Annotated in this window: 53 protein-coding genes and 1 riboswitch (1 of these 54 running past the window's edge); of the genes, 41 read left to right on the top strand and 12 right to left on the bottom strand. The window is 72.6% G+C overall.

All coding sequences use genetic code 11. The annotated features are described in order from the left end of the window. A protein-coding gene (gene mqnP / locus HCJ94_RS04685; protein WP_167999694.1) for a menaquinone biosynthesis prenyltransferase MqnP crosses the window boundary here: on the top strand, window positions 1-729 show its 3' portion. It extends 246 nt beyond the left edge of the window; the window shows 729 of its 975 coding nt (coding positions 247-975); its start codon lies beyond the left edge, outside the window; its stop codon occupies window positions 727-729. Between the two features lie 15 nt (window positions 730-744). On the opposite strand, the gene HCJ94_RS04680 is transcribed toward mqnP, so the two are convergent. Beyond that, window positions 745-1,743 (bottom strand): terpene synthase family protein, encoded by a 999-nt coding sequence (locus HCJ94_RS04680; RefSeq protein WP_167999693.1) that lies wholly within the window; start codon window positions 1,741-1,743, stop codon window positions 745-747. A 168-nt stretch (window positions 1,744-1,911) separates the two neighbouring features. On the opposite strand from HCJ94_RS04680, the gene HCJ94_RS04675 reads away from it, so the two are divergent. Then, window positions 1,912-2,541: a UbiX family flavin prenyltransferase gene (locus tag HCJ94_RS04675; RefSeq protein ID WP_167999692.1), complete on the top strand. Its 630-nt coding sequence runs from the start codon at window positions 1,912-1,914 to the stop codon at window positions 2,539-2,541. A 68-nt stretch (window positions 2,542-2,609) separates the two neighbouring features. On the opposite strand, the gene HCJ94_RS04670 is transcribed toward HCJ94_RS04675, so the two are convergent. After that, window positions 2,610-2,876, bottom strand: coding sequence for a BldC family transcriptional regulator (locus HCJ94_RS04670; protein ID WP_167999691.1), 267 nt, complete (start codon window positions 2,874-2,876; stop codon window positions 2,610-2,612). A gap of 268 nt (window positions 2,877-3,144) precedes the next feature. Here HCJ94_RS04670 and HCJ94_RS04665 point away from each other — a divergent pair, with 268 nt between their 5' ends. The 3 genes from HCJ94_RS04665 (at window position 3,145) to cds1 (ending at window position 5,685) form a co-directional block, all read left to right on the top strand. Next, window positions 3,145-3,603 carry an Lrp/AsnC family transcriptional regulator gene (locus HCJ94_RS04665; protein WP_167999690.1) on the top strand — a complete coding sequence of 153 codons (459 nt, stop codon included), beginning with the start codon at window positions 3,145-3,147 and terminating at the stop codon, window positions 3,601-3,603. Between the two features lie 101 nt (window positions 3,604-3,704). Further along, on the top strand, window positions 3,705-4,571 hold the full coding sequence (locus tag HCJ94_RS04660; protein WP_167999689.1) for an SDR family NAD(P)-dependent oxidoreductase: 867 nt from the start codon (window positions 3,705-3,707) through the stop codon (window positions 4,569-4,571). A 22-nt stretch (window positions 4,572-4,593) separates the two neighbouring features. Next, window positions 4,594-5,685 (top strand): L-cysteine desulfhydrase Cds1, encoded by a 1,092-nt coding sequence (gene cds1, locus HCJ94_RS04655; RefSeq protein WP_167999688.1) that lies wholly within the window; start codon window positions 4,594-4,596, stop codon window positions 5,683-5,685. Window positions 5,686-5,795: 110 nt separating this feature from the next. Here the strand turns inward: cds1 and HCJ94_RS04650 are convergent, their stop codons facing one another. The 4 genes from HCJ94_RS04650 to HCJ94_RS04635 all read right to left on the bottom strand — a co-directional run bounded on the left by HCJ94_RS04650 (window position 5,796) and on the right by HCJ94_RS04635 (window position 11,568). Beyond that, window positions 5,796-6,425, bottom strand: a complete 630-nt coding sequence (locus HCJ94_RS04650) for a putative glycolipid-binding domain-containing protein (RefSeq protein ID WP_240943920.1) — start codon at window positions 6,423-6,425, stop codon at window positions 5,796-5,798. Window positions 6,426-6,577: 152 nt separating this feature from the next. Continuing rightward, the gene (locus HCJ94_RS04645; protein WP_205800614.1) at window positions 6,578-8,332 is read right to left on the bottom strand and encodes a DEAD/DEAH box helicase; all 1,755 of its coding nucleotides are present in this window, start codon (window positions 8,330-8,332) and stop codon (window positions 6,578-6,580) included. A 188-nt stretch (window positions 8,333-8,520) separates the two neighbouring features. Then, window positions 8,521-9,879, bottom strand: a complete 1,359-nt coding sequence (locus tag HCJ94_RS29910) for a hypothetical protein (protein ID WP_240943964.1) — start codon at window positions 9,877-9,879, stop codon at window positions 8,521-8,523. A gap of 120 nt (window positions 9,880-9,999) precedes the next feature. Beyond that, the gene (locus tag HCJ94_RS04635) at window positions 10,000-11,568 is read right to left on the bottom strand and encodes a C40 family peptidase (RefSeq protein ID WP_167999687.1); all 1,569 of its coding nucleotides are present in this window, start codon (window positions 11,566-11,568) and stop codon (window positions 10,000-10,002) included. Between the two features lie 243 nt (window positions 11,569-11,811). Here HCJ94_RS04635 and mqnE point away from each other — a divergent pair, with 243 nt between their 5' ends. The 3 genes from mqnE to HCJ94_RS04620 are packed head-to-tail and all read left to right on the top strand — an operon-like array spanning window position 11,812 to window position 13,733. Continuing rightward, complete coding sequence (mqnE, locus tag HCJ94_RS04630) at window positions 11,812-12,981, top strand: aminofutalosine synthase MqnE (protein WP_167999686.1); 1,170 nt, start codon at window positions 11,812-11,814, stop codon at window positions 12,979-12,981. Window positions 12,982-13,004: 23 nt separating this feature from the next. Then, window positions 13,005-13,427: a hypothetical protein gene (locus tag HCJ94_RS04625; RefSeq protein ID WP_167999685.1), complete on the top strand. Its 423-nt coding sequence runs from the start codon at window positions 13,005-13,007 to the stop codon at window positions 13,425-13,427. A gap of 39 nt (window positions 13,428-13,466) precedes the next feature. Beyond that, the gene (locus tag HCJ94_RS04620) at window positions 13,467-13,733 is read left to right on the top strand and encodes a DUF4229 domain-containing protein (RefSeq protein ID WP_167999684.1); all 267 of its coding nucleotides are present in this window, start codon (window positions 13,467-13,469) and stop codon (window positions 13,731-13,733) included. A gap of 40 nt (window positions 13,734-13,773) precedes the next feature. Here HCJ94_RS04620 and HCJ94_RS04615 read toward each other — a convergent pair whose 3' ends face one another. Then, window positions 13,774-14,550: a C39 family peptidase gene (locus HCJ94_RS04615; RefSeq protein WP_167999683.1), complete on the bottom strand. Its 777-nt coding sequence runs from the start codon at window positions 14,548-14,550 to the stop codon at window positions 13,774-13,776. 216 nt (window positions 14,551-14,766) lie between these two features. Between HCJ94_RS04615 and HCJ94_RS04610 the strand changes: the two genes are divergently transcribed. From HCJ94_RS04610 to HCJ94_RS04595, 4 genes are all read left to right on the top strand, one after another. Further along, complete coding sequence (locus tag HCJ94_RS04610; RefSeq protein ID WP_167999682.1) at window positions 14,767-16,653, top strand: M14 family metallopeptidase; 1,887 nt, start codon at window positions 14,767-14,769, stop codon at window positions 16,651-16,653. Between the two features lie 169 nt (window positions 16,654-16,822). After that, a riboswitch (cobalamin riboswitch) is annotated at window positions 16,823-16,884 on the top strand. A 111-nt stretch (window positions 16,885-16,995) separates the two neighbouring features. Continuing rightward, the gene (locus tag HCJ94_RS04605; RefSeq protein ID WP_167999681.1) at window positions 16,996-17,934 is read left to right on the top strand and encodes an ABC transporter substrate-binding protein; all 939 of its coding nucleotides are present in this window, start codon (window positions 16,996-16,998) and stop codon (window positions 17,932-17,934) included. Between the two features lie 16 nt (window positions 17,935-17,950). Continuing rightward, entirely contained in the window at window positions 17,951-19,042 is a 1,092-nt protein-coding gene (locus tag HCJ94_RS04600) for a FecCD family ABC transporter permease (protein WP_167999680.1), read from the top strand. Continuing rightward, entirely contained in the window at window positions 19,039-19,926 is an 888-nt protein-coding gene (locus HCJ94_RS04595) for an ABC transporter ATP-binding protein (RefSeq protein WP_167999679.1), read from the top strand. The genes HCJ94_RS04600 and HCJ94_RS04595 overlap by 4 nt, the downstream gene beginning before the upstream one ends. 89 nt (window positions 19,927-20,015) lie before the next feature. Here HCJ94_RS04595 and HCJ94_RS04590 read toward each other — a convergent pair whose 3' ends face one another. Then, the gene (locus tag HCJ94_RS04590) at window positions 20,016-20,783 is read right to left on the bottom strand and encodes a VOC family protein (protein ID WP_167999678.1); all 768 of its coding nucleotides are present in this window, start codon (window positions 20,781-20,783) and stop codon (window positions 20,016-20,018) included. A gap of 143 nt (window positions 20,784-20,926) precedes the next feature. Beyond that, window positions 20,927-22,987 (bottom strand): HelD family protein, encoded by a 2,061-nt coding sequence (locus tag HCJ94_RS04585; RefSeq protein WP_167999677.1) that lies wholly within the window; start codon window positions 22,985-22,987, stop codon window positions 20,927-20,929. A gap of 184 nt (window positions 22,988-23,171) precedes the next feature. On the opposite strand from HCJ94_RS04585, the gene HCJ94_RS31055 reads away from it, so the two are divergent. Genes HCJ94_RS31055 through HCJ94_RS04575 form a run of 3 tightly spaced genes read left to right on the top strand, consistent with a single transcriptional unit; the run spans window position 23,172 to window position 24,753 of the window. Continuing rightward, window positions 23,172-23,408 carry a hypothetical protein gene (locus HCJ94_RS31055; protein ID WP_309227145.1) on the top strand — a complete coding sequence of 79 codons (237 nt, stop codon included), beginning with the start codon at window positions 23,172-23,174 and terminating at the stop codon, window positions 23,406-23,408. Then, window positions 23,369-23,902 carry an MFS transporter gene (locus HCJ94_RS31050; RefSeq protein WP_309227144.1) on the top strand — a complete coding sequence of 178 codons (534 nt, stop codon included), beginning with the start codon at window positions 23,369-23,371 and terminating at the stop codon, window positions 23,900-23,902. Before HCJ94_RS31055 ends, HCJ94_RS31050 begins: the two co-directional genes overlap by 40 nt. Beyond that, entirely contained in the window at window positions 23,902-24,753 is an 852-nt protein-coding gene (locus HCJ94_RS04575) for a menaquinone biosynthetic enzyme MqnA/MqnD family protein (RefSeq protein WP_167999675.1), read from the top strand. Before HCJ94_RS31050 ends, HCJ94_RS04575 begins: the two co-directional genes overlap by 1 nt. Window positions 24,754-24,797: 44 nt before the next feature. Here HCJ94_RS04575 and HCJ94_RS04570 read toward each other — a convergent pair whose 3' ends face one another. Together HCJ94_RS04570 and HCJ94_RS04565 are read right to left on the bottom strand one after the other, a co-directional pair. Next, complete coding sequence (locus HCJ94_RS04570) at window positions 24,798-25,712, bottom strand: serine hydrolase (protein ID WP_167999674.1); 915 nt, start codon at window positions 25,710-25,712, stop codon at window positions 24,798-24,800. Beyond that, a complete protein-coding gene (locus HCJ94_RS04565) occupies window positions 25,712-26,668 on the bottom strand; it encodes a serine hydrolase (RefSeq protein WP_167999673.1) in 957 nt (318 codons plus the stop codon). The genes HCJ94_RS04570 and HCJ94_RS04565 overlap by 1 nt, the downstream gene beginning before the upstream one ends. A 350-nt stretch (window positions 26,669-27,018) precedes the next feature. Here HCJ94_RS04565 and paaA point away from each other — a divergent pair, with 350 nt between their 5' ends. The 26 genes from paaA (at window position 27,019) to HCJ94_RS04435 (ending at window position 55,351) form a co-directional block, all read left to right on the top strand. Further along, window positions 27,019-28,077, top strand: coding sequence for a 1,2-phenylacetyl-CoA epoxidase subunit PaaA (paaA, locus tag HCJ94_RS04560; RefSeq protein WP_167999672.1), 1,059 nt, complete (start codon window positions 27,019-27,021; stop codon window positions 28,075-28,077). Further along, entirely contained in the window at window positions 28,074-28,361 is a 288-nt protein-coding gene (gene paaB / locus HCJ94_RS04555) for a 1,2-phenylacetyl-CoA epoxidase subunit PaaB (protein WP_167999671.1), read from the top strand. Before paaA ends, paaB begins: the two co-directional genes overlap by 4 nt. Before the next feature lie 76 nt (window positions 28,362-28,437). Beyond that, the gene (gene paaC / locus HCJ94_RS04550; RefSeq protein WP_167999670.1) at window positions 28,438-29,163 is read left to right on the top strand and encodes a 1,2-phenylacetyl-CoA epoxidase subunit PaaC; all 726 of its coding nucleotides are present in this window, start codon (window positions 28,438-28,440) and stop codon (window positions 29,161-29,163) included. Further along, window positions 29,160-29,636 carry a 1,2-phenylacetyl-CoA epoxidase subunit PaaD gene (paaD, locus tag HCJ94_RS04545; protein ID WP_167999669.1) on the top strand — a complete coding sequence of 159 codons (477 nt, stop codon included), beginning with the start codon at window positions 29,160-29,162 and terminating at the stop codon, window positions 29,634-29,636. Before paaC ends, paaD begins: the two co-directional genes overlap by 4 nt. Next, entirely contained in the window at window positions 29,633-30,742 is a 1,110-nt protein-coding gene (paaE, locus tag HCJ94_RS04540; RefSeq protein WP_167999668.1) for a 1,2-phenylacetyl-CoA epoxidase subunit PaaE, read from the top strand. Before paaD ends, paaE begins: the two co-directional genes overlap by 4 nt. Window positions 30,743-30,911: 169 nt before the next feature. After that, window positions 30,912-32,102, top strand: a complete 1,191-nt coding sequence (gene mqnC, locus HCJ94_RS04535) for a cyclic dehypoxanthinyl futalosine synthase (protein ID WP_167999667.1) — start codon at window positions 30,912-30,914, stop codon at window positions 32,100-32,102. A gap of 294 nt (window positions 32,103-32,396) precedes the next feature. Then, on the top strand, window positions 32,397-33,572 hold the full coding sequence (locus HCJ94_RS04530; protein WP_167999666.1) for a hypothetical protein: 1,176 nt from the start codon (window positions 32,397-32,399) through the stop codon (window positions 33,570-33,572). A gap of 193 nt (window positions 33,573-33,765) precedes the next feature. Continuing rightward, window positions 33,766-34,983: a cell wall anchor protein gene (locus HCJ94_RS04525; RefSeq protein ID WP_167999665.1), complete on the top strand. Its 1,218-nt coding sequence runs from the start codon at window positions 33,766-33,768 to the stop codon at window positions 34,981-34,983. Window positions 34,984-35,115: 132 nt separating this feature from the next. After that, entirely contained in the window at window positions 35,116-35,826 is a 711-nt protein-coding gene (locus HCJ94_RS04520; RefSeq protein WP_167999664.1) for a demethylmenaquinone methyltransferase, read from the top strand. 62 nt (window positions 35,827-35,888) lie between these two features. Continuing rightward, a complete protein-coding gene (locus tag HCJ94_RS04515) occupies window positions 35,889-36,116 on the top strand; it encodes a hypothetical protein (RefSeq protein ID WP_167999663.1) in 228 nt (75 codons plus the stop codon). Between the two features lie 179 nt (window positions 36,117-36,295). Next, window positions 36,296-37,570, top strand: coding sequence for a geranylgeranyl reductase family protein (locus tag HCJ94_RS04510; RefSeq protein ID WP_167999662.1), 1,275 nt, complete (start codon window positions 36,296-36,298; stop codon window positions 37,568-37,570). Between the two features lie 131 nt (window positions 37,571-37,701). Next, the gene (locus tag HCJ94_RS04505) at window positions 37,702-38,067 is read left to right on the top strand and encodes an NADH-quinone oxidoreductase subunit A (RefSeq protein WP_155329297.1); all 366 of its coding nucleotides are present in this window, start codon (window positions 37,702-37,704) and stop codon (window positions 38,065-38,067) included. Window positions 38,068-38,081: 14 nt separating this feature from the next. After that, a complete protein-coding gene (locus tag HCJ94_RS04500; RefSeq protein ID WP_167999661.1) occupies window positions 38,082-38,762 on the top strand; it encodes a NuoB/complex I 20 kDa subunit family protein in 681 nt (226 codons plus the stop codon). After that, window positions 38,759-39,487 (top strand): NADH-quinone oxidoreductase subunit C, encoded by a 729-nt coding sequence (locus HCJ94_RS04495; protein ID WP_167999660.1) that lies wholly within the window; start codon window positions 38,759-38,761, stop codon window positions 39,485-39,487. The genes HCJ94_RS04500 and HCJ94_RS04495 overlap by 4 nt, the downstream gene beginning before the upstream one ends. Then, window positions 39,484-40,809, top strand: coding sequence for an NADH-quinone oxidoreductase subunit D (locus HCJ94_RS04490; RefSeq protein WP_167999659.1), 1,326 nt, complete (start codon window positions 39,484-39,486; stop codon window positions 40,807-40,809). Before HCJ94_RS04495 ends, HCJ94_RS04490 begins: the two co-directional genes overlap by 4 nt. Window positions 40,810-40,862: 53 nt before the next feature. After that, on the top strand, window positions 40,863-42,002 hold the full coding sequence (gene nuoE / locus HCJ94_RS04485; protein ID WP_167999658.1) for an NADH-quinone oxidoreductase subunit NuoE: 1,140 nt from the start codon (window positions 40,863-40,865) through the stop codon (window positions 42,000-42,002). Continuing rightward, window positions 41,999-43,315 carry an NADH-quinone oxidoreductase subunit NuoF gene (gene nuoF / locus HCJ94_RS04480; RefSeq protein WP_167999657.1) on the top strand — a complete coding sequence of 439 codons (1,317 nt, stop codon included), beginning with the start codon at window positions 41,999-42,001 and terminating at the stop codon, window positions 43,313-43,315. The genes nuoE and nuoF overlap by 4 nt, the downstream gene beginning before the upstream one ends. A gap of 55 nt (window positions 43,316-43,370) precedes the next feature. Next, window positions 43,371-45,884, top strand: a complete 2,514-nt coding sequence (locus HCJ94_RS04475) for an NADH-quinone oxidoreductase subunit G (protein WP_167999656.1) — start codon at window positions 43,371-43,373, stop codon at window positions 45,882-45,884. Further along, window positions 45,881-47,227, top strand: coding sequence for an NADH-quinone oxidoreductase subunit NuoH (gene nuoH / locus HCJ94_RS04470; protein ID WP_167999655.1), 1,347 nt, complete (start codon window positions 45,881-45,883; stop codon window positions 47,225-47,227). The genes HCJ94_RS04475 and nuoH overlap by 4 nt, the downstream gene beginning before the upstream one ends. A 1-nt stretch (window position 47,228) precedes the next feature. Beyond that, window positions 47,229-47,864, top strand: a complete 636-nt coding sequence (gene nuoI / locus HCJ94_RS04465; RefSeq protein WP_167999654.1) for an NADH-quinone oxidoreductase subunit NuoI — start codon at window positions 47,229-47,231, stop codon at window positions 47,862-47,864. Further along, on the top strand, window positions 47,861-48,631 hold the full coding sequence (locus tag HCJ94_RS04460) for an NADH-quinone oxidoreductase subunit J (protein ID WP_167999653.1): 771 nt from the start codon (window positions 47,861-47,863) through the stop codon (window positions 48,629-48,631). The genes nuoI and HCJ94_RS04460 overlap by 4 nt, the downstream gene beginning before the upstream one ends. Beyond that, a complete protein-coding gene (gene nuoK / locus HCJ94_RS04455; RefSeq protein WP_155329287.1) occupies window positions 48,628-48,945 on the top strand; it encodes an NADH-quinone oxidoreductase subunit NuoK in 318 nt (105 codons plus the stop codon). Before HCJ94_RS04460 ends, nuoK begins: the two co-directional genes overlap by 4 nt. Window positions 48,946-48,958: 13 nt before the next feature. Further along, window positions 48,959-50,914, top strand: coding sequence for an NADH-quinone oxidoreductase subunit L (nuoL, locus tag HCJ94_RS04450; protein ID WP_167999739.1), 1,956 nt, complete (start codon window positions 48,959-48,961; stop codon window positions 50,912-50,914). 79 nt (window positions 50,915-50,993) lie between these two features. Then, the gene (locus tag HCJ94_RS04445) at window positions 50,994-52,610 is read left to right on the top strand and encodes an NADH-quinone oxidoreductase subunit M (protein ID WP_167999652.1); all 1,617 of its coding nucleotides are present in this window, start codon (window positions 50,994-50,996) and stop codon (window positions 52,608-52,610) included. Continuing rightward, the gene (nuoN, locus tag HCJ94_RS04440) at window positions 52,607-54,160 is read left to right on the top strand and encodes an NADH-quinone oxidoreductase subunit NuoN (RefSeq protein WP_167999651.1); all 1,554 of its coding nucleotides are present in this window, start codon (window positions 52,607-52,609) and stop codon (window positions 54,158-54,160) included. The genes HCJ94_RS04445 and nuoN overlap by 4 nt, the downstream gene beginning before the upstream one ends. Before the next feature lie 102 nt (window positions 54,161-54,262). Further along, window positions 54,263-55,351, top strand: a complete 1,089-nt coding sequence (locus HCJ94_RS04435; RefSeq protein ID WP_167999650.1) for a polyprenyl synthetase family protein — start codon at window positions 54,263-54,265, stop codon at window positions 55,349-55,351. Window positions 55,352-55,462: 111 nt separating this feature from the next. On the opposite strand, the gene HCJ94_RS04430 is transcribed toward HCJ94_RS04435, so the two are convergent. Continuing rightward, window positions 55,463-56,653: an MFS transporter gene (locus tag HCJ94_RS04430; protein WP_167999649.1), complete on the bottom strand. Its 1,191-nt coding sequence runs from the start codon at window positions 56,651-56,653 to the stop codon at window positions 55,463-55,465. Window positions 56,654-56,772 lie beyond the last annotated feature (119 nt).

Raw genomic sequence — 56,772 nt, 5'->3', positions numbered from 1 at the left:
GGGGCGCGGACGTTCGCGATGGCCGCCAACCGGATCCTCGACCGGCGGTTCGACGCGCGGAATCCGCGTACCGCCAACCGGGAACTGGTCACCGGGGCGGTGAGCCTGCGGACGGCCTGGACCGGCGCGGCCGTCGCGCTGGTGGTGTTCCTCGCCGCCGCCGCCCTGCTCAACCCGCTCTGCCTGGCCCTTGCGCCGCTCGCGGTGGTGCCGCTGGTCGTCTACCCGTACGGCAAGCGGTTCACCAACTGGCCGCACGCGATCCTCGCGGTGGCGCAGGCGGTCGGCCCGGTCGGCGCCTGGCTCGCGGTGACCGGCACCTTCGCCGGTTCGTGGCCGGCCTGGCTGCTCGGGGCGGCCGTGGGGCTGTGGATCGGCGGCTTCGACCTGATCTACGCCTGCCAGGACGCGGAGGTGGACCGGCGGATCGGCGTGCACAGCGTGCCGGCGCGCTACGGGCTGCGCTTCGCGCTGCACGCCTCGACCGTCGCGCACGTGGTCACCTTCGCGTTGTTCATCTGGTTCGGCGCGCTGGTGGGCTTCGGCTGGCTCTGGTGGATCGGGCTGGCGCTGACCGCGGTCGCCTTCGCGTACCAGCACGTGGTGGTGAGCCCGACCGACCTGAGCCGGGTCAACCGGGCGTTCTTCACGGCCAACGGATTCGTCGGCATCGCGCTGTTCGTCTTCGCGCTGCTCGACCTGGTGGTCCGGCTCGGCCTGCGGCCCTGACCTGCCGGTCGGGTGTCAGGAAGGGCTACCGGAGGTGTGGAGAAGGGGCCGCTCCTCACCCGCGTAGCGGGAGCTTTCGAGCGTCCAGTCGATGGTGCCCCGGACGGCGTTGGCGATCACGTCGAGATGGTCGCCGACCGCCGCGTCCAGCGCCGGGCCGAACGAGGGCACCGCGGCGCGCAGCTCCACGAAGCGACGCATCGACTCCCGCCAGCGATCGGCGACCAGCGCGACCGCCTCGGCCAGCGGCACACGATGCTCGCGGGCGACCGCCAGCACCAGGTTGTGTCCCACGGCCGTGGGCTGCTCCCGCTCCAGCGAGGCCAGGTCGTTGTACCAGGACAGCAGGTCGTTGCCGGTGTCGGCGACCCGGCGCAGCGCCGGGTGGTGGTAGACCGGGTCCGGCAGCGGGCGCCCGGTCACGAACTCCACCAGCGGGTACGACAGGTAAGCCGCCGAGGTGGCGCGCCGCAGCTCGACGTACTCGGTCACACCCGGCCGGTGGCCGGCGGCCTTGCCGACCGCCTCACGCCAGGTGCCGTCGAGGTGGTGGGCGACGGCGTCGGCGACCCGGGCCCGCCACCGTGCCGGCATCCGGCGGCGGGGCTCCCGCCACGCGCGGACCAGCAGCCGCCGCAGCCCCCCGTCCAGCCCGGGGGACCGGAGGCGGGCCCCGCCGTGCAGCACGGTCACCGTCCCGGTGCGTAGCGTGCGGATCTCGTCCGGGGCGAGCCGCTGCGGCCCGTCGCAGGCGTCGTCGACGAGGAAGAACCAGGTGAAGAGCGCGGTGAGCACCCCTAGGTCGGCCTCGGTGGCGCCCGGGTAGAGCCGGCCGGCGTACCGGGCGACGCCGGCGGCGGCCAGCCGCCGCAGGGCCGCGGCGTCTAGCGGCAGGTCGAGGTCGGGCAGCAGCTCGTCGACGAGCCACCGCTGCACCGCGTCGGCGTACGGCGAGATCCGGGGCGCGAGCGGGCACTCGGCCCGCAGCGACCAGAGGACCGCGCCGGTCGTCACCGATTCCTCCCGCGTGCGAGCTGCCAACGATGCACATCGCTGCGAAGAGCATGTCAGGTCGGCGGGATGCCCGCCTTCCCGGGCGGACATGGATGCCGGAGCGGGCGGGAATCACGCCGAACCGGGGGTGCCCGCCGCCGGGACGCGACGACCAGGCACGCTGGAGGCATGCGCGAACCATGGGTGGTCGGGGTGTCCGGGGCATCCGGTACGCCGTACGCGGCGGCCGTCGTCCGGGCGCTGCTCGACGCCGGCGAACCGGTGGACCTCATCGTGTCCCGGGCCGCCCGGTTGACCATCCTGGACGAGACCGGCCGCTCGTTCCGGGACGGGCACTGGGCCGAGGACCTCGCCGCCTGGCTCGGGCAGGACCTCGCCGGCGCCGACGTGCGCCACTGGCCGGCGGGCGACCTGGCGGCCGGGCCCAGCAGCGGCTCGTACCGGGTACGCGGCATGGCGGTGGTCCCGGCGAGCACGGCCGCCTGCGCCGGCATCGCCATCGGCCTCTCCAAGGACCTGCTGCAACGGGCGGCCGAGGTCAACCTCAAGGAGCGCCGGCCGGTGGTCGTGGTGCCCCGGGAGACGCCGGTGACGCGGAGCCACCTGGAGCACCTCATCGCCCTGCACGACGCCGGCGCGGTGGTGCTACCGGCCAGCCCGGGCTTCTACGGCGCGGGAGCGGCGGCCTCCGCCGCCCAGCTCGTGGACTTCGTCGCGGGCAAGGTGCTGGACGCCCTGGGCGTACCGCACACGCTCTTCCGCCGCTGGTCGGGCGAGTTGGGCGCCGCGCGCGACTGAACGCCCGGCGGCCCGGACCGGCGCGCGGACCGGTTGCCAGTGTCCGGTCCGCGCGACGTCACACCGCTTCAGTACATCCCGGCGTTGGCCGGGCCGGTACCGGTCGAGGCGGTGGGGCCGGCGTTGCGTGGCTTGCCCATGTCCTCCGCCTCGTCCAACATGCCCTCCCCCTCGAGGAGGGCTCGCACCTCGGATTCCCGAAACCGGCGATGCCCGCCTGGAGTCCGGATGCTGCCTATCCGGCCCGCCGCCGCCCACCTCGTCACAGTCTTGGGATCAACCCGAAACAGCGCGGCGACCTCACCCGGTGTCAGCAGGCGATCTCCAGTGTCCACAGCCCCCTCCTCGCGTCGACGAAGCCCCCGGCTGAACACACTGCCCCCGGCCGGTGCGAGCCCAGAGCCGTCATGAGGGACGTATGGCAATTACAGCACCGGCGACCTGGCTTGTCCGCCAAACGCGAAAAACCCACTGAGTGGGAAGTTAGGAAATGTTACCCGCGAACGTCCTTCTTCACGACGGGTTTGTGAACAATTACGCTCCGTATGCTCATCCGGGACCGCGCACGCGGCGTGACGACGCTACGGCTAGGGTCTACAGTCCGTGGACGCGATCGACCTGAGCCTCGTTGAGCTGCTGCGCGGCAACGCCCGCCTCTCGTACGCCGAGCTTGCCCGACAGGTGGGCCTCTCCGCCCCGGCCGTACACGAACGGGTCGGCAAGCTGGAGTCCAGCGGCGTGATCCGGGCGTACCGGGCCGAGGTGGAGCCGGAGAGCATCGGCCTGGGCGTGACCGCCATCATCGGCATCGTGGAGGACTCGGCCGCGGACACGGACGACGTGCTGGAGGCGTTCCGGGCCATCCCCGAGATCGAGTCCTGCTACTTCATGGCGGGTGTCGAGTCGTTCCTGCTCAAGGCCCGGGTCGGGACCATCGCCGAGCTGGAGCAGCTCATCGTGCGGCTGAACCGCACCCGTGGTGTCGCGTCGACCCGTACCAGCATCGCCCTGTCGACCAAGTGGGAGAACCGCCCCCAGCCCGTCACCCCGCCGCCCGCCTGACCCGGCCGCCCGCAGTCCACCTGCCCACCTCCGGACCGGCGCGGAGAACGTCGGCCTCGCGGCTCTGGCGGCAGCCGGACCGGCGGTAGTAGCGTGCGCCGATGACCACCCCGACGACCGGCGCGGGCCCCGGCGCCGCCGGTACCGCCGCCGTCCCCGGCGCCGCCGTCGTGACCGGCGCGGCCGGGGGGCTCGGGCGGGCCATCGCCGCCGCCCTGCACGCCGACGGATGGCGGGTGCTCCTCACCGACATCGATGCCGACGCGGTGGCCACCGCCGCCGCGCCGCTGGGCGGCTGGTCCCGCACGCTGGACGTCCGCGACGAGGCGGCCTGCGCCGACATCGCCGCCGAGGCGGCCGGGCGCGGCGGCCTCGGGCTCTGGGTCAACAACGCCGGGATCCTCGTCACGGGGCCCTCGTGGGAGCACGACGCGGCGACCCGGCGGCGGGTGCTGGAGGTCAACACGCTCGGCGCGATGAACGGCACGCTGGCGGCGCTGGCGGTCATGCGGACCCAGGGGTACGGGCACGTGCTGAACGTCGTCTCGCTCGCCGGACTGGTGGCCGCGCCGGGTGAGACCGTCTACGCGGCCAGCAAGCACGCCCTCGTCGCGTTCAGCATCGGCACGCAGGCCGACCTGCGGCTGGCCGGGCACCGGGGCGTACACGTGTCGTGCCTGTGCCCGGACGGGATCTGGACGCCGATGCTGCACGACCGGCTGGACGATCCGGGCGCTGCCGCCTCCTTCACCGGCACCCTGCTCACGCCGGAACGCGTCGCCCGCCGGGCCGCGCGGCTGGCCCGGCGGCCACGCCCGGTGGTCGCCGTCCCGCGCTGGCGGGGCGTGCAGGTCCGCCTCCTCGACGCGCTGCCCGGCGCGGCGCTGCGCCTCCTGCCGGCGGTGATGGCCGTCGGCCGGGCCGGCCAGCGCCGGCAGCGCCGCCGGACCGGCGGCGGACACCACTGACCAGGCTTGCTAGGTTTCCCGCGTGACTCATCTCGACCGGTGCGACGAGGCCAGCCGGCGGTGGGTGACCGAGTCGATCGCCACGGTGGAGGCGGACGCGAACCGGTCGGCCGACACCCACCTGCTGCCGTTCCCGCTGCCCCGGGAGTGGGGGATCGACCTCTACCTCAAGGACGAGTCGGTGCACCCGACGGGCTCCCTGAAGCACCGGCTGGCCCGCTCGCTGTTCCTGTACGGGCTCTGCAACGGCTGGATCGGGCCCGGCACCACGATCGTGGAGGCCTCGTCCGGGTCGACAGCGGTCTCCGAGGCGTACTTCGCCCGGATGCTCGGGCTCCCGTTCATCGCGGTGATGCCGGCCTCCACGTCGCCGGAGAAGATCGCCAAGATCGAGTTCCAGGGCGGACGGTGCCACCTGGTCGACGACCCGGCCAAGGTGGTCGTCGAGGCGCGCTGGCTGGCCGAGGACTCGGCCGGCCACTTCATGGACCAGTTCACGTACGCCGAGCGGGCCACCGACTGGCGGGGCAACAACAACATCGCCGAGTCGATCTTCTCGCAGCTCGCCCTGGAGCGGCACCCCGTACCGGCGTGGGTCGTGGTCGGCGCCGGCACCGGCGGCACCAGCGCCACCATCGGCCGGTACGCCCGCTACCGGCGGCTGCCCACCAAGCTCTGCGTGGTGGACCCGGAGAACTCCGCGTTCTACCCGGCGTGGCAGGCGGCCGACTGGTCGGTCCGCACCGGACGCGGCTCCCGGATCGAGGGGATCGGCCGGCCCACCGTCGAGGCGTCCTTCCTGCCCTCGGTGGTGGACCGGATGGTGCAGGTGCCGGACGCCGCCTCCCTGGCCGCCATGCGGGCCGGCTCGGCCGTCCTCGGCCGGCAGGTCGGCGGCTCCACCGGGACCAACCTGTGGGGCGCGTTCGGGCTGATCGCCGAGATGCTGGCCGAGGGGCGCATTGGTTCGGTCGTCACCCTCATCTGCGACGCCGGTGACCGCTACGCCGACACCTACTACGCCGACGACTGGGTGGCCGCCCAGGGCCTCGACCTGGCCCCGCACCTGGCGACCGTCGAACGCTTCCTCACCAGCGGAGCCTGGCCCGCCTGACCGCGGCCCCGCTCAACGCGGCGCCGGGCCTCCGCGCGGCGCGGCCTCGCTCAACGCGGCGCGGCCTCGCTCAACGCGGCGCGGCCTCGCTCAACGCGGCGCGGCCTCGCTCAACGCGGCGCGGCCCGCTCCGCGAGCCCCGGGTAGCGCAGCACGTACCCGTCGCCGTCCACGTCGAGATCGGCCGTGAACGTGTCGCTGTTGTAGCGCACCCGGCCGGGGCCCAGTCCTGTGTAGACCTGCTCGGCGGCGACCACCACCAGGCTCGGCACCAGCACCCACGCGACCGCGATCCGGTGCGGCATGTCGGCGGGCGCACCGGCCAGCCCGAGCCGGCGTACCGGCAGGGTGTTGAAGAGCGCCGACCCGCCCAGGTCGACGTCGAGGGCGTCGGCCAGGCGGTCCGGGTCGTCGGTGCCCGGCAGGCCGGCGGGCGGGTGGCCGGCGGCGGCCAGCGCCCCGTCCAGGTCGCCCTGCTCGGCCGTGGTCACCCGCCACCGGTCGACCGCCCGTTCCAGGCGTACGCTGCGCAGCCAGCCCGACCCCTCGGCCTCCACCACCAGGCCGGTGGTGACCCAGTCCGGGTCGGTGGTGAGCTGGTAGCGGCAGGTGTACGGGATCGGGTCCACGACGACCTGCGTGCCCCGCGCCGTCAGCCCCCGCCCGTCGTCGACGAGAGCGTGCTCGGCGCCGGCGGTGTCGGTCCGGGTCCAGAAAAGCGACTTCGGCATCGTCGGCATGAACCGACGCTACGCGACCGGGGCGTGCCCGGCAGCGCAGTCGCCGTTGGCCGGAGTGCCGGCCCGCCCCGACTTGATCCACTCGACATCAGGGATATCGCGCTGTCGCAGGCGCTCGGATACCCCGATGTGCAGGAACTCGAGTGGATCGCTCAGTACGTGCCGGTCGTGGGCCGCCCGCCGAAGCGCCGGTCACCCGACTTTCGCTCCGAGCGGCCGTCCGCCGGCCGGGCCGGGTGGCGGTGCTCGCCGAACCGCCGGTGCTCGCCGCGCTCACCGAACCGCCGATCGTCGCCTCGCTCATCGGACCGCCGAGGCTCACTGCGCTCATCGGACCGCCGAGGCTCGCTGCGCTCATCGGACCGCCGAGGCTCGCTGCGCTCATCGGACCGCCGAGGCTCGCTGCGCTCGCCGAACCGCCGGTGGCTGCGCTCGCCGAACCGCCCGTGGTCGCTGCGCTCGCCGAAGCGTCGGTGCTCGCCTCGCTCGTCCCGACCGTGCCAGTCGCCGAAGCGGCGGGGGCCGTCGGGCCGGTCGCCGAAGCGGCGGGGGCCGTCGGGCCGGTCGCCGAAGCGGCGCGGGCCGTCGGGCCGGTCGCCGAAGCGGCGCGGGCCGTCCGAGCGGTCGCCGAAGCGCCGCTGGCCGTCGGGCCGGTCGGCCCGCCGGCGCGGCTCGGGCTCGTCCCGGACCGGGACACCGCTCGGCTCGCGGGCGCCGGTCAGCTCGGCCAGGGCCGGGTCACCGGCCCGGACCCGGGTCTGCGCCGGCTCGACGCCGGCCTTCTCGAGCATCGCGAGAGTGGTGCGGCGCTGCTTCGGCAGGACCAGGGTCGCCACCGCACCGGACTCGCCCGCCCGCGCGGTACGCCCCGCCCGGTGCAGGTAGTCCTTCGGGTCCTTCGGCGGGTCGACGTGCAGCACCAGCGAGACGCCGTCGACGTGGATGCCCCGCGCCGCCACGTCGGTGGCGACCAGGACGTTCATCCGGCCCTCGCGGAACTCGGCGAGGGTGCGGGTGCGCATCCGCTGGGTCTTGCCGCCGTGCAGGCCGCCCGCCCGGACGCCGACCGCGGCCAGCTGCTGCACCAGCCGGTCGACGCCGAGCTGGGTGCGGGCGAACACCATGGTGCGCCCCTCCCGGGCGGCGATGGACGCGGCGACGGGGAACTTGTCGTGCGGCGGGATCAGCAGGAGATGGTGGTCCATCGTGGACACGGCCGCCGTCGGCGGGGCGGTCGAGTGGGTGACCGGGTCGGTCATGAAACGCTTGACCAGCGCGTCCACGTCACCGTCCAGGGTGGCCGAGAAGAGCAGCCGCTGCGCGTCGGCGGGGGTCTTCGCCAGCAGTTCGGTCACCTCGGGCAGGAAGCCCATGTCGGCCATCTGGTCCGCCTCGTCCAGCACGGTGACCTCGACGTCCTCGAGGCGGCAGACGCCCCGGTCGATGAGGTCCCCGAGCCGGCCGGGGGTGGCCACGATGACCTCCACCCCGCGGCGCAGGGCGTCGATCTGCCGGTCGTACGGCACGCCGCCGACCGCGGTCTTGAGGAACACGCCGACGGCCTTGCCGAGCGGGAGCAGGGCGTCGTTGACCTGCATGGCGAGTTCGCGGGTCGGCACCAGGACGAGGGCGCGCGGGTGCAGCGGCCGGGCGCGCTCCCGGTCGGCCACGCGGGCCAACAGGGGCAGGCCGAAGGCCAGGGTCTTGCCGGAGCCCGTCTGGCCGCGCCCGAGCACGTCACGGCCGGCCAGCGCGTCCGGCATGGTGGCGCGCTGGATCTCGAACGGGGTGGTGATGCCCTGCCGGGCCAGGGCCCGGACCAGCGGCTGGGGCAGCCCGAGGGCCGCGAAGTCGATCGTGGTGTCGGAGGCGGACGAGGTCGTGCCAGGGTCGAACGAGGTGGTCAAGAAAAGCCTTTCGAGCGGGGCGCATCTTCGCGATGGCCCGCCGCGGCTGCACGCCGCCGGATCGCCCGCAAGACCGCCCATGGGCGCGCGTCAGGCGCGCGCCGGGTCAGTGATCTCACCCAGTGTACGGCGGTCGGCCCGGACCGCCACGCCGTCGCGGAACCGTAGTGGGGCGGCTCACCCGGCCGTCACCGGCTCAGGATCTTGCCCACCAGCCCGTCCATCGCGTCGTTGGCGAGCAGGACGACCAGCACGCTGATCGCCACGAGCAGCCCCACCGACGCGGCGAGGACGAGCACCACGCGGGCGTTGCTGGACCGCTCCTCGGCCGGCGTCGCCGTCCAGCCCTGGGCGAGGATGTGCCCGGTCAGGGAACCGGACGTCTCCAGCGAGTTCGCCGGGAGCGCGACGGTGGCGAACCCCGGACCGTCCGTTCCGGCGCTGTAGATCGAGCCCAGGTCGCCCTCGTACCGGTCCTGCCGGCCGCTCCGCGGGCCGGGCACCGCCGACGGTGCCGACACCGGTACGGCGGCGCGTCCGGTGAGCGGTGCCGGCTGCCCGGCCGCGTCGGCGGACCAGGAGGTCGCGGGCGGCGGCGGGAACGGGGGCGACGGCATCGGGCCGGGCGGTGGCGGCGGCGGGGGCACCGGCGGGCCCGGCGGCGGCGCGGGCGGGCCCGGCACGGGCGGGACCGGACCGGGCGTCGGCCGCGGCGGGATCGGACCCGGTGGGTACGGGCCCGGGGAGGGCGGCGTCGGACCGGGCACCGGTGGGGTGGGCGACGGCGGGGTGGGCCCGGGGACGGGCGGCGTCGGCGCGGGCGCGGGCTCCGGTTCCGGCACCGGGGGCTTCGGTGGCTGCGCCGGCTCCGGCGGCTGCGCCGGCTCGGGGGGCTCCGGGTTGACCGGCCCCGCCCGGTAGATCCGCGCCTCCCCGGTGATCGACCGGATGGCCGCCGCCTCAGCGGCCGAGACCCGGCTCGCCCCGGGCACCGACACGCTGGCCCGCGCGGCAGCCCCGCCCTCGCGCACCTCGTCGGCGGGCCCACCGTCCCGGGCGTCCGCCGGTCCGGTTCCCTCGGCGGCGTCGGCCGGCCGGAAAGCGGGTGCGTCCGGCTCGGCGGGGGCGGGTGCGTTGGCCGGAGTGTCGGTCGGCCCGGCATTCTCGGCCGCGCTGGCCGCTGCGGGAGCGGGTGCGTCCGGCTCGGCGGGGGCCGGTGCCCGTGCGCCGTCCGGTTCGGACGTGGCGACGCGCTGACCGGGAACGTCCGGCGACGGTACGGAGGCGGAGCCGGTCGCCCGGTAGGGCGTCGCGGCCCCGCCGGTCGGGACCATGCCAGCCGATGGCGGGGCGACCGCGGTGGCGACGCTGACCCGCCCTCGCGTGGGCGCGGGCGCCGCGGACCGAGTCCCGCCGGCGTCCGGGGCCGGGCGGTCACCGGCGGAGTCGGCCGTGGACGTCGTGCCCGGGACGTCGCCGCCCGGCTCGCCGGGCTGGCCGGTGAGATCGGGGGCGGACGGGTCCACCGGGACGTTCTGCTCGGCCATGCTCGCCCTCCGCGCCACGCTCGCACCCGGATCCGTGACGCCGGACCGGGCGTGCCTGAGTCTCACCGTGCCACATTCCGACCCGACCGCACAGCCGGAGTCGGTACCGGACGGATCGCGTCAGCTGCCGGTGCTCGCCGAGGCGCTGGCCGACGTGCTCTCCGACGGCGCCGAACTGCTCGCCGCCGTGGTCGCGACCGCGCGGCTGGTCGTCGTCTCCGGCGATGGTGTCGAGGGCTCGGTCGCGGGACTCGACGGGACGCTGGACTCCGGGGCCGGCGTGCTGCCGGACGGCGACGGCGTCGGCGAGGCCGAATCGGACGGGGTCGCGGACGGCGAGGTGGACGGCGACGGGGACGTGCTGGGCGACGTCGTGGTTGACGGGGTCGGCTTGGGGGTGGCCGGCGGCTTCGGGCTGGCCGGGGGTTTCGAGGTGGCCGGAGCGCTCGGCGTGGGGGCCGGCGTGGTCGGCACGGGGACCCCGCCGACCACCCGGGTGGCCGCGTAGAGGCGGGACCAGCGCACCGTCGAGATCTTGACCACGTCGCCGCTGCTCGGGGCGTGGATCATCTTGCCGCCGCCCACGTACATGCCCATGTGGTGGATGCTCGTCCAGCTCGACCCGGAGGCGAAGAAGAGCAGGTCGCCGGGGAGCAGGGCGGTGCGGGCCACGGTGCGGTACCGGGTGGCGTAGTACTGGTCGCGGGAGACCCGCGGGAGGTCGTAGTAGCCCGCCGACCGGTACGCGGCCCAGATGAGGCCCGAGCAGTCGAACCGGTCCGGCCCCTCGGCCGCCCACAGGTACGGGTCGCCGAGCTGTGCCTTCGCGTACGCGAGCGCCTTGAGTGCCACCGGGTGCGCGGCCAGCCCGTTCGCGGTCTCGTTGGCGACGTACCCGGCTCCGAGCGCCTGCTCCGCGGCCTCCTGCTGGCGCTCCAGCTCGATCAGCTGCGCCGCGTTGTCCGTGCGCAGCTTGGCGAGCTTCGCCTCCTCGGCGCGCAGCGTCTGCTCGCCCGTCGTGTACGCCGTGCGGGCGGCCTCCACCCGGCTCTGCGCGGCCAGCAGCGCCTGCTGGGCGGCCTGCTCGCCGGTGCGGGCCCGGTTGAGCTCGCGGGTCGCGGCGGTGGTGTCCCCGCCCTCGACCTCCTCGCCGCGGGCGATCCGGGAGAGCTGGCTCAGGTCGTGCAGGTCGGTCGCGAACTCGGCGGGCGGCAGCGCCGCGGCGGCCTTGATGGCGTCGGCGACGGCGGTGTCGGCCCGCTCCTGGGCCCGGGCCAGCGCGTCCCGTGCCAGGGCCAGGTCCCGCTCGGCGGTGCCGAGCTGCGCCTCGGCCTCGGTGCGCTTCTGTCGCAGCAGGAGCAGCTCGTCGCCGAGCTGGCCGATGCGCGCCTCGGCGGCGTAGATCTGCGTGGCGAGCGGGCCGTTGACGAGGTTGGTGACCGGTGCGCCGGCCGCGCCCGGCGTCGGGACGAGCGGCACGCCGCCGGGCAGGCTGAGCGGGCCGGACGCGACCGGGCGGGCGCCCGTGTCCGGCACGGTGGTGGGCAGGGCCGGGTCGGCGTACGCGGGGGCGCTCAGCACGGCGGCGGCGACGGCCCCGAGGAGGGCCGACCAGAGCTTCGGACGCAGCACCGGTGAGATCACCGGACTCCGTCGACCTGGCCGTCGTCCGTACCTGCTGTCGACCATTCCGCTCCCCGTCTGGCGTGCTACGGCCACGCGTGGTGCGCGCGGCGCCAGGACGCTACCAGTGGTGTGAGTCGCGCCCCATCCTGTCTTACCGCACGCGGGCAGCGATGTCGATGTGTCGCCGGGTTACGGATAGCTGAGAACGCGGTGAAGTGCGTCGCTGCCCGCCGACCGCGCTGACGGCGGCTCGCCCGGCCGACGTAGGCTCGATCGGGACCGCAGGTGGAAGGGACGGGGCTGGACATGGACGCCGGACTCAAGCGTGAGCTCGAAGCGAAGGTGTACGCCGGCGAGCGGCTGACCCGCGAGGACGGCATCGCGCTGTACGAGAGCGACGACCTCGCCTGGCTGGGCCGGCTGGCGCACCACCGCCGCACCGAGCTGAACGGCGACCGGGTGATGTTCAACGTCAACCGGCACCTCAACCTGACCAACGTGTGCAGCGCGAGCTGCGCGTACTGCTCGTTCCAGCGCAAGCCGGGCGAGAAGGACGCGTACACGATGCGCATCGACGAGGCGGTCCGCAAGGCCAAGGAGATGGAGGACGAGCAGCTCACCGAGCTGCACATCGTCAACGGCCTGCACCCGACGCTGCCCTGGCGCTACTACCCGAAGGTGCTGCGCGAGCTGAAGGCGGCCCTGCCGAACGTCAAGCTCAAGTGCTTCACCGCGACCGAGGTGCAGTGGTTCGAGAAGATCAGCGGCCTGAGCGCCGACGAGATCCTCGACGAGCTGATGGACGCCGGCCTGGAGTCGCTGACCGGCGGCGGCGCGGAGATCTTCGACTGGGAGGTCCGGCAGCACATCGTCGACCACGCCTGCCACTGGGAGGACTGGTCGCGCATCCACCGGCTGGCCCACAGCAAGGGCATGAAGACGCCGTCGACGATGCTGTACGGGCACATCGAGGAGCCCCGGCACCGGGTCGACCACGTGCTGCGGCTGCGCGAGCTGCAGGACGAGACCGGCGGTTTCGCGGTCTTCATCCCGCTGCGCTACCAGCACGACTTCGTCGACTCGGCGGACGGCAAGATCCGCAACCGGATCCAGGCCCGCACGACGATGGCCTCCCCGGCCGAGTCGCTGAAGACCTTCGCCGTGTCCCGGCTGCTGTTCGACAACGTCCCGCACGTGAAGTGCTTCTGGGTGATGCACGGCCTCTCGGTCGCCCAGCTCTCGCTGAACTTCGGGGTGGACGACCTGGACGGCTCGGTCGTGGAATACAAGATCACCCACGACGCCGACTCGTACGGCACGCCGAACACCATGCACCGCGAGGACCTGCTGCACCTGATCTGGGACGCCGGCTTCCGCCCGGTCGAGCGGAACACCCGCTACGAGGTGGTGCGCGAGTACGACGCCCCGCCGACGCTGGCGGAGCGGCGTGCCGAGCCGCAGCAGGTGTGGGCCTGACCGGCGCGTACCCTCGTAGGGCCATGACCGAGCAGCAGAGCGGCTTTCCCCGGCGCGACGCCGACGGGCGCATCCTGACCCTGGGCGACCTGCTCGGGGTGAGCCTGGCCGGCCTGGTCGTCGGGCTGCTGGCCGTGGTGCTCTTCGACTGGGCCTTCGCCTCGTTCGGTGCCGGGGAGTTCGGCCGGGCCAACGGGTGGCTGGCGGTGATCCTGCCGGCGTGGCTCTACTGGGAGGACTTCCGCGCCTGGGAGTTCGGCGCTGCCCGGGTGGTGACCGCGCTGGTCGCCGGCGCGGTGGCGGTGACGGCGGGGCTGGTGGTGGCCGGCCTGGCCGCCGGGCTGCCGCCGCTGCTGTCCGGCGCGCTGGGTGCGGCGACCTTCACCGTGGTGTACGCGGTGGTGTGGTTCCCCGGCGTACGGTGGCTGGCCCGCCGGACGGGCTGACGCCGCCGCCCGACCGGCGGCGGAGAACGGAGTACGGAGATGAGCGCGGCGGTCAAGTACACGCTGGGCCGGATCGGGCTGTTCGTCATCGTGCTGGCGGCCCTCTGGTTCGTCGAGATGAACCTGTTCCTCAAGCTGATGCTGGCCCTGGTGTTCTCGGCGGCCGCCTCCTTCTTCCTGCTGAGGGGCTGGCGGGACGAGATGGCCGAGGAAATGGCCGTCGCCGCCGAGCGGCGCCGCGCCGAGAAGGAGCGCCTCCGGTCGGCCCTGGCCGGCGAGGACGAGGAGCCGAAGCACAACCCCTGACCAGGAGGACGCCGACACCGGCGCCATCCCGGTCGGCGCGTCACCAGGTGGTGGAGCCGGGGGCCGAGGGCCAGGGGACGTCGGTGGGCTTGATCAGGTAGGCGATGCCGCCGGAGCCGCTGGAGACCCCGCCGCTGGCGTTGATCCGCTTGGTTCGCAGCCAGATCTGCTCGAACTGCTCCCGCTTGTAGACGTTGCGCACCACGTCGTTGCTGGACGAGGCCGGGTCGTTGACGATCACGTCACCGTCCGGCGTGAAGCCGACCACCACGAACAGGTGCCCGGACGTGCCGTAGTTCGCGCCGTCCAGCTCGCTGGCGAGGAAGGACTGGCTGGTCACGACCGGGATGCCGGCGGCGATGAAGCGCTCCACGTCGTCCAGCGAGTGCAGCCGGGTGACCCGTCCCTCCATACCGGAGTAGCTGCCCTGCAACTCCACCTGGATCCAGCTGCCGGTCGGGGTGTCGGCGTTCCAGGAGGCGACGAGTTCGCTCGCGTCGAAGCCGACGTCGGTCACCGGGGAGGTCCACGTGCCGTAGGCCCAGGTTCGCTTGTTCTTGTCGTGCGGGTCCTTGTAGTCCACCGTGCCGGTCGGCGTGCCGAGGGTGAGGCCGGTCGGGGTGGCGACGGTGCCGGCGAGCGTTCCGGCGAGCCAGTCGGTCCCGCCCGACCAGTCGTGGTACGTGATCTGCTCGTCGTGCGCGACGGTGGTGGCCGGCGCGGCGAGCGGCCCCGCGGTGGCCGGTGTCGTCGTGCCGAGGAGGGCGAGCGCGGTGAGGCCGGCGAGACCGGCGGCGCGTAGGCGTGGTCTGGGCATCGGTACTCCACGGGAGAGGTGGGCATCGTTGCCGGCCAGTGTCCCGCCCGGAAGTAAGTTTCGCCACAGGTTGACATATGGAAAATCCTTGCCGACATAAGGATCCGGCTGACATGCAAAGTAAAGATGGATGGATGTTGATATGACCATGTGACCGGTGGTGGAGTGTGCTCCACCGAGCGGGAAAGATCTCCCGCGCCTCCCAGGAGGTTGTCCATGGCCTTCCGCACTCCCACCCTCCGCCGCCGCCTCGCCCTCGTCGTCGCGGCGGGGCTCGGCATCCTCACCCTCGCCGCACCACCGGTCTCCGCCAAGCCGACCCCCGACCGCTCCGGCGAACCGGCCGCCACGCAGTACCGGGTGCTCGGCCCGCGTACGCTGGCCGACCGCTCCGCGGTCGCCCGGACCGGCGCGTCGATCGACTACTCCGAGCACGGCGTCCTGCACGTGTCGGCGACCAGCGCCGAGGCCGCGGCCATCACCCGGCTGGGCTTCCGGCTGGAGGCGGTCGCGGCAGTGCCCACCGACCGGGGGCATGCGCACGACGACGGGGAGATCGGCACCCTCGACTTCCCGCCCGCGGACTCCAACTACCACAACTACGCCGAGCTGACGGCGGTGGTGAACAAGGTCGTGACCGACCACCCGTCCATCGCCCGGAAGATCAGCATCGGCAGCTCGTACGAGGGCCGCGACCTGATGGCGGTGAAGATCTCCGACAACGTCGCCACCGACGAGGACGAGCCGGAGATCCTCGTCAACGCGCAGCAGCACGCCCGCGAGCACCTCACCGTCGAGATGGCGATCTACCTGCTCAACCTGTTCACCGACAACTACGGCACCGACTCCCGGGTCACCAACGTGGTCAACAGCCGCGAGCTGTGGATCGTGCCGACGGTGAACCCGGACGGCAGCGAGTACGACGTCGCCACCGGCTCGTACCGGTCCTGGCGGAAGAACCGGCAGCCCAACAGCGGCTCCACGTACGTCGGGACGGACCTCAACCGCAACTGGTCCTACCAGTGGGGCTGCTGCGGCGGATCCTCCGGCTCGACCTCGTCCGACACCTACCGCGGCCCGTCGCCGTTCTCCGCGCCGGAGACGGCCGCGCTGCGCAACTTCGTCAACAGCCGGGTCGTCGGCGGCGTGCAGCAGATCAAGGCCAACATCGACTTCCACACCTATTCCCAGCTGGTGCTGTGGCCGTTCGGCTACACGTACAACAACACCGCCCCGGGGATGAGCGCCGACCAGTACAACACCTTCGCCACCATCGGCCAGCAGATGGCGGCCACCAACGGCTACACGCCGCAGCAGTCCAGCGACCTCTACATCACCGACGGCGACAGCATCGACTGGATGTGGGGCCAGCACGGCATCTGGGCGTACACCTTCGAGATGTACCCGGGCTCGGCCTCCGGTGGCGGCTTCTACCCGCCCGACGAGGTGATCCCGCGCGAGACCTCCCGCAACCGGGACGCGGTGCTGATCCTCGCCGAGTACGCCGACTGCCCGTACCGGGCGATCGGCAAGCAGGCGCAGTACTGCGGCGGCGGTGGTGGCGGCACCACGGTCTGGTCGGACACCTTCGAGACCGCGACCGGCTGGACGGTCAACCCCAACGGCACCGACACCGCGACCCTCGGCCGGTGGGAGCGGGGCGCCGCCCAGGCGACCACCTCCAGCGGCGCCAAGCAGCTCACCCCGTACGCGGGCAGCAACGACCTGGTCACCGGTCCGCTGGCCGGAGCCGGCGCGGGTGACCACGACGTCGACGGCGGCGTCACCAGCGCCCGATCCCCGGCGGTGACCCTGCCGTCGAGCGGGACGCTGACGCTGTCGCTGGCCTGGTACCTGGCGCACGGCTCGAACGCGTCCTCCGCGGACTACCTGCGGGTCAGCGTCGTGCACAGCGGCGGCACCACCACCCTGCTCAACCAGGCCGGCGCGGCCACCAACCGCAACGGCTCCTGGGCGGTGGCGAACCTCAACCTGACCCCGTACGCCGGGCAGTCCGTCCGCATCCAGGTGGACGCGGCGGACGCCTCCGGGGCGAGCCTCGTCGAGGCGGCCGTGGACAACGTCACGATCACCGCCTCCTGAGCACGGGTCGGGGCCCCGTCCCGCCCCCGGCGGGGCCCCACCCACCCCCTCGTCACAGGCCCGCGGCCAGCGGCGAGAGCGGTCCGGAGCGTGCGCTACCGTGCTAGGGCCTGTTCCACCCGTGCTACCCGGCCCGGGCGGACAGGCGCTACGACCGCCCCGCAGCGAAGCCGGTGCGAAACCGGCGCTGTCCCGCAACTGTGATGCCCCGAGATCCGGGGACGAGCCAGGTCGCCTGCGGTGGGGGTCGCGACACGCGCTCTCGAGGAAGGGCGCCTCGCGGACGGGCGCTCCGGCTCCCTGTCGGCGAAGCACCACGCTCCTCGACCGACAGGAGGACCCATGCTCAGACGTACCCCCCGGCTCTTCGCCGCGACCCTCGCGGTGGCCGCGCTCGCCCTCGGCGCCTGCGCCGAGAAGACCTCCGACACCCCCGCGGCCGGCGGCAGCCCGTCGGCCGCCGCCTCGTACCCGGTGACGGTCGGCTCGCTGACCCTCGACCAGCGGCCCGAGAAGATCGTCTCGCTGTCGCCCAGCGCCACCGAGATGCTGTTCGCGATCGGCGCCGGCAAGCAGGTGACCGCCGCCGACGACAACTCGAACTACCCGGCCGAGGCGCCGAAGAGCGACCTGTCCGGCTTCCAGCCGAACGCCGAGGCCATCGCCGCCAAGACCCCCGACCTGGTGGTGCTCTCCAACGACACCAACAAGATCGTCGACCAGCTGACCGCGCTGAAGATCCCGGTGTTCCTCACCCCGGCGGCGACCACGCTCGACGACACCTACCGGCAGATCACCGAGCTGGGCACGCTCACCGGGCACCCGACCGAGGCCGCCGACGTGGTCACGCGGATGAAGGACGACATCGCCAAGCTGGTCGCCGACCTGCCGAAGCGCTCCGAGAAGCTGACCTACTTCCACGAGCTGGGTCCGGAGCTGTACACCGCCACCAGCAAGACCTTCATCGGCTCGATCTACTCGCTGGCCGGCCTGGAGAACATCGCCGACCCGGCCGACGCGGACGGGAAGAGTGGCGGCTACCCGCAGCTCTCCCAGGAGGTCATCGTCAAGGCCAACCCGGACTTCGTCTTTCTCGCCGACACCAAGTGCTGCCAGCAGAGCGCGGACACGGTCAAGGCCCGGGCCGGCTGGGCCGGGATCACGGCGGTGAAGAAGAACCAGGTCGTCGGGCTGGACGACGACATCGCCTCGCGCTGGGGCCCGCGCGTCGTCGATTTGCTCCGCACGATCATCGACGCGACCGCCAAGGTGCCCGCGTGACCCTGAGCGACCCTCGGTGACCACCACAACCCGCACCCGGCCGGCCGGGACGCCACCCGCGTCCCGGCCCGCCGGGCTGCGGCCACGCTGGGTCGTCGCCGGCGTGGCCGCGGTGCTGGTCGCGCTGGTCGCGGGCGTGTCGCTCGGCCCGGTCAGCCTGCCGCCGGGCAGCGTCGCGATCGAGCTGCTCAACCTCCTTCCCGGGGTACGCCTCGACAGCGGGCTGACCGAGCGGGAGATCGCGATCATCACCGAGCTGCGGCTGCCCCGGGCCGTGCTCGGCCTGCTGGTCGGCGGGCTGCTCGCCCTGGCCGGCGGCGCCTACCAGGGCGTGTTCCGCAACCCCCTCGCCGACCCGTACCTGCTCGGCGCGGCGGCCGGTGCCGGTCTCGCGGTCACCGTCGTGATCACCGCCGGGGTCGGGGCCGGCGGCGCGCTGACCGGGCTGCCGGTCACCGTTCCGCTGGCCGCGTTCGTCGGCTCGATCGGGGCGGTCGTCATGACGTACCTGCTGGGTGCCGCCGGCGGCCGGAGCCGCTCCCCGGCCGCGCTGATCCTGGCCGGGGTGGCCGTCTCCGCGTTCCTCTCCGCCGGGCAGACGTACCTGCTACAGCGCAACTCGGACAGCATCCAGCAGGTGTACTCGTGGCTGCTCGGGCGGCTCGCCACCGCCGGCTGGCACGACGTCCGGCTGGTCCTGCCGTACTTCCTGCTCACCGCCGTGGTCGTGCTGATGCACCGCCGCGAGCTGGACGTGCTCTCCGTCGGCGACGACGAGGCGACCAGCCTCGGCCTGCACCCGCAGCGGTCCCGTTACCTGCTGATCGTCGCCGCGTCGCTCGGCACCGCCGCCGCGGTCTCCGCGTCCGGGCTGATCGGCTTCGTCGGGATCATCGTCCCGCACACCGTACGGCTGCTCGCCGGCTCCAGCTACCGGGTGATCCTGCCGCTGTCGCTGCTCTTCGGCGGGGCGTTCCTGGCTCTGACCGACGTGGTGGCCCGGACGGCCGCCGCCCCGGAGGAGATTCCCATCGGTGTGGTCACCGCCCTGCTCGGCGGCCCGTTCTTCGTCCTGGTCCTGCGGACCACCCGGCGGATGCTCGGATGACCGGCCGACCACGCGCCGCCGACGTGCCCACCGGTTCCGGTGCGCCCGCCGGTCCCGGTGTGCCCGCCGGTCCGGGTACGGCCGCCGGTTCCGGTGCGGTCGCCGGCTCCGGGGCTCCTGCCGTCGAGGTGCGGGACCTGCACGTCCGACTGGACGGCGTGCCGATCCTCGGCGGTGTCGACCTGACCGTCGCGGCCGGCGAGTGGGTCACCGTGATCGGCCCCAACGGCGCCGGCAAGTCGACCCTGCTGCGCGCCGTCGGCGGCCTGCTGCCCGCGCCGGGCGCGGTCACCCTCTTCGGTACGCCCCTCCAGGCCCTGCGCCGCCGCGACCGGGCCCGGGTGGTGGCCACCGTGGCGCAGTCCCCGGTGGTGCCGCCCGGCATGTCCGTGCTGGACTACGTGCTGCTCGGCCGTACCCCGTACATCCCGCCGCTGGGCCGGGAGTCCGCCGCCGACGTGGCCGCCGCGCACGACGTCCTCGACCGGCTGGACCTGGCCGGCTTCCACACCCGGGAACTGGCCACCCTCTCCGGTGGCGAGCGGCAGCGGGTCTTCCTGGCCCGCGCCCTGGCCCAGGGCGCCACCCTGCTGCTGCTGGACGAGCCGACCAGCGCCCTGGACATCGGCCACCAGCAGGAGGTCCTCGAACTGGTCGACCAGCTGCGGCGCGCACACGGCCTGACCGTGCTCGCCACCATGCACGACCTCTCCATCGCCGGTGAGTACGCCGACCGCATGGTGCTCCTCGCCGACGGCCAAGTCGCCGCAACGGGCACCCCCCGCGACGTCCTGACGGAGGACCTCCTCTCCCACCACTACCGCGCCACGGTGAAGGTCATCGAAGGCGACCACGGCCCCCTGGTGGTCCCCGTCCGCCGCTGACCTCCGCGATCTTGCACTTTCCGCCCCGACGAACCGGTGTGAAAGGGGCGTTCCGGGGGCCGGAAGTGCATGATCGGCGCGGGTTGGGGTCAGGGCTGCGGGGCCAGGGTTATCGCGTTGAAGAGGGCTCCCTGGGGGTCGCGGAGGGCGGTGTAGCGGCCGGCCGGGATGTCGCGCGGGGGGACGAGGATCGAGCCGCCGAGGGCGGCGGCGCGGGCGGCGGCCGCGTCGGCGTCGGCCACCCCGAAGTAGACCGACCAGTACGCGGGCGTGTCGGCCGGGAAGTCGCCGAGCGGCACGGTCATCCCGGCCACGATCCGGGCGCCGAGCCGCCAGCCGGTGTGGGCGGCCGACTCGGTGGCCTGGCCGTCCGGATGCCAGCCGAAGACGAGCTCGTAGAAGGCCTTCGCGCCCTCCGGGTCCGGGGTGACCAGCTCGGTCCAGCTCAGCGCGCCGGGAACGCCGAAGACCTCCCCGCCCGGCATCGCCAGCGGCTGCCAGACGCTGAAGGTCGCGCCCGCCGGGTCGCTGAACACCGCCATCCGGCCCCGGTCGAACACCTCGAAGGGCGGCACCACCACCTGCCCACCGGCCCGCTCGACGCGCCCGGCGACCAGGTCGGCGTCGTCGGTGGCGACGTACACCGACCAGATGGGCACCTGGTCGGGGATCGCCGGCGGCCCCGCCCCGGCCACCGCCCGGCCCTCCAGGAGGAAGACCGTGTACCCACCCGCCTCCGGCTCGGGCGCGATCTGTCCGGTCCAGCCGAACAGCTCAGGGTAGAAGCGCCGGGCGTCGGTGAGGTCCGGCGTGGCGAGGTCGGTCCAGCACGGCGTACCCGACGGGACGGTGCTCACGTCGACCCCTCTCGGCCAGGGGCGGCCACGACGGCGCGCCCTGCCGGCATCGTGGCACCGCCGGTGCCCGGTCCGGCGTGCGAACGGAGGAAACGTCATCTGAACCGGCGACCCGATCACGTTCACGTCACCGCGCCCGACCGCTAAGGCGTGTCCTGGTCGCCGGCCAGTGGTGCGGGCAGTGGCGCGGCGTGCAGCACCGCCAGCCGGGACACCGCCCGGGTGAGCACCACGTAGAGGCGGTGCAGGCCGCGCGGCTCCGCCGCCACGATGGCCGCCGGCTCGACGACGACGACGTGGTCGTACTCGAGGCCCTTGACCACCGTCGCGGGCACCACCGTGACGCGCGCGGTGGCCGTCGGGTCGTCGGCGGTCGCGGTCTCGATCCCGGCGCCGGCCAGCGCGGCCCGCAGCCCGTCGACCGCGGTGTCCGCCGCGATCACCGCCACCGAACCGTCGTGCGCGAGCGCCGCCCGTACCTCGGCCACCGTCGCCGCCGGCAGATCCTCGACGGTACGCACGTCCAGCGCGCCGTCCCGGCGCAGCGACTCGGCCGGGGGTACGTCGACCGCGAGCGACGGCAGCAGCCGGTTGGCGAACGCGACCACGGCGGCGGGCACCCGGAAGCCGACGGTCAGCGGCACCACCGCCGCGTCCGGCTTGCCCAGGTGCCGCAGCGTCTCGCGCCAGTCCCGGGCGGCCCAGGGCGCGGTGCCCTGGGCGAGGTCGCCGAGCAGGGTGATCGAGCCGTGCTCGCTGCGGCGCGCGATGGCCCGGCACTGCATCGGGGAGAGGTCCTGCGCCTCGTCCACCACCACGTGCCCGTAGCCGGCCGGCCGCTCGATCAGACCCGCGGCCTCGTCGACGAGGACCGCGTCGGCGGCGGTCCAGCGGGTCGCCTTCGGCGTGCGGCCCGGCTTCGTGCCGCTTCCGGACCCCGTCAGCAGGGCCTGCTCCTCGGCGGTGAGCAGGCCGTCGGCAGCCGCGGTCAGGCGCTGCCGGTCGGTGTACAGCTCGTGCAGCAGCCCGTCCGAAGTGAGCGCCGGCCAGACCTCGTCCAGGAAGGTCGTGACCGGCTTGGACCTGGCCATCCGGCGCAGCCACGCGTCGCTCGGCGACTCCGCCCGCCGGGCCTCCGCCTGCCGTTGCAGCAGGCCCACCACCCGGGCGCGGACCCGCTCCCGGCCGACCGCGTACGGCAGCCCCTCCCGGCGGGTCTCGGCGATCACCCGGTGCAGCGGCTCCAGCCCGATCCGCCACCGGAACGAGCCGTCCGAGACCACGATCGGCTCGGTCGGCTCGCCGATGTGCGCGTCCACCGCCCGGCGCAGCACGTCGGCCATCCGCCCGTCGTGCTTGACGGCCGCGACGGCCGGGTCGTCGACCGCGCGGACGGGCACCCCTTCGACCAGGTCCTCCACCGTGGCCTGCTCGACCTCCACCTCACCGAGGGCCGGCAGGACCGCCGCGATGTACGACAGGAAGGCCCGGTTCGGCCCCACGATCAGCACACCGGAGCGCCGTAGCCGTTCCCGGTGCAGGTAGAGCAGGTACGCGGCCCGGTGCAGGCCGACGGCGGTCTTCCCGGTGCCCGGTGCCCCCTGTACGCAGATGGAGTCGGCGAGATCGGCCCGGACCAGCTCGTCCTGTTCGGGCTGGATGGTGGCGACGATGTCCCGCATCGGCCCGACGCGGGGGCGCTCGATCTCGGCGGTGAGGATCCGGCTGGCCGTGCCCAGCTCCTCGCCCCGGTCCAGGTGCTCGTCCTCGAAGCTGGTCAGCACCCCGTTGTTGAACCCGAACCGTCTGCGTACCGCCACGCCCTGCGGGTCCCGGGCGCTGGCCCGGTAGAACGACCGGGACACCGGGGCGCGCCAGTCCAGCACCAGCGGCTCGCCGCGGTCGTCGGTCACGTGGCGCCGCCCGACGTGGTAGCGCCGCCCGGCGTGGTCGCGGTCGGCGTCGCCGAAGTCGAGCCGGCCGAAGAACAGCGGCGTGGTGGGGTCGTCGGCCAGTTCGGCGACCCGGCGGGCCAGGTGCCGGCCGAGCTGCTCGGCCGTGTACGCGTCGCCGGCGACGGTGTCACCGGTGGCGAAGAGCGCCTCGGCGCGCTCGCGCATCCGCCGCAGGGCGGCGCGGGAGGTGTCCAGGTGTTCGCGTTCCGCGGCGAGGTCCTGGTCGAGAGCGAGATCGGCTGCGGTCATGCTGACTTCCCCTTGAGGTCATCGCTGATCGCTCGCGTGTCCGGGGGCGGATGGCCGGCGCCCGGCGCGGGGGACGTCCGATGCGGTGCGAAGTCACCTCGGCCGTCAAGCGGCCTGCAAGCCTACGCCGCTCGGCCGGGGCGCTCCATCGAATTACGACGCCCCGGCCGGTACCGGGTGGCGGGTGTCGCGGAGCCGCGCCGTGGACGCCGCTCCAGGAAGCGGCACCGGGAGACCCCTGGAGGCGTCGGCCACCATGTACGGGCTGGTCGCCGCCTGGATGGCCGGCATGCTCCCGGGGAGCTGGCTGGCGGCCCGGCTGGCCCGGCGGCTCACCGACGACGGCGCACTGGTCCGCAGCGTGCTCCTCACCCTCGGAGGCTGCGCGGTGATGGTGGTGCTCGCCGCCGGGCGCTGCTGATCCCGCTGTGGATTCTCGGCGGTGCGGCCAACGGCGGCGACAACGTCTTCGCCAACGTGCTCACCGCCCGGCGGGTGCCCGAGTCGTCGCGTGCCCGGGCGTACGCGGTCAACGGCGCGGCGATCCAGGGCGGTTCCATGGCGGGCTACCTGATCGGCGGCGCTCTCCTGGCGGTGGTCCCGCCACGCCCGCTGATCGCCGGCCTCGGACTGGTGGGTCTGCTGGTCGTGGCGTCGTTCGTGCCGGTCGTCGCCCGCGCGGTCCGCCGCGACCGGGCCGGCGCAAGCCCCGCGCCGGCGGGCGAACCCGACGAGCGTCCCGCGCCGGTTCCCGTCGTCGAGGAAGGCGCCGCACCGGTGGCCGGCGCCGGGGGGAGCGCCGCACCGACGGCCGGCCCGGACGACAGCGCGGCCCGCCGGCCGGTGGCTGCGGTCTTGGCCACTCCCACCCCGCCCGGTGCGCCGGTCCAGGTGGTGGGGGATACGGTCAGGTAATGGTCGAGCATGTGGCGCGCCCCCGGGTCGGGCACATCCAGTTCCTGAACTGCCTGCCGATCTACTGGGGGCTGATGCGGTCCGGCGCCCTCATCGACGTCGACCTGCACAAGGACTCGCCGGACCGGCTGAGCGCCGCCCTGGTCGCCGGTGACCTGGACATCGGCCCGATCACGCTGGTGGAGTACCTGAAGCACGCCGACGAGCTGCTGCTCCTGCCTGATCTGGCAGTGGGCAGCGACGGCCCGGTGCTGTCGGTCAACATCGTCTCCACCCGGCCGCTGGCCGACCTCGACCACGGCCGGGTCGCGCTGGGGTCGACGTCGCGGACCGGCGTCCTGCTGGCGCAGTTGCTGCTGGCCGAGCGGTACGGGGTGGACCCGGAGTACTTCCGCTGCCCGCCCGACCTGACCCAGATGCTGCTGGAGGCGGACGCGGCCGTGCTGATCGGGGACGTGGCGCTGCGCGCCATGTACGAGGCGCCCCGCGGTGGCCTCACGGTCACCGACCTCGGGCAGGCCTGGCGCGAGTGGACCGGGCTGCCGATGGTCTTCGCCGTCTGGGCCGTACGCCGGGACTTCGCCGCCGCCCATCCGGGGCTGGTGAAGGAGGTCCACGAGGCGTTCCTGCGGTCGCGGGACCTCTGCCTGGGTGAGCTGGACCAGGTCGCCGAGGCCGGTGCCCGCTGGGAGCCCTTCGACGCGGCGACCCTGGCCAACTACTTCCGCGTCCTCGACTTCAGCCTGGGCGAGCGGCAGGTGGCCGGTGTCCGCGAGTTCGCCCGTCGCGCCGCCGCCAGCGGCGCCACCCCGGAACTCCCCGCCACCGGCCCGGCCTTCTTCACGGGCTGAGGGGCCTCCGCCCGGCTTTCCGGGGTGAGGGGCGTCCGTCCGGGCTACGGGCGGACCAGGAGGGCTGCGGTGATCTTCTGGCAGTTCTGCATGCCGTACTCGTAGCCCTTCTCGATCGGGTAGCGCAACATCACGCCCATGGTCCAGGTGTCGCCGATGGCGAGGCAGTTGACGTGGTTCTCCTGCTCGCGGGTGCGGTCGACCCAGCCGTTCTTGATCGCGATGGTCTTGCGCTCGGCCGCCGGGAACGCCTTGCGGATGCCGAAGTCGCCCGTGCCTCGGACCAGGCGCATCTCGTCGAGCAGCCACTCCGTCCACTCGGGGCCGGCGGCGCGGCCGTCGGCGATGCAGGCACCGAGGCGGGCGGTGTCGCGGGGCGAGAGGTTCGTCCGGCTCCAGCCGCCGTCACTGGCCACGCTGCTGTCGGTCAGGTCGCAGGTGGACAGCAGCCGCTTGATCGAGGCGGACCCGCCGAGGCTGTTGTAGAACTGCTGCGTCCGCGTGTTGTCGCTGTCCCGGATGATCTTCGTGGCGTCGGCGAGCTTCGCGTCGCTCGGCGTGGCGGTGCGGCGCAGGTAGTCGGCCACGATCCAGGACTTGATCAGCGACGCGGTGGTGCTGGTCTCGTCCATGTTGTCCGAGCCGATGATCTCGCCGGTGCGCCGGTCCAGCACGCTCCAGGAGTACCAGCCCTCGATGCCGAGATCGTCGAGGTCCTGCGCCGCGAAGGGGAGCGGCTTCGGGGAGGGGCTCGGCGACGGCGAGGGCCGGTCGCGACGGTCGGTGGGCGCGCCGGTCGCACGGTCCGCCGGCGCGGTCGGCTCGCCCCACCGGGCGGCCGCCCGGGACTCGAACGGCGAGCCGGGCAGCAGGCGCAGCGACACCGCCACGAGTCCGATCAGCATGACCGCGACGAGGACCAGCCCGCCGGTCGGCACGCCGCGCTTCGTGCGGGCCATCAGAGCTTCCCGGCCGGCTGCTGCGGCACCTTGAGGGCGGCGCCGGGCTGCGGGGTGACGAGCTGGGAGGCGACGCTCGCGCAGACCTGGGAGCCGTAGTCGAGCCCGCTCTTCTGCGGGTACCGCATCATCACGGCGAGGCTCCACCTGTCGGTGACAGCGAGGCAGTTGACGTGCCAGTTGCCGTCGTAGCTGAGTGGCGTCCACCCGTTCTTCATGCTGATCGGGCCCTGGCTGGTGATCGACTCAGGCAGCCCGTCGATGATGCCCCATCGACCGCCACCGGAGCGAAGTTTCTGGTCCGTGGCGGCGGTGGTGCCACGGACGTTGGCCATCTCGTCCAGCAGGTGGCTGGTCCACTTCGGTCCGGCGGCCGTCCCGTCGGCGATGCAGTCACCGAGCCGGACCGCGTCCCGTGGGGACATCTGGGTGAAGCTCCACCAGCCGACGTACGGCGGAACGAGCCCGGGCGTCGTTTCGGTGAGCCGGCAGGTCTTGGTCATCCGTTCGATGGTCGCGGTCCGGCCGACCGCCGCGTAGAGGGCGTTCGCCGCGTCATCGTTGCTGTCCCGGATCGCGGTCGTGATGTTCTTCTTCATGGCCGCAGGGATCGGCTTGTCGCCGAGCCGCCTCAGGTAGTCGGCGGCGAACCACACCTTGATCATCGACTCGGTCGAGCTGGTGGCGGTCATGTTCCTCGCGCCGGCGATCTTGCCGGTCTCGCGGTCCATCAGGGCCCAGGAGAAGAACTCGCCCTTGAAGGCCACCGACACCGGCGCGGCCGCCAGGGTCGGCGGCGGCGGCGTGGTGGGGGCGGGCGCCGCGACGCTCCCGGCGCCGCCGCCCGCACCGCCGCTGTCGCCGTCGGAGAGCCGGGCGTACGCGGCGGGGACGAGCAGGGCGCCACCGAGGAGGACCGCCACGACGGCGAGCACCAGGGTCACGCGGGATTGCATGAGTGGGTGAGCTCCAGATGTCAGGGCCGGGGGGCCGGCTGCGTTGTCCGGACGGATCGGTCGCCGAGGCCGGGGGTGGCGGCCTCTCGGGTTGATCGTCGGGAACCGATCGCTGTGCCGGGGGAAGTCTACGTCCGGATCCACGACCCGCCGAGATCTGACACCTGGCAACTTGCCATGAAGGCGGGGCATCCAGACGGTATGCACCCTTTAGGGAGATTCGTATTTGCGGCGTGATCCAACTCACGCCTCCCCAGCGTTACGGATCGTGTTCCCGGGGTAGGGCGGGGTCGCTCGGAACCCTGTTACACCCTCTAGAGTTTTCAGTGGCGAGCTGTAACACTTGAGGCATGTATGGCAATGACTTCCCGGCCGGCGATGCCCCCGGCGGCGGTCTCCTCGACGAGGTCGAGGCGGCCGAGGCGGCGCTGCGGGAGGCCGCCGAGCGGGGCCGGCGCGGCGCCACCGCCGGCGAGGATCTGGCGGCCTACTTCGCCGAGGTCATCGACGCCGACCAGAAGATCGAGCCGCGGGACTGGATGCCGGAGGCGTACCGGAAGACCCTGATCCGGCAGATCGCCCAGCACGCGCACTCCGAGATCATCGGGATGCAGCCCGAGGGCAACTGGATCAGCCGGGCGCCCTCGCTCAAGCGCAAGGCGATCCTGCTGGCGAAGGTGCAGGACGAGGCCGGACACGGCCTCTACCTCTACGCCGCCGCGGAGACCCTGGGTGTCAGCCGGGACGAGCTGGTCGACCTGCTCCTGAGCGGCCGGCAGAAGTACAGCTCGATCTTCAACTACCCGACCCTCACCTGGGCGGACGTGGGCGCGATCGGGTGGCTGGTGGACGGCGCGGCGATCGTCAACCAGGTGCCGCTGTGCCGCTGCTCGTACGGGCCGTACGCGCGGGCGATGATCCGCGTCTGCAAGGAGGAGTCGTTCCACCAGCGGCAGGGGTACGAGATCCTGCACACCCTCGCCCACGGCACCCCGGCCCAGAAGGCGATGGCCCAGGACGCGGTGGACCGGTGGTGGTACCCCTCCCTCGCCATGTTCGGCCCGCCGGACTCCGACTCCACCCACTCCGCCCAGTCGATGGCCTGGAAGATCAAGCGCTTCTCCAACGACGAGCTGCGCCAGCGCTTCGTCGACATGTGCGTGCAGCAGGCCGAGGTGCTCGGCCTGACCATCCCCGACCCGGCCCTGCGGTGGAACGACGAGCGGCAGGCCTACGACTACACGCAGCCCGACTACGACGAGCTGATGCGGGTGATCAAGGGGGAGGGCCCGTGCAACCGGCAGCGGATGGAGCACCGCCGCCGGGCCCACGCCGAGGGCGCCTGGGTCCGCGAGGCCGCCGCGGCGTACGCGGCCAAGCAGAGGAACAAGGAGAAGGTGGCTGCGTGAGCACCGAACACACCCCGTTGTGGGAGGTCTTCGTCCGGGCCCGGCGCGGGCTGTCGCACACCCACGTCGGCAGCCTGCACGCGCCGGACGCGGAGCTGGCCCTGCGCAACGCCCGGGATCTCTACACCCGCCGTCAGGAGGGAGTGTCGATCTGGGTGGTGCCGGCGAGCGCGATCACCGCGTCCAGCCCGGACGAGAAGGACGCCTTCTTCGACCCGGCGGCCGACAAGGTCTACCGCCACCCCACCTTCTACGAGGTGCCGGACGGGGTGGCGCACCTGTGAGCGAGCACAGCGAGCGAACCATTCGGCTCAGCAACGGGGCGCGTCGCGGCGCCGCCGAGCGGAGCGAGGTGGCGCCGTGACCGGTCCGTTCGACTTCACCCTCCGTCTCGGCGACGACGCGCTGATCGCGGCGCAGCGGCTCGGCGAGTGGTCCACCCGCGCGCCGGAGATGGAGGAGGACATCGCGCTCGCCAACATCGCCCTCGACCAGCTCGGCGCCGCCCGCCTGCTGCTGACGTACGCGGGTGAGCTGGAGGGCGCCGGGCGGGACGAGGACGCGCTGGCGTACCTCCGCGACGACCGGGAGTTCCGCAACTGCCTCCTCGTCGAGCTGCCCAACGGCGACTTCGCGGTGACCATGGCCAAGCTGCTCTTCCTGTCGGCGTACCAGGTGCCGCTCTACACCGCGCTGGCCGGATGCGCCGACGAGCGGCTGGCCGCGATCGGGGCGAAGGCCCGCAAGGAGTCGGCGTACCACCTCGACCACGCCTCGCTCTGGGTGCGCCGGCTCGGCGACGGCACCGAGGAGTCCCACCGGCGCATGCAGGCGGCGGTCGACGAGGTCTGGCCGTACACGCACGAGCTGTTCACCCCGGACCCGGCCGCGCCGGTCGACCCGGCCACCCTGCGGGCCGACTTCGACGCGACCGTGACGGCGGTGCTCGACGAGGCGACGCTGACGCTCCCGCAGACCTCCTGGACGCCGGCCGGCGGCCGGGACGGCGTGCACACCGAGCACCTGTCGTACCTGCTCGCCGAGATGCAGGTGCTGCACCGCGCCCATCCCGGAGCGCGCTGGTGACGAGCCCCAGGGAGGCCGTGGCGGCGGTGGTGGACCCGGAGATCCGGGTGGTCACCATCGACGAGCTGGGCATCCTGCGGTCGGTCGACGAGGACCCGGCCACCGGCCGGGTGGTCGTCACCATCACCCCCACCTACACCGGCTGCCCGGCGATGGACGTCATCCGCGCCGACATCCGCCGGGCCCTGGCCGCCGCCGGGCACCCCGACGTCGAGGTCCGCACGGTCTACTCGCCAGCGTGGAGCACCGACTGGATCTCGGCGGGCGGGCGGGCGAAGCTCGCCGCCGCCGGCATCGCCCCGCCCGGCCCGGTCCGGCGCGAGGGCGCGGTGCCGCTGAGCCTCGCCGTCCGCTGCCCGCGCTGCGGCTCACCGGAGACCGAACAGGTCAGCCGCTTCGGCTCCACCGCGTGCAAGGCGCTCTGGCGCTGCCGGTCCTGCTCCGAACCCTTCGACCACCTGAAGGCACTGTGACTGTCACCATCACCCGGCCGGTCCGCCGCCGGCCGGTCTTCCACCCGCTTCCCGTCGCCGCCGTCGACCGGCTCACCGCCGACTCGGTGGCGGTCACCTTCGCCGTGCCGGAGGAGCTGCGCGAGACCTTCGCATTCGCCGCCGGCCAGCACCTCACCGTCCGGCGGATCGGCGACGACGGGGAGGACGTGCGGCGGTCGTACTCGATCTGCTCCACCCCGCAGGAGCTGGCCCGGCACGGCCGGCTGCGGATCGGGGTCCGGGAGATCCCCGGCGGCGCCTTCTCCGCGTACGCCTGCGGCGCCCTGCGCGGCGGCGACACCGTGGAGGTGCTGCCGCCGCTCGGCCACTTCACCACGGCGTTCGTGCCGGACCGGGTGCGCCACTACGGCGCGGTGGTCGCCGGTTCCGGCATCACGCCGGTGCTGTCGCTGGTCGCGACGGCCCTGGCCGTCGAGCCCGCCAGCACCTTCACCGTGGTGTACGGCAACCGCACGGCCAACACAGTGATGTTCGCCGAGGAGCTGGCGGACCTGAAGGACCGCTATCCCGCACGGCTGCACCTGGTGCACGTGCTCTCCCGCGAGCAGGGCGAGTCGCCGCTGTTGTCCGGGCGCATCGACGCCGACCGGCTGGGCCGGCTGCTCGAGACGATCGTGCCGGGCGACACGATCGACGAGTGGTTCCTCTGCGGGCCGTACGGGATGGTGGTCGACGCCCGCGAGGTGCTGACCGCGCGGGGTGTGCCGGAGTCGGCGGTGCGCACCGAGCTGTTCCACGTCGACGCGCCGCCGGAGCCGGTGCGGCGCCCGGGTGACGAGCCCGGCGCCGGCGCCGAGGTGACGATCGTGCTGGACGGCCGCTCCTCGACCTTCACGATGGGTCGCGACGAGCGGGTGCTGGACGCGGCGCTGAAGGTACGCGGCGAACTGCCGTACGCCTGCAAGGGCGGCGTCTGCTCGACCTGCAAGGCAAAGGTCGTCGACGGCGAGGTCGCGATGGCCCGCAACTACGCCCTGGAACCCGACGAGGTAGCGGCGGGCTACGTCCTGACCTGCCAGTCCAGCCCCACAACAGACCGCCTCACCATCGACTACGACGCGTAACGCGCCCGGGACGTCCCCCGCGATCTTGCAGTTTCTGCCCCGACATATATCGCCAACCCGGCAAACCGAGGGCACAAAGTGCAAGATCGCGGGGCCGGGGCGGTGGGGTGGGCGACAGAAGGAGGGCGGTCCGGTGGCGGCGGTTGGTGGGGGACGTAGGCTCGGGGGCGTGACGGTGAGCCGGGAGATCGAGGACATCCTGCAGCGCGGCGCGGACGGCGGGCGGATCACGCCCGAGGAGGCCCTGCTGCTCTACACCGACGCGCCCTTCCACGCGCTGGGCGAGGCGGCGGACGCGGTACGCCGGCGGCGGTACCCGGACAACATCGTCACGTACCTGATCGACCGCAACATCAACTACACCAACGTGTGCGTCACGGCGTGCAAGTTCTGCGCCTTCTACCGGGCGCCGAAGCACAAGGAGGGGTGGACGCACCCCACCGAGGAGATCCTGCGCCGCTGCGGCGAGGCGGTCGAGCTGGGCGCCACCCAGGTCATGCTCCAGGGCGGGCACCACCCGGACTACGGCGTCGAGTACTACGAGGAGCTGTTCTCCTCGGTGAAGCAGGCGTACCCGCAGCTCGCCATCCACTCGATCGGCCCCAGCGAGATCCTGCACATGGCGAAGGTCTCCGGCGTGAGCCTGGACGAGGCCATCGCCCGGATCAAGGCCGCCGGTCTGGACTCGATCGCCGGCGCCGGCGCCGAGATGCTGCCCGAGCGGCCCCGCAAGGCGATCGCCCCGCTGAAGGAGTCCGGCGAGCGCTGGCTCGAGGTCATGGAGCTGGCCCACCGGCAGGGCGTCGAGTCGACCGCGACGATGATGATGGGCACCGGCGAGACCGCCGCCGAGCGGATCGAGCACCTGCGGATGATCCGCGACGTGCAGGACCGCACGCGCGGCTTCCGGGCGTTCATCCCGTGGACATACCAGCCGGAGAACAACCACCTGAAAGGCCGCACGCAGGCGACCACCCTGGAGTACCTGCGGCTGGTCGCGGTGGCGCGGCTCTTCTTCGAGACCGTGCCGCACCTCCAGGCGTCCTGGCTCACCACCGGCAAGGACGTCGGGCAGCTCGCCCTGCACATGGGTGTGGACGACCTCGGCTCGATCATGCTGGAGGAGAACGTGATCTCCTCGGCCGGCGCACGGCACCGCTCCAACCTGCACGAGCTGATCGGCATGATCCGCTCCGCCGACCGGATCCCCGCTCAGCGGGACACCCTCTACAACCGCCTCGCCGTGCACTGGACGCCGGCCGACGACCCGACCGACGAGCGGGTGGTCTCGCACTTCTCCTCCATCGCCCTGCCGGGCGGCGGCGCGGGCAAGTCGCTGCCGCTGGTCGACGCCCGTTGACGGGCCGCCCGGGCGCCCGTCGCCCGGGCCGTCCATCACGCTGCGGGCACGGCCGGTGACGCCCGGCGGTTGACCGAACGGGCCAGTGTGGTCGACCGGAAATATCGATTCGGCAACCGTTCCACCGAGGTTCGTCCATATTCGTCGATGGCAACCGCCATGAATCCGGACAATCTTTTAAGTCACGCTTAGGTGACCAGGCCAGACGCCCCTGTGCGGGGGCTGGCGAGGTTGATCGCCGCCCGCTAACGTCCCCGCCCATATGTTTCCTCTACCCCACGGGGGGACGCTTCCATGAACTTCCGTAATCGGGCGCTGGCCTACGCCGGCACGGGTGTCGCCGGGATTCTGGCCGCGGGTCTCTTCGCGGCCCCGGCCGTGGCCGAGACGTCGGCGGACCTGGCCATCGAGGCGACCGGCACCACCATCGCGGTGGGCGCGCCCGGCAAGACCGCGACCGTCTCGCTGCTCAACAAGAGCCAGGTCGACGCCAAGGGCATCCTGGTCGGGCTGGACATCAGCAAGCTCGACACCGCCAAGGTCGACATCGACGAGAGCGGCTGCAGCCCGCGCGAGGACGGCCTGATCCTCTGCGGCATCGAAGGCGACACCCTGTCCGCCGGCGCGGATGTCGACTGGGGCTTCCCGCTTACCCGCAAGGGCGGCGCCACCGGTGACGCCGGCGAGATCAGCGCGATCATCCTCCACGATGGCACCGACCCCGACGAGTCCAACAACGAGGTGACCGTCAAGGTCAAGGTCGAGGGCGCCGGCCCGGACCTGACCGTGGTGGCCAACGACGTGAGCAAGGCCGTCAAGGTCGAGAGTGGCAAGATCACGGTTGTCGGCGACCTGCACGCCGGCGACACCGCGCAGCTCATCTACGCCGCCTTCAACCAGGGTGACGTGACCGCGGCCGGGCTGAAGATCAGCGTCACGCTGCCCAAGGGCGTGACCTTCGCCGAGGCCGAGCCGGACTGCGTGGACAACGCCGCCAAGACCTCGCGGGTCTGCACCTACGCGGACCTCGACCTGATCCCGGCGTCGCAGGACAAGGACGGCGACGACCTGATCTCGGGCGGCCGGTTCTACCACCTGCTCACCGTCGGCGCCGACGTGAAGGCCGGCAGCCTGCGCGGCGGCGAGGTGACCGTCGACGCGCTCGGCACCGCGGCGCCCACCGCCCGCACCGCGGGTAAGGGCGGGCTCCCGGCCAACGCCGAGGCCGTCACCGCGACCGAAGTGGACGCCACCGACAACACCGACGCGTACGCCGTCGTGGTGACCGCCAAGGGCGGCGCCGGCGGTGGCGACGGCGACGGTCCCGGCCTGCCGGTGACCGGCCCGCAGGCCGGCCTGATGGGCGGAATCGGTGTCGCGGTTCTGCTCGCGGGTGGTGTGATGTTCCTGGTCGCGCGGCGTCGCCGGATCGTCCTGGTGAGCCCCGGCGACGAGAAGCCGACCGCCTGACGGTCGTCCTCCATCGACCCGCGAGGGTCGTTCACATAACGCACGGCAGTGGGGGCGGGATGGGTGACCATCCCGCCCCCACTGTCCGTGCCGGTCATTCCCGACCGCGCGGTTGCTGGCCCACCGACCGGCCATCCGATAACGTCCGCTCGTTCCGCAACCGTCCATGGACTTCCCTAACCCCGGGGGACCGATGACTCCGTTCCACCGTCCATTGCTGGCCCGCGTCGGGGCGTTCGCCCTGCTCGTGGCGGCCGGCGTCACCGGCGTGGCCGCTCCGGCGCACGCCGCCGACCAGGCCGACCTGGCCCTGGTCCCGATCAGCTCCGAACTGGCCAAGGGCGTCAAGGAGGCCAAGGCCAAGCCGTTCCGGTTCGAGGTCGACAACACCCGCGGCACGGTCGACGCAACCGCCGTCCGCGTGACCGTCGAGACGAAGCACCTGAAGGACCGCAAGGTCGGCGTGGTCGTGCCGGAGGGCTGCGAGGTCGACGGCACCGCGTTCAGCTGCCTCCTCGGCGACCTGGCCGCCGGCACCACCGAGGACTTCGGCATCCCGCTCTTCTCCACCGGCGGGCGCGGCGACGCCGGCCGGCTGATCGTGTCGATCACGTCGGCGACGCCCGACCCGAACACCGACGACAACAGCGTCGAGCACGACATCACGGTCGCCAAGCCCGGCTACGACCTCACCACCTGGGTGCAGGACGTGTACGCCGACGTGGAGGTCGACGGCGACGAGGCCGGCGAGGCGGCGCTCGAGCCGGTGAAGCCCGGCGACACCGCGCCGCTCGACTGGGCCGTCTTCAACGACGGCAGCCGTCGGGCCACCGGTATCGCGTACGGGATCACCCTGCCCGCCGGCGTCACCTTCGCGGAGTTGCCGGAGGGCTGCGTCGAGCAGGAACTGGGCGGCCTGGCGCAGGCGTACTGCGAGGACTCCGGGGCGGTCCTCCGGCCCGGCCAGTTCTACACCGCCGACGTCCGCGTGAAGGTGGGCGCGGGTGTCACCCAGCCGGTGCTCCGGCCGGGCTTCCTGTTCGCCGCCGGCCTCGACGGCGCCGAGGGTGCGCCGGACGAGGAGCCGCAGGTCGCCAGCGACGCCCAGCGGAAGACCTTCACCGAGGTCGACCCGCTGGACAACCTCGCACAGTTCGACGTCTTCGTCGACCTGACCGCCGGCCCGACGCCGACCCCGACGCCGACCGAACCGACCGGCACGCCGACCCCGACGACCACGCCGACCCCGGGTGGCGGCGACGGCGGCGGGCTGCCGGTGACCGGCGTGCAGGTCGGGCTGATCGGCGGGATCGGCGCGGCCGTGCTGCTGGCCGGTGCCGCGCTGCTGCTGCTCTCCCGGCGGCGGAAGGTCGTCGTGGTCAGCCCCGGCGACGAGACCTCCACCGACTGACCGTCGTGGCCTCTGCGGGGGGCGGGGTGGCCGACGGGCCGCCCCGCCCGTCACCTGTCGGCCCCGCGGCAGAGTCGGGTGTCAACAAGGGGCCCTTCCCTCGGTCTTACGTGCGGCTGGCAGAGTGGAGGGGTGAGCCGTACCCCCCAGGGCCAGCGCGCCAGCCTGGACAAGCAGCCGCACGAGGTCGCCGCGATGTTCGACGGTGTGGCCGCCCGCTACGACCTGACCAACACCGTCCTCTCCTTCGGGCAGGACCGGTCCTGGCGGCGGGCGACCCGGGCCGCGCTCGACCTGCGGCCGGGCGAGCGGGTGCTCGACGTGGGCGCCGGCACCGGCGTCTCGACCGAGGAGCTGGCCCACTCGGGCGCGTACGCGGTCGGCGCCGACCTCTCGCTCGGCATGCTGCACGCCGGCAAGCGGAGCCGCCCGGCCGTGCCGCTGCTGGCCGGCGACGCGCTGCGGCTGCCCTTCGCCGACGCGAGCTTCGACGCGGTGACCATCTCCTTCGCACTGCGCAACGTCAACGACACCGACGCGGCGCTGCGTGAGCTGGCCCGGGTCACGAAGCCGGGTGGCCGGCTGGTGGTGTGCGAGTTCAGCACGCCGGTGAACCCGGCGTTCCGCACGGTCTACCTGTCGTACCTCATGCGGTCGCTCCCGGCGGTGGCGCGTGCGGTCTCCAGCAACCCCGACGCGTACGTCTACCTCGCGGAGTCGATCCGGGCCTGGCCGGACCAGGCGGCGCTGGCGGCGCGGATCGGGGCGGCCGGGTGGGGCCGGGTGGGCTGGCGCAACCTGAGCGGCGGCATCGTGGCCCTGCACCGCGCGACCCGGGCCTGACCGATCACCCAGCTTTTCGTGAATATGCGGATATAGTCCATTTTGTTCCGTAGGCTCGCCCCATGACGGGACGCGACCGGGCGGACGCCACGGCACCCACCGACGACGACGCCGCCGAACTCATCGCCCAGCTCAAGGAGCTGGCCGGGGCGGATCCCGCCGACGTGCGTCAGGTGGTGGCCGAGGTGCTGGCCGCGCTGGATCGGGCGGCCGGCGGGGCGTTGCGCGACCACCTGCCGGCGACCATCCGGGCCGAAGCCGGGCTCGACGCCGCCCCGGCCCGCCGCTGACCTCGCCCGCGCGTCCGGCTCGCCACCGAAACGGTGCCGACGCCCGGGTTGGCCCGCCGCTGAGCGGCCTGTTTCCGGCAAGTTAGGTACCCCTCACCAGGCAGGGGTGTAACGCCGGTCATAGACTCCACACCGTCTGGCTTGTGAAGCATTTCACGAGCACGCGGGAGGAGGCGCGGATGACCACGGTGGAGAACGACGCCGAGGTGATCGTCGTGGGCGCCGGTCCCGGTGGGTCGGCGACCGCGTACCACCTGGCTCGGCACGGCGTACGGGTGCTGCTGCTGGAGAAGACCGAGTTCCCCCGGGAGAAGGTCTGCGGTGACGGGCTGACCCCACGTGCGGTGCGGCAGCTGATCCGCATGGGTGTGGACACCTCGACCGAGGCCGGCTGGCTGCGCAACCGGGGCCTGCGGGTGATCGGCGGCGGCGTCCGGCTCGAACTGGACTGGCCCGACCTGGCCAGCTTCCCCAACTACGGCCTGGTGCGCACCCGGCTGGACTTCGACGACCTGCTCGCCCAGCGGGCGGTGGCCGCCGGGGCCAAGCTGCGCACCAGCGTGAACGTCGTCGGCCCGGTGCTCGACGGCGACGGCCGGGTGGTCGGTGTGGAGGCCGAGGCGGGCCCCGACAAGGAGCCGGCCACCTTCCGCGCGCCCCTGGTGGTCGCGGCGGACGGCGTCTCCGGCCGCTTCCCGCTCGCCCTCGGGCTGGCCAAGCGGGAGGACCGGCCGATCGGCGTGGCCGTCCGGCGGTACTACCGCTGCGAGGCGAAGCACGACGACGACTACCTCGAGTCCTGGTTGGAGCTGCGCAGCAAGGGCAGCGACGCCCTGCTGCCCGGCTACGGCTGGATCTTCGGGCTGGGCGACGGCCGGGTCAACGTCGGCCTCGGCGTCCTCAACTCCTCGTCGGCCTTCGGCAAGACGAACTACCGGCGGCTGCTCACCGACTGGCTCGCCAACACCCCCGAGGAGTGGGGGATGACCGACGAGACGAACGCCGAGGGGCCGATCCTCGGCGCGGCGCTGCCGATGGGCTTCAACCGGGTGCCGCACTACACCCGCGGGGTGCTGCTCGTCGGTGACTCCGGCGGCATGGTCAACCCGTTCAACGGCGAGGGCATCGCGTACGCGATGGAGTCGGGTGAGCTGGCCGCGGAGATCGCGGTGCAGGCCCTCGCCCGCCCGGCCGGCGCCGAGCGGGAGCGGGCGCTGATGGCGTACCCGACGGAGCTGAAGGCGCGGTTCGGCGGCTACTACCGGCTCGGCGGCATCTTCGTGAAGCTGATCGGCCGCCCGGAGGTCATGCGGGCCGCCACGAGGTACGGCATGCCGCACCCGACGCTCATGCGCTTCGTGCTCAAGCTGCTGGCCAACCTGACCGACCCCCGTGGCGGGGACGCGATGGACCGGGTCATCAACGCGATGTCGAAGGCGGCGCCGGCCGTGTAGCGGGTGCCCGGGGCCGGCGACGTCCCGGGCGCGGACAAAGATCGACCCCCCGCCGGTAGCCCCCGGCAGGGACGTGAATAGTGTGATTTTCGTCAAGCACCGAGGGCAGGGAAGGACGAGCAGGAGAAACGATGTCGCTCTCGCCTTACGTACCGATCATCGGGCTGTTCGCCCTTGCCGCGGGGTTCGCCCTGTTCTCCGTGGCGGCCGCCCGCCTCGCCGGCCCTCGCCGCTACAACAAGGCCAAGCTCGAGGCGTACGAGTGCGGCATCGAGCCCAGCCCGCAGCCGGTCGGTGGCGGCCGGTTCCCGATCAAGTTCTACCTGACGGCGATGCTCTTCATCGTCTTCGACATCGAGATCATCTTCCTCTACCCCTGGGCGGTCTCGTTCGACGCCCTGCCGATCTTCGGCTTCGTGGAGATGGTCCTGTTCATCGTCGCGGTCTTCGTCGCGTACGCCTACGTGTGGCGGCGCGGCGGCCTGGACTGGGACTGAGGGAGGAACCTCAGATGGGTATCGAGGAGAAGCTCCCCGCCGGCGTCCTGCTCACCTCGGTGGAGAAGCTGGTCAACTGGTCGCGCAAGTCGTCGGTCTGGGGTGCCACCTTCGGCCTCGCCTGCTGCGCCATCGAGATGATGGCGGCCGGCGGCCCCCACTACGACATGGGCCGCTGGGGCATGGAGGTCTTCCGGGCCTCGCCCCGGCAGGCGGACCTCATGATCGTGGCCGGCCGGGTGAGCCAGAAGATGGCCCCGGTGCTCCGCCAGATCTACGACCAGATGGCCGAGCCCCGCTGGGTGCTGTCGATGGGCGTGTGCGCCAGCAGCGGCGGCATGTTCAACAACTACGCGATCGTCCAGGGCGTCGACCACGTGGTCCCGGTGGACATGTACCTGCCCGGCTGCCCGCCACGGCCGGAGATGCTCATCGACGCGATCCTCAAGCTCCGCGAGAAGATCATGCACGAGCCGCTGGGCCCGAACGGTCGCAAGATGCTGGAGGCCCGCCAGGCCCGCGGCGACGTGCCGGTGGTGCCGTACGGCTCGATGCCGTCGTCGTACCGCAGCGACAAGGCCCGGCGCGCCGAGTGGACGAAGGCCGTCCGCGAGGGCCGCGAGGAGCAGCTGCGGATCGAGAACTGGATGAAGGCCCAGACCCACCTGCAGCAGTACGGGGGCGTGAAGAAGTGACCGCACCTCAGGACAGGCCGAACGACGGCGGCGTACCGGTACCGGTGACCCCGGCCGGCGCCACCAGCGGCGCCCCGGCCGAGTACCCCCCGGCCGGCCGCGGCATGTTCGGCAACCAGGGCACCGGCGACGTCTCCGGCTACGGCGGCCTGGTCCGCCCGCGCCGCACCGTCGAGGACTCGCCGCGCCCGTACGGCGGGTACTTCGACGAGGTCACCGACGCGCTGGAGGAGGCGTACCCGGGCTTCGCGGACGCGATCGAGAAGGTCGTGGTCGACCGGGGCGAGCTGACCCTGCACGTCCGCCCCGAGCGGATCGCCGAGGTCTGCCAGGTCATGCGGGACGACCTCGCGCTCCGCTTCGAGCTGTGCTCCTCGGTGTCCGGGGTGGACTACCTCGGCGCCGACGAGCGCCGGCTGCACGTGGTCTACCAGCTCACCTCGATGACGTACCGGCGCCGGGTCCGGCTGGAGGCCGCGGTCTCCGCCGAGGATCCGCACCTGCCGAGCGTGACCGGCGTCTACCCGACCGCCGACTGGCAGGAGCGGGAGACGTACGACATGTTCGGCATCGTCTTCGACGGCCACCCCAACCTGACCCGGATCCTCATGCCGGACGACTGGGAGGGCCACCCGCAGCGCAAGGACTACCCGCTCGGCGGCGTGCCCGTCGAGTACAAGGGCGCCGAGATCCCGCCGCCGGACCGGAGGAGGTCGTACCAGTGACCGCGTCCAACTACGCCACCGAGCGCGAGACCACCGAGGGCAAGGTCTTCACCGTCACGGGTGGGGACTGGGACGACGTCGTCTCCGGCACCGACCCGATCAACGACGAGCGGATCGTCGTCAACATGGGTCCGCAGCACCCGTCCACGCACGGCGTGCTCCGGCTGATCCTGGAGCTGGAGGGCGAGACGGTCCGCGAGGCCCGCTCGGTCGTCGGCTACCTGCACACCGGCATCGAGAAGAACCTGGAGTACCGCAACTGGGTCCAGGGCTCGACGTTCGTGACCCGGATGGACTACCTGTCGCCGCTGTTCAACGAGACGGCGTACGCGCTGGCGGTGGAGAAGCTGCTCGGCATCGAGGAGCAGATCACGGAGCGGGCGACCACCATCCGGGTGCTGATGATGGAGCTGAACCGGATCTCCTCGCACCTGGTCTGGGTGGCCACCACGGCCATGGAGCTGGGCGCGGTCAACATGATGCTGTACGGCTTCCGCGAGCGGGAGCACATCCTGGAGATCTTCGAGCTGATCACCGGCCTGCGGATGAACCACGCGTACGTCCGGCCGGGCGGCGTGGCGCAGGACGTGCCGGACGAGGCGGTCGCCAAGATCCGCGACTTCCTGAAGCTGATGCCGAAGAAGCTCAAGGACTACGAGAACCTGCTCTCCGGCCAGCCGATCTGGCTCGAGCGGACGCAGAACGTGGCGGTGCTCGACGTGACCGGCTGTGTCGCGCTCGGCGTGACCGGCCCGGTGCTGCGCTCCGCCGGGCTGGCCTGGGACCTGCGCAAGACCATGCCGTACTGCGGCTACGAGACGTACGAGTTCGACGTGCCGACGCACACCGACGGCGACGTGTGGGGCCGCTACCTGGTCCGGCTCGCCGAGATGCGGGAGTCGCTGAAGCTGGTCGAGCAGGCGCTGGACCGGCTCAAGCCGGGCCCGGTGATGGTGGCCGACAAGAAGATCGCATGGCCGGCGCAGCTCGCCATCGGCGTCGACGGCATGGGCAACTCGCTGGAGCACGTCGCGAAGATCATGGGTCAGTCGATGGAGTCGCTGATCCACCACTTCAAGCTCGTCACCGAGGGCTTCCGGGTCCCGCCGGGCCAGGTCTACGTCGCGGTCGAGTCGCCGCGCGGCGAGCTGGGCGTGCACGCGGTCTCCGACGGCGGCACCCGGCCGTACCGGGTGCACTACCGCGAGCCGAGCTTCGTCAACCTCCAGGCCCTCCCGGCGATGGCCGAGGGCGGCCTGATCGCCGACGTGATCGCCGGCGGCGCCTCGCTGGACCCGGTCATGGGCGGGTGTGACCGGTGAGCGCGAGGAGCGAGCTTGCGGGCCCCGCGGTCGCGAACGGAAAGGCGACTCCGATGACTGTTTTCACCGAAGAGACCCGGGCGCGGGCACGGGAGATCATCGCCCGCTACCCGGCTGACCGGTCCCGCTCGGCGCTGCTGCCGCTGCTGCACCTGGTGCAGTCCGAGGAGGGGTACGTCTCCCCGGCCGGCATCGCGTTCTGCGCGGAGGTGCTGGGACTGAACAAGGCCCAGGTCGGCGCGGTGGCCTCCTTCTACACGATGTACAAGCGCCGCCCGACCGGTGACTGGCTGGTCAGCGTCTGCACCAACACGATGTGCAACGTGCTGGGCGGCCAGGAGGTCTACGACACCCTCGCCGAGCACCTCGGCGTCGGGCACGACGAGACCACCGCCGACGGGACGATCACCCTGGAGCACGCCGAGTGCCTGGCGGCGTGCGACTACGGCCCGGTGATGACGGTCAACTACGACTTCTTCGACAACGTGGACCCGCAGACGGCGGTCGGCGTGGTCGACGAGCTGCGCGCCGGGGGACGCCCGGTGCCGAGCCGGGGTGCCCGGCTCTGCACGCTCAAGGAGATGTCGGTGCAGCTCGCCGGGTTCGCCGACGAGCGCGAGGGCGCGGTCGCCGACGGCGTCCCGGGCGAGCCGACCCTGCGCGGGCTTCGGCTGGCGCAGGAGCACGGCATCGCGGTGTCCGGATTCGACCCGAACACGCCCATCCGCAGCAAGGCGGAGGCCGCCGAGAAGGCGAAGGCCGCGGCTCCGAAGCCGGCTCCGGCCGCGAAGGCGGAGGCCGGCACGCCGGCCGCGGGCAACGGCGCGCGACCGGCCGGCAACGCCGGCGCGGGCGAGCCGGCTCCGGCGGCCGCGGCGGCCGGCAGCACCACGCGGGACGTCAAGGCGCCGGACGCCAAGTCGCCCGAGGTGCGGGCGGCCGAGACCCGGCAGCCGGACGCGCAGACGGCGGTCCCCGACGCGCCGGGCACGAAGGTGCCGGCGGACGGCGTACCCCCGTCGCCCCGCGACGCACAGGAGGCCGAGGCCGCGGGCGCGGCGGCGAACCCGCCGGCCGGCGACGGCAAGCCCGCCGGCGACGAGGCCGGGGCGCAGGAGCGCAACCTCAGGGAAGCGGAGGCGGGGGCCGGTGCGGGCTCCCCCAACGCGAGCGACAGGGGGGCCCAGAAGTGACCACTCCGCGGCCGGAGACGCTGGCCAAGCTCACGCCGGTGCTCACGAAGCGCTGGCTGTCGCCGGACGCCTGGCGGATCGGCACCTACGAGAAGCTCGACGGGTATGCGGCGCTGCGGAAGGCGCTCAAGGCCCACCCGGACGACCTGATCCAGCTCATCAAGGACTCCGGGCTGCGTGGTCGTGGCGGTGCGGGCTTCCCGACCGGTCTCAAGTGGGGGTTCATCCCGCAGGGCGACGGCAAGCCGCACTACCTCGTGGTCAACGCCGATGAGGGCGAGCCGGGCACCTGCAAGGACCTGCCGCTGATGACGCACGACCCGCACGCGCTGGTCGAGGGCGTGATCATCGCGTCGTACGCGATCCGGGCCAACCGCGCGTACATCTACATCCGCGGTGAGGCCGTGCACGCCGCGCGCCGGCTGCGCAACGCCGTGCAGGAGGCGTACGCCAAGGGCTACCTGGGGAAGAACATCCTCGGGTCCCGGTTCGACCTGGACCTGGTGGTGCACTCGGGAGCCGGGGCGTACATCTGCGGCGAGGAGACCGCGCTGCTGGACTCGCTGGAGGGCTTCCGGGGCCAGCCCCGGCTGCGCCCGCCGTTCCCGGCGACCCACGGCCTGTACGCCAGCCCGACCGTGGTGAACAACGTCGGCACCATCGCCAGCGTCCCGTACATCGTGCTCGGTGGCGCGGACTGGTGGCGGACCATGGGCACCGAGAAGTCGTCCGGTCCGATGATCTACTCGCTCTCCGGCCGGATCGCCAACCCCGGCCAGTACGAGTGCTCGATGGGCATCACGCTCCGCGAGCTGATCGAGCTGGCCGGCGGCATGCAGCCCGGCCACAACCTGAGGTTCTGGACGCCGGGCGGCTCGTCGACGCCACTGCTCACCGCCGAGCACCTGGACGTGCCCCTGGACTTCGAGGGAGTGGCGGCGGCCGGGTCGATCCTCGGCACCACGGCCACGCAGATCTTCTCCGACCAGGACTGCCCGGTGTACGCGACCTACCGGTGGCTGGAGTTCTACCACCACGAGTCGTGCGGCAAGTGCACCCCGTGCCGTGAGGGCAACTACTGGATGGTCCGCGTCTACCGTCGGATCCTCTCCGGTCAGGGCACCCACGAGGACCTGGACACCCTGCTGGACACCTGCGACAACATCCTCGGCCGCTCGTTCTGCGGCCTGGGTGACGGTGCGACCAGCCCGGTGACCTCGTCGCTGAAGTACTTCAAGCAGGACTACCTCGACTACATCGAGGGACGTAACGCTCCGAAGCTCTCCGACAAGCAGCTGGTCGGAGCGCATTGATGAGCGCGAGGAATGAGCTTGCGAGTCCCGCAGTCGCGAATGAAGGGCGACTCTGATGACCGATGTAGCCAAGCAGACCGAGACGGTCACGCTCACCATCGACGGGATCCAGGTCACCGCTCCCAAGGGGACGCTGCTGATCCGGGTCGCCGAGCAGATGGGCATCGAGATCCCGCGGTTCTGCGACCACCCGCTGCTGGCCCCGGCCGGCGCCTGCCGCCAGTGCCTGGTCGAGGTGGAGGGGCAGCGCAAGCCGGTCGCCTCCTGCACCCAGACCGTCGCCGACGGCATGGTCGTGAAGACGCAGCTCACCTCCCCGGTCGCTAAGAAGGCGCAGGAGGGGATCATGGAGCTGCTGCTGGTGAACCACCCCCTCGACTGCCCGATGTGCGACAAGGGCGGCGAGTGCCCGTTGCAGAACCAGGCGATGTCGACCGGCCGCACCGACTCCCGGTTCCACGAGCACAAGCGGGAGTACGAGAAGCCGATGGAGATCAGCACGCAAGTGCTGCTCGACCGCGAGCGCTGCGTCCTCTGCCAGCGCTGCACCCGGTTCTCGGAGGAGATCGCCGGTGACAAGTTCATCGACCTGATGAACCGGTCTTCCGCCGAGGAGATCAACATCTATCGGGACGAGGCGTACGGCACCGAGGGCGACGACGGGGACGTGCCGTTCAACTCGTACTTCTCCGGCAACACGGTCCAGATCTGCCCGGTGGGCGCGCTGACCGGCGCGCAGTACCGGTTCCGGGCCCGCCCCTTCGACCTGGTCTCCAGCCCGAGCGTCTGCGAGCACTGCTCGGCCGGCTGCGCCCAGCGCACCGACTGGCGACGCGGCAAGGTGCTGCGGCGGCTGGCCGGCGACGACCCGGCGGTCAACGAGGAGTGGAACTGCGACAAGGGACGCTGGGGCTTCCAGTACGCCCGCGCCTTCGACCGGCTCACCACCCCGCTGGTGCGGGACGCGCGCACCGGTGAGCTGCGCGAGGCGTCGTGGAGCGAGGCGCTGACCGTCGCCGCCGAGGGCCTCCGCGCGGCGCGGGACGGCGGGCAGGGCACGGCCGTGCTCACCGGCGGCCGGTTGACCGTCGAGGACGCGTACGCGTACGCGAAGTTCGCCCGGATCGCGCTGAACACCAACGACATCGACTTCCGGGCCCGCCCGGTCTCCCGCGAGGAGGCCGACTTCCTGGCCAGTTCCGTCGCCGGCAGCACCGACGTCACCTACGCCGACGTCGAGAAGGCGCCAGCGGTGGTTCTGGTCGGCCTGGAGCCGGAGGAGGAGTGCCCGATCCTCTTCCTGCGGCTGCGCAAGGCGTACCTGAAGAAGACCCTGACGGTGTACGCGCTCGCGCCGTTCGCGACGCGCGGCCTGGAGAAGCTCGGCGCCAAGCTGGCCCGGGTGGTTCCGGGCGAGGAGGCGAGCGTGCTCGCCGAGCACGCCACGGTCGCCGAGGCGCTGAGCCAGCCGGGGGCCATCCTGATCGTCGGCGAGCGGCTGGGTGCCGTGCCGGGCGGGCTCTCCGCCGCGGCGGACGTCGCCCGGCGTACCGGCGCGAAGCTGGCCTGGGTGCCGCGACGCGCCGGTGACCGCGGCGCGGTCGACGCGGGTTGCCTGCCGAACCTGCTCCCCGGTGGCCGGCTGGTCACCGAGCCGGCCGCGCGGGCCGAGCTGGGCGAGGCGTGGGACATCCCGGCCGGCGTCATCCCCAGCCAGGCCGGCCGCGACACCGACGGCATCCTCGCCGCGGCGGCCGCCGGCCAGCTCGGCGCGCTGGTGGTGGCCGGGGTCGACCCGGCCGACCTGGCCGACCCGCGCCAGGCCGAGGCGGCGCTGGACGCGGTGCCGTTCCTGGTCAGCCTGGAACTGCGGAACAGCGCGGTGGCCCGGCGGGCCGACGTCGTCTTCCCGGTCGCCCCGGTGGTCGAGAAGGCCGGCAGCTTCCTGGACTGGGAGGGGCGGCTGCGGACCTTCGAGGCGGTCCTGCACACCGCGGCGATGACCGACGGCCGGGTGCTGGACGCGCTCGCCGCGCACCTCGACGTGCGGCTCGGCACCGCCGACGTGCCGACCGTCCGCCGCGAGCTGGGCGGCCTGCCGCATACCCGCACCACCCGGCCGGCCGCGCCGTCGGTGGCCCCGGTGACGGTGCCGGAGCCCGGCGCCGGCGAGGCGGTGCTCGCCACCTGGCACCAGCTGATCGACCTGGGCAGCCTGACCGACGGCGACGAGCACCTCGCGGGCACCGCCCGCCCGCCGGTGGTCCGGCTGGGCAAGGGCACCGCGGAGGCGATCGGCGTGGCCGACGGCGACCCGGTGACCGTCGGCACCGACCGGGGCGCGATCACGCTTCCGGCCGCGGTGACCGAGATGCCGGACGGCGTCGTCTGGCTGCCGACCAACTCGCCCGGCTCGACGGTCCGCCGCAGCCTGGGCGCCACGTCCGGCGCGATCGTGCGGGTCTCCGCCGCGACCACGTCGGCCGTTCCCCAGCAGGCCGACGCGCCGGTCACCGCCGACGTCGCCGGCCGTCCCGGCCCGCTCCTCAACTCCGGGGGTGTCTCATGACCTTCCTCGCGCAGGACCCGACGCTGGCGGACTTCGGCCGGGACCCGTGGTGGCTGGTCCTCGGCAAGATCGTCTTCGCGTTCGCCTTCGGTCTGCTCGCCACCCTGCTCGGGGTCTGGTTCGAGCGGCGGGTCGTCGGTCGGATGGCGGTGCGGCCCGGCCCGAACCAGGTCGGCCCGTTCGGCCTGCTCCAGACCCTCGCCGACGGCCTGAAGATGGCCTTCAAGGAGGACATCCTTCCGAAGGCCGCGGACAAGGTCGTCTACTTCTTCGCGCCGGTCATCTCGGTGGTCTGTGCGGTCACCGCGCTGTCGGTGATCCCGTTCGGCCCGATGGTCAGCATCTTCGGGCACTGGACGCCGCTGCAGGTCACCGACGTGCCGGTGGCGGTGCTGGTGGTGCTGGCCTGCTCCTCGCTGGCCGTCTACGGCGTCGTGCTGGGCGGGTGGGCCTCCGGCTCGACGTACCCGCTGCTCGGTGGTCTGCGCTCCACCGCCCAGATGATCTCGTACGAGGTCGCGATGGGCCTGAGCATCGTCGCGGTGTTCATGACCGCCGGCACGATGTCGACCAGCGGGATCGTCGCCAAGCAGGGCGACGCCACCCGGCTGACCGTGTTCGGCACCGAGATCCCGGCGCCCGGCTGGTACGCGATCCTGCTGCTGCCGAGCTTCATCATCTTCTTCATCGCCACGGTCGGTGAGACGAACCGCGCGCCGTTCGACCTGCCGGAGGCGGAGTCGGAGCTGGTCGCGGGCTTCATGACCGAGTACAGCTCGCTGAAGTTCGCACTCTTCATGCTCAGCGAGTACGTGGCGATGGTGACGATGTCCGCGGTCACCGTGACGCTCTTCCTCGGCGGCTGGCACGCGCCGTGGCCGATCACCATCTGGGAGGGAGCGAACTCCGGCTGGTGGCCGATGCTGTGGTTCTTCGGCAAGGTCGTCGCCCTGGTCTTCGTCTTCGTCTGGCTGCGGGGCACGCTGCCCCGGCTGCGCTACGACCAGTTCATGCGCTTCGGGTGGAAGGTCCTGCTCCCGATCAACCTGGTCTGGATCCTGGTGCTCTCCGGCCTGCGGTCGATCGAGGACTGGGACAACCGCAGCAAGCTGATCGCGGTCGGCATCCCCGCCGGCCTCCTCCTGCTCGCCACGCTGTTCTGGCCGACCCGCAAGCCGACGCCGAAGCCGACGCTGGCGGAGCAGGTCAACAACCGTCCACCGGGCAGCTTCCCGCTGCCCCCGCTGGACCTTCAGGTGCCACCGAGCCCGCGGACCCGGCGCGTCGTCGCCGAGCGGGAGCCGGCCAACATCGCCGCCGGCACGGATTCCAGGGAGGTGTGACGTGGGCGCGATCACCGGAACGTTCAAGGGCTTCGGGGTCACCTTCTCGCACATGTTCAAGAAGGTCGTCACCACCGACTACCCGTTCAAGCCGCCGGTCTCGGCGCCGCGCTACCACGGGCGGCACATCCTCAACCGGCACCCGGACGGCCTGGAGAAGTGCATCGGCTGCGAGCTCTGCGCCTGGGCCTGCCCGGCGGACGCGATCTACGTCGAGGGTGGCGACAACACCGAGGAGCAGCGCTTCTCCCCGGGTGAGCGGTACGCCAGCGTCTACCAGATCAACTACGCCCGCTGCATCTTCTGCGGGCTCTGCATCGAGGCCTGCCCGACCCGTTCGCTCACCATGAGCAACGAGTACGAGCTGGCCCGGGACAACCGGCAGGATCTGATCTTCACCAAGGAGCAGCTGCTCGCGCCGCTGCTGCCGGGCATGGAGCAGCCGCCGCACCCGATGCGGCTCGGCGACAGCGAGAAGGACTACTACGTCGGCGCGCTGGAGAACCCGGGCACCTCGGCTGGCGCGGAGCACTCGCCGATGGGCCCCGGCCGCTACCAGCTCGACGAGCACCCGGGGGTCACGTTCCCCGGTGCCGAGCAGGCCGCGCAACGGGCCGGCAAGGGAGACGGAGCATGACCACGCAGACGGTGCTCGCCGCGGCGGGCTCGGTGTCCGGCGGCGAGGCGGTCACCTTCTGGATCCTCGCGCCGCTGGCGCTGCTCGGCGCGATCGGCATGATCGCCGCGCGCAACGCCGTGCACTCGGCGCTCTGGCTGGTGCTGACGATGCTCTGCCTGGGCGTGTTCTACGTGCTCCAGGCCGGGCCGTTCATCGGCATGGTGCAGATCATCGTCTACACCGGCGCGATCATGATGCTCTTCCTGTTCGTGCTGATGCTGGTCGGCCGTGACGCGTCCGACTCGCTGATCGAGACGCTGCGGGGCCAGCGGGTCGCGGCGATCCTCCTCGGGCTCGGCTTCGCCGGCCTGGTGGGCACCGGCGTGTACCGGGCGCTGGACGGCGGCACCGCCGCCGGACTGACCGCGGCCAACACCGAGGGCAACGTGCAGGGCATCGCCCGGCTGCTGTTCACGAAGTACGTCTTCGCGTTCGAGCTGACCTCGGCGCTGCTCATCACCGCGGCGGTCGGCGCGATGGTGCTCGCGCACATCGAGCGCCGCAAGGAGGACAGGCTGGACCAGGTCGCCACCATGAAGGCGCGGTTCCGCCCCGGCAACTACCCCGGCCCGAAGCCCGGCCCGGGTGTCTTCGCCACCTCCTCGTCGGTCGCCACCCCGGCCCGCCTGCCCGACGGCCGGCTGACCGAGCGGAGCACCCCGGACATCCTGCCGGTCCGCGAGCTGACCGCCGAGGAGATCTCGCTGAAGGGGACCGACAAGTGAACGAGTTCTTCTCGGTCGAACCGAACTACTACCTGGTGCTCGCCGCGGTGCTGTTCACCATCGGCGCCGCCGGGGTGCTCATCCGGCGGAACGCCATCGTGCTGTTCATGTGCGTCGAGCTGATGCTCAACGCGGCCAACCTGACCCTGGTCACCTTCAGCCGGATCAACGGTGACCTCAACGGCCAGATCATGGCGTTCTTCGTGATGGTGGTGGCCGCGGCCGAGGTCGTGGTCGGGCTCGCGATCATCATGGCGATCTTCCGGACCCGGCGCTCGGCGAGCGTCGATGACGCCAACCTGCTGAAGTACTGAGGGGCCTGCGGTGATGGAGATTCTGGCGAACGCTCCGGTCGAACCGGTGGGCACCGTCACGTACGCGCCGGCCGACGGGCTGCTGGGCAGCGTCTGGCTGCTCGTCGCGATCCCGCTGGTCAGCGCCGCGATCCTGCTCCTGCTCGGCCGCCGGGCGGACCGGTGGGGGCACTGGCTCGGCGTCGCGTCGATCGGCGTCGCGTTCGTGCTCGGCCTGACCTACTTCCTCCAGCTGCGCGGCCTGGAGAACCGGTCCGTCGAGCTGAGCCTGTGGGAGTTCATCGCCGTCGGTGACCTGCGGGTGGACTTCGGCCTGCTCTTCGATCCGCTGGCTGCGGTCTTCGTCCTGCTGATCACCGGGGTGGGTTTCCTGATCCACCTGTACGCGGTGGAGTACATGGCGCACGACGCCGGGCGCCGGCGCTTCTTCGGGTACTTCAACCTGTTCGTCGCCGCCATGCTCCTGCTGGTGCTCGGCAACAACTACGTGATGCTCTACTTCGGCTGGGAGGGCGTCGGTCTGGCGTCGTACCTGCTGATCTCCTTCTGGTACGAGCGGCCGAGCGCCGCCACGGCCGGCAAGAAGGCGTTCCTGATGAACCGGGTCGGCGACGCCGGCCTGGCGATCGGCATCTTCATCATGTTCGCCACCCTGGGCACCACGCAGTACGACGAGGTCTTCAGCGGGGTCGGTGCCCTGACCTCGACCACGGTCCTCCTGCTCGGCCTGCTCCTGCTGCTCGGCGCGACCGGCAAGTCCGGCCAGTTCCCGCTCCAGGCGTGGCTCCCGGACGCGATGGAGGGCCCGACCCCGGTCTCCGCGCTCATCCACGCGGCCACGATGGTCACCGCGGGCGTCTACCTGATCGCCCGGTCGAACCCGATCTTCTCGGCCAACTCGACGCTCCAGCTGGTCGTGGTGAGCGTCGGCGCGCTGACCCTGCTGATCGGCTGCGTCATCGGCGCCGCGAAGGACGACATCAAGCGGGTGCTCGCCTGGTCGACGGTCAGCCAGATCGGCTACATGTTCCTCGGCGTCGGCCTCGGCGGGGCGGCGTACGCGCTGGCCATCGTGCACCTGCTGGCGCACGGCTTCTTCAAGGCCAACATGTTCCTCGGCGCCGGCTCGGTCATGCACGGCATGAAGGACCAGGTCGACATCCGCCGTTTCGGTGGGCTGTCGAAGTACATGAAGATCACCTGGCTGACCTTCATGACGGGCTGGCTGGCCATCATCGGCCTGCCGCCGTTCTCCGGCTTCTTCTCGAAGGAGCCGATCATCGTGGCCGCGTTCGAGCGGGAGGGCTGGACGGCCTGGCTGTTCGGCACGGCGGCCCTGCTCGGTGCCGGGCTCACCGCGTTCTACATGACCCGGCTGTTCGTGCTGACCTTCCACGGCCCGGCCCGCTGGACCGAGGACATCGACCACCCGCACGAGTCGCCGAAGCTCATGACGATCCCGCTGGTCCTGCTCGCCGTCGGCTCGGTCGCGGCGGGTGCGCTGATGGCCGGCCCGGTGCCGTCGTGGCTGGAGGCCACCGCCGGGCTGGGCGGCCAGACCGAGGCGCACGAGGCGGTGCTGTCGCACCTCGCCATCACGATCCTGTCGATCCTGGTCACCGTGGTCGGCGCCGGCCTGGCCTGGTTCCTGTTCCGGGCCGGTACGGCCACCGAGCCGCAGCCGGCCGGGGTGCTGGTCACCGCGGCCCGGAAGAACCTCTACACCGACGCCGTCAACGAGGCGGTCTTCGAGAAGCCGGGCATCTTCCTCACCCGGGCGCTGGTCTACCTCGACAACCGCGGCATCGACGGGCTGGTCAACGGCCTCGCCGCCGGGGTGGGCGGCGGATCGGGCCGGCTCCGGCGGCTGCAGACCGGCTTCGTCCGGTCGTACGCCACCTCGATCCTGGCCGGCGCCCTGCTGGTGGTGGCGGCCTTCCTGGCCGTCGAGGCGGGGTGGCTGGCGTGATCGACCTGAAGAGGCTGTCGGCCTCGCACGCGGCCGTCGCCGGCGGACCGCGCAGTGACGACGGAGGTAAGGCCGCGTAATGTCCGACTTTCCGTTCCTCTCCGTGCTCACGGTGGCGCCGCTCGTCGGCGCCCTCGTGGTCGCCCTCCTGCCCCGTCACCGGCCGGAACTGGCCAAGCAGGTGGCGCTTGGCTGGTCGTTGCTGGTGCTGGCGCTCTCGGTGGTCATGTGGGTGACCTGGCAGACCGGCGGTGAGCGGTTCCAGTTCCGCGAGTCGTACCCGTGGATCCCCAACTGGGGCGTCAACTTCACCTTCGCCGCCGACGGCATCGCGCTGGTCATGCTGATGCTGATCGCGGTGCTGGTGCCGCTGGTGATCCTGGCGTCCTGGCACGACGCGGACGGGGGTTCCGGGGCGCCGACCGCGACCGACCGCGGAGCCGGCGCCGACCGGCAGGATGGACCGGCGCGCGCCGGAATCCCCGCTACCTCGAAGCGGTCGGTGCCAATGTACTTCGCGTTGCTGCTGGTCCTCGAGTGCACGATGATCGGCGTCTTCGCCGCCGCCGACGTCTTCCTGTTCTACGTGTTCTTCGAGGTCATGCTGGTGCCGATGTACTTCCTCATCGGCAGCTACGGCGGCCACCAGCGGCAGTACGCGGCGGTCAAGTTCTTCCTCTACTCCCTGGTCGGCGGTCTCTTCATGCTCGCCGCGGTGATCGGCCTGTGGGTGGTCGGCGGGAAGACGTTCGACTGGGTGGCGCTGAGCCAGGTGGACATCTCCACCGGCACCGAGCGCTGGCTGTTCCTCGGGTTCTTCCTCGCGTTCGCGATCAAGGCGCCGTTCTTCCCGTTCCACACCTGGCTGCCGGACGCCGGTGGCGCGGCGCCGGCCGGTGCCGCCGCCCTGCTGGTCGGCGTGCTGGACAAGGTCGGGACGTTCGGCATCCTGCGCTACTGCCTCCCGCTGTTCCCGGACGCGGCCAAGTGGTTCGCCCCGTGGGCGCTGGCGCTGGGCCTGATCGGCATCATCTACGCGGCGCTGCTCGCGGTCGGCCAGAACGACCTCAAGCGGCTCGTGTCGTACACGTCGATCGCCCACTTCGGCTTCATCGGGGTCGGCATCTTCGCCTTCACCAGCCAGGCGGCCACCGGCGCGGTGCTGTACATGGTCAACCACGGTCTCGCCACCGGCCTGCTCTTCCTGGTCGTCGGCATGCTGATCGCCCGGCGCGGCTCCGCCCTGATCAGCGACTTCGGCGGCGCCGGCAAGCTGGTCCCGGTCCTGGCCGGGGTGCTCTTCTTCGCCGGCCTCGCCTCGCTGGCGCTGCCCGGCACCGCGCCGTTCATCTCCGAGTTCCTGGTGCTGATCGGCACCTTCACGGTGAACAAGCCGGTGGCGGTGATCGCCACGCTCGGCATCATCCTGGCCGCCGCGTACGTCCTGTGGATGGTGCAGCGCACCACCCAGGGCACCCTCAACCCGGCGCTGACCGAGGTCGACGGCATGAAGCGTGACCTCAACCTGCGCGAGAAGGTCGTGGTGGCCCCGCTGATCGCGCTGATCGTGCTGCTCGGCTTCTACCCGAAGCCGGTCACCGACGTGATCAACCCGGCCGTGCAGGCCACCATGCAGGACATCGGCAGGACCGACCCGGCCCCGTCGGTGGGCAACGTCCAGGAGGCGGCCAAATGACTGAGCTGAAACTGCCGTCGATCGACTACGCGGCGCTCGCGCCGACGCTCATCATGCTGGGCGCCGCGCTGGTCGGTGTCCTGGTCGAGGCGTTCGTCCCGCGGCGGCTGCGGCACGTGGTGCAGTTGTCGGTGGCGCTGCTGGCCGTGCTCGCCGCGCTGACCATGGTCGTGCTGAACGCCGACGACCGCCTCATCACCATCGGTGGGGCGATCGCGGTGGATGGCCCGGCCCTCTTCCTCCAGGGCGCGATCCTCGTGCTCGCGGCGATGGCGCTGCTGCTCATCGGTGAGCGCACCGTCGAGCGGGGCGGGGCGTTCGTGGCCCAGGCGGCGGTCACCGCCGAGTCGGCCGACGACCGGCGGCAGGCCGAGGGCGCCAACGGCCTCACCGAGGTCTACCCGCTGACCACGTTCGCGATCGGCGGCATGCTGATCTTCGTGGCGGCGAACGACCTGCTGACCATGTTCATCGCGCTGGAGGTCTTCTCGCTGCCGCTCTACCTGCTCTGCGCGCTGGCCCGCCGCCGGCGCCTGCTGAGCCAGGAGGCGGCGCTGAAGTACTTCATGCTCGGCGCGTACGCCTCGGCGTTCTTCCTGTTCGGCGTCGCCCTGGTGTACGGCTTCACCGCCGGCATCCCGGACCGCCCGGCCGGGGTGGACTTCGCCACCGTCCACGCCGCCGTCACCGACAGCCCGGCCAGCCCGGTGCTGCTCTTCGCCGGCATGGCGCTGCTCGCCATCGGCCTGCTGTTCAAGGCCGCCGCCGCGCCGTTCCACGTCTGGACGCCGGACGTCTACCAGGGTGCGCCCACGCCGGTCACCGGCTTCATGGCCGCCTGCACGAAGGTCGCCGCGTTCGGCGCCCTGCTGCGGGTCTTCCACGTGGCGTTCGAGGGGGCCCGGTGGGACTTCACCCCGGTCCTCGGCGTGGTGGCGGTGCTGACCATGCTGGTCGGGGCGGTGCTGGCGGTCACGCAGACCGACATCAAGCGGCTGCTCGCGTACTCGTCGATCGCGAACGCCGGTTACCTGCTGGTCGGCGTGCTCGCGCCGAACAGCGAGGGCGTCTCCGGGACGATGTTCTACCTGGTGGCGTACGGCTTCTCGGTGCTGGCCGCGTTCGCCGTGGTGACCCTGGTCCGGGACGCCGACGGGGAGGCGACCCACCTGTCCCGGTGGGCGGGCCTGGGCCGCCGTTCGCCGTTCTACGCGGCGCTGTTCACCTTCATCCTGCTCGCGTTCGCCGGTATCCCGCTGACCAGCGGTTTCACCAGCAAGTTCGCGGTCTTCGGTCCGGCGCTGGACGGCGGGCAGGCGTGGCTGGTGATCGCCGGTGTGCTGACCAGCATGGTGCTGGCCTTCCCGTACCTGCGGGTGGTCGTGATGATGTGGCTCTCCGAGCCCGGCGAGTCGACCCCGACGGTGACCGTCCCCGGTGGGCTCACCTCGGCCGCGCTGATGATCGGCGTGATCGCCACCCTGGTCCTCGGCGTCGCCCCGGCGCCGCTGCTCGACCTGGCCACGGGAGCCGCCGAGTTCGTGCGCTGAGTCCGCTGCCCGTGGGGGCCGGTACGCGTTCGCGTACCGGCCCCCACGGCGTCTGCGGAGCCTCTGCCATCCCCGGCCCGGAGCTGGTCGAACGGGTGTGGCATGGTTGGAGACGTGGTGAATCCGGCTGGCGAGCGTTCAGGTGCCACCGGCGCGGGCGTCCGCCCGGGCCGGGGGGAGAGCACGGGTCAGTTCGGCGCGCTCGGCCTTCACCTCGCCGATGCCCGCGTCGAGGCGTCGGTGCTGGGTGTGCTGGAGTCCGTCGAGGCCGAGCTGCGGGCGAGCGTGGCGAGTGCCGACCCGTTCGTGACCGAGGCCGCCCGACACCTGGTCGAGGCCGGCGGCAAGCGGTTCCGGCCGCTGCTGGTGGCCCTCGGTGCCCAGTTCGGTGACCCGGCGGGCGCGCAGGTCGTCCCGGCGGCGGTGGTGATGGAGCTCACTCACCTGGCGACGCTCTACCACGACGACGTCATGGACGAGGCGCCCGTGCGCCGGGGAGCCCCCAGCGCCAACTCCCGCTGGACGAACTCGGTCGCCATCCTGGTGGGCGACTACCTCTTCGCCCGAGCCGCGGACATGGCGGCCGACCTGGGCACGGAGGCCGTCCGCCTTCAGGCCCGGACGTTCGCGCGCCTGGTGCACGGCCAGATCGCGGAGACCGTCGGGCCGCGGCCGGGCGACGACCCGGTGGTGCACTACCTGAACGTCATCGCGGAGAAGACCGGGTCGCTGATCGCCACCTCGGCGCGTTTCGGCGGCATGTTCGGCGGCGCCAGCCCGGAGCACACCGAGGCGCTCGCCGGCTACGGCGAGACCATCGGCGTGGCCTTCCAGCTCTCCGACGACCTGCTCGACATCGCCAGCGAGTCGGTGCAGTCGGGCAAGACGCCCGGCACCGACCTGCGCGAGGGCGTCCCGACCCTGCCCGTGCTGTACGCGCTCGCCTCCGACGACGCGGACGCCTCGTCGGTGCGGCTGCGGGAGATCCTGGCGACCGGCGCGCTCACCGACGACGACCTGCACGCCGAGGCCCTCGGCCTGCTCCGGGAGAGCCCGGCCCTCAAGCGGGCCCGGGAGACGGTCCGCAGCTACGCCGAGGACGCCCGCGCCCGGCTGGCGCCCCTTCCGCAGAGCCCGGCCCGCCACGCCCTCGAATCCCTCTGCGACTACATCGCCGACCGCACCAGCTGACCGCACCGCACCAGCTGACCGGGCCGCGCCCGGGCCCACCCGGAACCGGGTCCGCGTTGATCATGGGCTCAGCGGGTGAGTCGATCGCGGAACCACCCGTCAACCCCATGATCAACTCGGTTCGGCGGGTGGGGTCGACAGGAGGCGGCTGCCGGTCAGCATCAGGGCGGCGGCCAGCAGCATCGAGACGGCTGCCGTGGTCCACATCGCCGGGTAGCCCGCGTGCGCTGCCAGGGGGCCGAGCGACAGGGGGCCCAGGCAGCCGCCCGCGTACACGCCGGTCTGCGTGATGGAGGTGGCGGAGGCCGGAGCCTGCGGATGGAGCCGGACCACGGCGAAGTTCATCAGCCCGGGCCACGCCCAGCCCAGACCGAAGCCGAGCACCACGCCGACCACCAGCGGGACCGGCCCGGTCACCGCGAGCAGACCCAGCCCGGCGGCACCGACCACCAGCATCCCGGCGATGACCGCCACGTGACCGCTCGCCCGGCGGTCGGCGAGCCAGCCGGCGCCGACCCGGGCCGCGACGCAGACGGCGCTCCCGAGGGTCAGCGTCAGGCCGGCCAGCCCGGGAGCCAGGCCCCGGGCGGCGGCGGAGTCCACGACGAAGGTGCCGAGGGCGTTCGCCGAGGCGGCGGCGAGGGTCGCGGCCACCCCCACGACGACCAACGCCCCGGTGGCGCGCCCACCCCGCGCCGGGGCGGCCGCCCGGACCGGGCGGGGCTCCCGTGCGGACACGGCCGGCAGCACGGCCAGGGCGGCGCCGGCGGCCACCACGAACGCCCAGCGCCACCCGACGGTCAGCGCCACGGTCGGCACCGCCACCCCGGCCAGCAGCGTGGAGACCGGGATGGCCGCCTGCTTCACCCCGAAGGACAGCCCCTGCCGCCGCACCGGGACGTGCCGGGCGAGCGCGGCGTTGCTGGCGAGCTGGCCCAGGGCGTTGGCCGTGCCGGCCAGCGCGAGCAGGCCGACCAGCACCGGGTACGACCGGGCGAGCCCGGCGACCGCCAGCATGGCGCCCGCGGACACCAGGATGCCGGCCCGGGCGACGACGGCCGGGCCGTACCGCTCGGCGAGCGTGCCGGAGGGCACCGACGCCAGCGCGCCGACGCCGAAGTAGACCGAGACGACCACGCCGAGGCCGGCCGGGGAGAAGTCCAGCTCGTCGCCCATCTGCACGGCGAGCCCGCCGACCAGGAAGACCGGCAGGACGCAGGCGATGGTGACGGCGATGGCACCGGCGGCGGCCCGCAGGGGACGGGTCGGGGTGGCGGGGGGTTGAAGCGCGCTGTCGACCATGATCTGAACAACCTACGCGAGGCGTTCTCAGTCCACCCTTCGTGGCCGGACGGGTACGGCCGGTGGGTGACGATCTAGCATCCTCCACCCGATCAGGCATTTCGCGCGGGGCACGTATT

The organism is Micromonospora thermarum, from assembly GCF_012034245.1.
Lineage (GTDB): Bacteria > Actinomycetota > Actinomycetes > Mycobacteriales > Micromonosporaceae > Micromonospora > Micromonospora thermarum.
Note: the sequence above shows the minus strand (reverse complement) of the source record. Positions and strands in the feature narration are given on the sequence as shown.

Bases quoted from the DNA above. Each gene is read 5' to 3' on its own strand.
- HCJ94_RS04605 (WP_167999681.1), top strand. From the start codon at position 16,996: ATGCTCAGACGTACCCCCCGGCTCTTCGCCGCGACCCTCGCGGTGGCC.
- paaA (WP_167999672.1), top strand. From the start codon at position 27,019: ATGTATGGCAATGACTTCCCGGCCGGCGATGCCCCCGGCGGCGGTCTC.
- HCJ94_RS04585 (WP_167999677.1), bottom strand. From the start codon at position 22,987: ATGACCGCAGCCGATCTCGCTCTCGACCAGGACCTCGCCGCGGAACGC.
- HCJ94_RS04460 (WP_167999653.1), top strand. From the start codon at position 47,861: ATGACCACGCAGACGGTGCTCGCCGCGGCGGGCTCGGTGTCCGGCGGC.
- HCJ94_RS04530 (WP_167999666.1), top strand. From the start codon at position 32,397: ATGAACTTCCGTAATCGGGCGCTGGCCTACGCCGGCACGGGTGTCGCC.
- HCJ94_RS04430 (WP_167999649.1), bottom strand. From the start codon at position 56,653: ATGGTCGACAGCGCGCTTCAACCCCCCGCCACCCCGACCCGTCCCCTG.
- HCJ94_RS04475 (WP_167999656.1), top strand. From the start codon at position 43,371: ATGACCGATGTAGCCAAGCAGACCGAGACGGTCACGCTCACCATCGAC.
- HCJ94_RS04625 (WP_167999685.1), top strand. From the start codon at position 13,005: ATGACCGAGCAGCAGAGCGGCTTTCCCCGGCGCGACGCCGACGGGCGC.
- HCJ94_RS04515 (WP_167999663.1), top strand. From the start codon at position 35,889: ATGACGGGACGCGACCGGGCGGACGCCACGGCACCCACCGACGACGAC.
- HCJ94_RS04615 (WP_167999683.1), bottom strand. From the start codon at position 14,550: ATGCCCAGACCACGCCTACGCGCCGCCGGTCTCGCCGGCCTCACCGCG.
- HCJ94_RS04565 (WP_167999673.1), bottom strand. From the start codon at position 26,668: ATGCAATCCCGCGTGACCCTGGTGCTCGCCGTCGTGGCGGTCCTCCTC.
- HCJ94_RS04435 (WP_167999650.1), top strand. From the start codon at position 54,263: ATGGTTGGAGACGTGGTGAATCCGGCTGGCGAGCGTTCAGGTGCCACC.
- HCJ94_RS04505 (WP_155329297.1), top strand. From the start codon at position 37,702: ATGTCGCTCTCGCCTTACGTACCGATCATCGGGCTGTTCGCCCTTGCC.
- HCJ94_RS04660 (WP_167999689.1), top strand. From the start codon at position 3,705: ATGACCACCCCGACGACCGGCGCGGGCCCCGGCGCCGCCGGTACCGCC.
- HCJ94_RS29910 (WP_240943964.1), bottom strand. From the start codon at position 9,879: ATGGCCGAGCAGAACGTCCCGGTGGACCCGTCCGCCCCCGATCTCACC.
- HCJ94_RS04595 (WP_167999679.1), top strand. From the start codon at position 19,039: ATGACCGGCCGACCACGCGCCGCCGACGTGCCCACCGGTTCCGGTGCG.
- mqnE (WP_167999686.1), top strand. From the start codon at position 11,812: ATGGACGCCGGACTCAAGCGTGAGCTCGAAGCGAAGGTGTACGCCGGC.
- nuoN (WP_167999651.1), top strand. From the start codon at position 52,607: ATGACTGAGCTGAAACTGCCGTCGATCGACTACGCGGCGCTCGCGCCG.
- nuoH (WP_167999655.1), top strand. From the start codon at position 45,881: ATGACCTTCCTCGCGCAGGACCCGACGCTGGCGGACTTCGGCCGGGAC.
- HCJ94_RS04635 (WP_167999687.1), bottom strand. From the start codon at position 11,568: ATGGTCGACAGCAGGTACGGACGACGGCCAGGTCGACGGAGTCCGGTG.
- HCJ94_RS04575 (WP_167999675.1), top strand. From the start codon at position 23,902: ATGGTCGAGCATGTGGCGCGCCCCCGGGTCGGGCACATCCAGTTCCTG.
- nuoE (WP_167999658.1), top strand. From the start codon at position 40,863: ATGACTGTTTTCACCGAAGAGACCCGGGCGCGGGCACGGGAGATCATC.
- HCJ94_RS04610 (WP_167999682.1), top strand. From the start codon at position 14,767: ATGGCCTTCCGCACTCCCACCCTCCGCCGCCGCCTCGCCCTCGTCGTC.
- HCJ94_RS04650 (WP_240943920.1), bottom strand. From the start codon at position 6,425: ATGCCGACGATGCCGAAGTCGCTTTTCTGGACCCGGACCGACACCGCC.
- HCJ94_RS04445 (WP_167999652.1), top strand. From the start codon at position 50,994: ATGTCCGACTTTCCGTTCCTCTCCGTGCTCACGGTGGCGCCGCTCGTC.
- HCJ94_RS04500 (WP_167999661.1), top strand. From the start codon at position 38,082: ATGGGTATCGAGGAGAAGCTCCCCGCCGGCGTCCTGCTCACCTCGGTG.
- HCJ94_RS04525 (WP_167999665.1), top strand. From the start codon at position 33,766: ATGACTCCGTTCCACCGTCCATTGCTGGCCCGCGTCGGGGCGTTCGCC.
- HCJ94_RS04510 (WP_167999662.1), top strand. From the start codon at position 36,296: ATGACCACGGTGGAGAACGACGCCGAGGTGATCGTCGTGGGCGCCGGT.
- HCJ94_RS04620 (WP_167999684.1), top strand. From the start codon at position 13,467: ATGAGCGCGGCGGTCAAGTACACGCTGGGCCGGATCGGGCTGTTCGTC.
- HCJ94_RS04675 (WP_167999692.1), top strand. From the start codon at position 1,912: ATGCGCGAACCATGGGTGGTCGGGGTGTCCGGGGCATCCGGTACGCCG.
- HCJ94_RS04570 (WP_167999674.1), bottom strand. From the start codon at position 25,712: ATGGCCCGCACGAAGCGCGGCGTGCCGACCGGCGGGCTGGTCCTCGTC.
- nuoL (WP_167999739.1), top strand. From the start codon at position 48,959: ATGGAGATTCTGGCGAACGCTCCGGTCGAACCGGTGGGCACCGTCACG.